General features: G+C 37.3%; 49 protein-coding genes and 1 other annotated feature (1 of these 50 cut by a window edge). Of the genes, 33 read left to right on the top strand and 16 right to left on the bottom strand.

Annotation, left to right across the window (positions count from 1 at the left end):
• Positions 1-437: 437 nt before the first annotated feature.
• A complete protein-coding gene (metK, locus tag ACIQXF_RS04075; RefSeq protein WP_402779440.1) occupies positions 438-1,634 on the top strand; it encodes a methionine adenosyltransferase in 1,197 nt (398 codons plus the stop codon).
• Positions 1,635-1,818: 184 nt separating this feature from the next.
• Here metK and ACIQXF_RS04070 read toward each other — a convergent pair whose 3' ends face one another.
• Complete coding sequence (locus tag ACIQXF_RS04070; RefSeq protein ID WP_402779438.1) at positions 1,819-2,340, bottom strand: gamma carbonic anhydrase; 522 nt, start codon at positions 2,338-2,340, stop codon at positions 1,819-1,821.
• A 135-nt stretch (positions 2,341-2,475) separates the two neighbouring features.
• On the opposite strand from ACIQXF_RS04070, the gene ACIQXF_RS04065 reads away from it, so the two are divergent.
• Both ACIQXF_RS04065 and ACIQXF_RS04060 read left to right on the top strand, forming a co-directional pair.
• Positions 2,476-3,282: an alpha/beta hydrolase gene (locus ACIQXF_RS04065; protein ID WP_402779436.1), complete on the top strand. Its 807-nt coding sequence runs from the start codon at positions 2,476-2,478 to the stop codon at positions 3,280-3,282.
• Positions 3,283-3,409: 127 nt separating this feature from the next.
• The gene (locus ACIQXF_RS04060; protein WP_402779434.1) at positions 3,410-4,918 is read left to right on the top strand and encodes an alanine/glycine:cation symporter family protein; all 1,509 of its coding nucleotides are present in this window, start codon (positions 3,410-3,412) and stop codon (positions 4,916-4,918) included.
• 94 nt (positions 4,919-5,012) lie between these two features.
• Here the strand turns inward: ACIQXF_RS04060 and mnmM are convergent, their stop codons facing one another.
• Positions 5,013-5,591: a tRNA 5-(aminomethyl)-2-thiouridylate-methyltransferase MnmM gene (gene mnmM / locus ACIQXF_RS04055; protein ID WP_402779432.1), complete on the bottom strand. Its 579-nt coding sequence runs from the start codon at positions 5,589-5,591 to the stop codon at positions 5,013-5,015.
• Positions 5,588-6,544, bottom strand: coding sequence for a tRNA modification radical SAM protein MnmL/YtqA (gene mnmL / locus ACIQXF_RS04050; RefSeq protein ID WP_402779430.1), 957 nt, complete (start codon positions 6,542-6,544; stop codon positions 5,588-5,590). Before mnmL ends, mnmM begins: the two co-directional genes overlap by 4 nt.
• A 580-nt stretch (positions 6,545-7,124) precedes the next feature.
• Here mnmL and ACIQXF_RS04045 point away from each other — a divergent pair.
• The 5 genes from ACIQXF_RS04045 (at position 7,125) to ACIQXF_RS04025 (ending at position 13,905) form a co-directional block, all read left to right on the top strand.
• Positions 7,125-8,294, top strand: coding sequence for an MDR family MFS transporter (locus ACIQXF_RS04045; protein ID WP_402779428.1), 1,170 nt, complete (start codon positions 7,125-7,127; stop codon positions 8,292-8,294).
• 179 nt (positions 8,295-8,473) lie between these two features.
• Positions 8,474-8,821: an ArsR/SmtB family transcription factor gene (locus ACIQXF_RS04040; protein ID WP_402779489.1), complete on the top strand. Its 348-nt coding sequence runs from the start codon at positions 8,474-8,476 to the stop codon at positions 8,819-8,821.
• A gap of 60 nt (positions 8,822-8,881) precedes the next feature.
• A complete protein-coding gene (locus ACIQXF_RS04035) occupies positions 8,882-10,624 on the top strand; it encodes a SulP family inorganic anion transporter (RefSeq protein ID WP_402779426.1) in 1,743 nt (580 codons plus the stop codon).
• A 64-nt stretch (positions 10,625-10,688) separates the two neighbouring features.
• Positions 10,689-10,900: a binding site (T-box leader), on the top strand.
• A 90-nt stretch (positions 10,901-10,990) separates the two neighbouring features.
• Positions 10,991-13,408 (top strand): leucine--tRNA ligase, encoded by a 2,418-nt coding sequence (leuS, locus tag ACIQXF_RS04030; RefSeq protein WP_402779425.1) that lies wholly within the window; start codon positions 10,991-10,993, stop codon positions 13,406-13,408.
• 101 nt (positions 13,409-13,509) lie between these two features.
• Entirely contained in the window at positions 13,510-13,905 is a 396-nt protein-coding gene (locus ACIQXF_RS04025; RefSeq protein ID WP_402779423.1) for a sigma factor, read from the top strand.
• Here ACIQXF_RS04025 and ACIQXF_RS04020 read toward each other — a convergent pair.
• The 7 genes from ACIQXF_RS04020 to ACIQXF_RS03990 all read right to left on the bottom strand — a co-directional run bounded on the left by ACIQXF_RS04020 (position 13,850) and on the right by ACIQXF_RS03990 (position 21,788).
• Positions 13,850-15,049, bottom strand: coding sequence for an MFS transporter (locus ACIQXF_RS04020; RefSeq protein ID WP_402779421.1), 1,200 nt, complete (start codon positions 15,047-15,049; stop codon positions 13,850-13,852). The two genes, ACIQXF_RS04025 and ACIQXF_RS04020, sit on opposite strands and share 56 nt — an antisense overlap.
• 10 nt (positions 15,050-15,059) lie before the next feature.
• Entirely contained in the window at positions 15,060-16,328 is a 1,269-nt protein-coding gene (locus ACIQXF_RS04015; protein WP_402779419.1) for a TRAP transporter large permease, read from the bottom strand.
• Complete coding sequence (locus ACIQXF_RS04010) at positions 16,309-16,806, bottom strand: TRAP transporter small permease (protein ID WP_402779417.1); 498 nt, start codon at positions 16,804-16,806, stop codon at positions 16,309-16,311. The genes ACIQXF_RS04015 and ACIQXF_RS04010 overlap by 20 nt, the downstream gene beginning before the upstream one ends.
• A gap of 318 nt (positions 16,807-17,124) precedes the next feature.
• Positions 17,125-18,171: a DctP family TRAP transporter solute-binding subunit gene (locus ACIQXF_RS04005; RefSeq protein ID WP_402779415.1), complete on the bottom strand. Its 1,047-nt coding sequence runs from the start codon at positions 18,169-18,171 to the stop codon at positions 17,125-17,127.
• A gap of 58 nt (positions 18,172-18,229) precedes the next feature.
• A complete protein-coding gene (locus ACIQXF_RS04000) occupies positions 18,230-19,273 on the bottom strand; it encodes a DctP family TRAP transporter solute-binding subunit (protein ID WP_402779414.1) in 1,044 nt (347 codons plus the stop codon).
• Positions 19,274-19,551: 278 nt separating this feature from the next.
• On the bottom strand, positions 19,552-20,220 hold the full coding sequence (locus tag ACIQXF_RS03995) for a response regulator (RefSeq protein ID WP_402779412.1): 669 nt from the start codon (positions 20,218-20,220) through the stop codon (positions 19,552-19,554).
• Positions 20,217-21,788, bottom strand: a complete 1,572-nt coding sequence (locus ACIQXF_RS03990; protein ID WP_402779410.1) for an ATP-binding protein — start codon at positions 21,786-21,788, stop codon at positions 20,217-20,219. The genes ACIQXF_RS03995 and ACIQXF_RS03990 overlap by 4 nt, the downstream gene beginning before the upstream one ends.
• An 860-nt stretch (positions 21,789-22,648) precedes the next feature.
• Here ACIQXF_RS03990 and ACIQXF_RS03985 point away from each other — a divergent pair.
• Both ACIQXF_RS03985 and ACIQXF_RS03980 read left to right on the top strand, forming a co-directional pair.
• Entirely contained in the window at positions 22,649-23,920 is a 1,272-nt protein-coding gene (locus ACIQXF_RS03985) for an L-lactate MFS transporter (RefSeq protein WP_402779408.1), read from the top strand.
• 488 nt (positions 23,921-24,408) lie between these two features.
• Positions 24,409-25,101, top strand: a complete 693-nt coding sequence (locus ACIQXF_RS03980) for an AIM24 family protein (protein WP_402779406.1) — start codon at positions 24,409-24,411, stop codon at positions 25,099-25,101.
• 43 nt (positions 25,102-25,144) lie between these two features.
• Here ACIQXF_RS03980 and ACIQXF_RS03975 read toward each other — a convergent pair whose 3' ends face one another.
• On the bottom strand, positions 25,145-26,395 hold the full coding sequence (locus tag ACIQXF_RS03975) for a BaiN/RdsA family NAD(P)/FAD-dependent oxidoreductase (RefSeq protein WP_402779404.1): 1,251 nt from the start codon (positions 26,393-26,395) through the stop codon (positions 25,145-25,147).
• 493 nt (positions 26,396-26,888) lie between these two features.
• Here ACIQXF_RS03975 and asnB point away from each other — a divergent pair, with 493 nt between their 5' ends.
• The 4 genes from asnB to ACIQXF_RS03955 all read left to right on the top strand — a co-directional run bounded on the left by asnB (position 26,889) and on the right by ACIQXF_RS03955 (position 33,407).
• Positions 26,889-28,736 (top strand): asparagine synthase (glutamine-hydrolyzing), encoded by a 1,848-nt coding sequence (gene asnB / locus ACIQXF_RS03970; protein ID WP_402779402.1) that lies wholly within the window; start codon positions 26,889-26,891, stop codon positions 28,734-28,736.
• Between the two features lie 477 nt (positions 28,737-29,213).
• Positions 29,214-30,827, top strand: a complete 1,614-nt coding sequence (locus ACIQXF_RS03965; RefSeq protein WP_402779401.1) for a putative polysaccharide biosynthesis protein — start codon at positions 29,214-29,216, stop codon at positions 30,825-30,827.
• Between the two features lie 8 nt (positions 30,828-30,835).
• The gene (locus ACIQXF_RS03960; RefSeq protein ID WP_402779399.1) at positions 30,836-31,549 is read left to right on the top strand and encodes a pseudouridine synthase; all 714 of its coding nucleotides are present in this window, start codon (positions 30,836-30,838) and stop codon (positions 31,547-31,549) included.
• A gap of 334 nt (positions 31,550-31,883) precedes the next feature.
• Positions 31,884-33,407, top strand: a complete 1,524-nt coding sequence (locus ACIQXF_RS03955) for a diguanylate cyclase (RefSeq protein ID WP_402779397.1) — start codon at positions 31,884-31,886, stop codon at positions 33,405-33,407.
• Positions 33,408-33,512: 105 nt separating this feature from the next.
• On the opposite strand, the gene ACIQXF_RS03950 is transcribed toward ACIQXF_RS03955, so the two are convergent.
• Positions 33,513-34,682 carry an MDR family MFS transporter gene (locus tag ACIQXF_RS03950; RefSeq protein ID WP_402779395.1) on the bottom strand — a complete coding sequence of 390 codons (1,170 nt, stop codon included), beginning with the start codon at positions 34,680-34,682 and terminating at the stop codon, positions 33,513-33,515.
• A gap of 161 nt (positions 34,683-34,843) precedes the next feature.
• On the opposite strand from ACIQXF_RS03950, the gene ACIQXF_RS03945 reads away from it, so the two are divergent.
• On the top strand, positions 34,844-34,999 hold the full coding sequence (locus ACIQXF_RS03945; RefSeq protein ID WP_402779393.1) for a hypothetical protein: 156 nt from the start codon (positions 34,844-34,846) through the stop codon (positions 34,997-34,999).
• An 83-nt stretch (positions 35,000-35,082) separates the two neighbouring features.
• On the opposite strand, the gene ACIQXF_RS03940 is transcribed toward ACIQXF_RS03945, so the two are convergent.
• Positions 35,083-35,304 carry a DeoR family transcriptional regulator gene (locus ACIQXF_RS03940; protein ID WP_010860244.1) on the bottom strand — a complete coding sequence of 74 codons (222 nt, stop codon included), beginning with the start codon at positions 35,302-35,304 and terminating at the stop codon, positions 35,083-35,085.
• Positions 35,305-35,662: 358 nt separating this feature from the next.
• On the opposite strand from ACIQXF_RS03940, the gene pepV reads away from it, so the two are divergent.
• Together pepV and dat are read left to right on the top strand one after the other, a co-directional pair.
• Positions 35,663-37,069: a dipeptidase PepV gene (gene pepV, locus ACIQXF_RS03935; protein WP_402779391.1), complete on the top strand. Its 1,407-nt coding sequence runs from the start codon at positions 35,663-35,665 to the stop codon at positions 37,067-37,069.
• Between the two features lie 27 nt (positions 37,070-37,096).
• Positions 37,097-37,951 (top strand): D-amino-acid transaminase, encoded by an 855-nt coding sequence (dat, locus tag ACIQXF_RS03930; protein WP_402779389.1) that lies wholly within the window; start codon positions 37,097-37,099, stop codon positions 37,949-37,951.
• Between the two features lie 73 nt (positions 37,952-38,024).
• On the opposite strand, the gene ACIQXF_RS03925 is transcribed toward dat, so the two are convergent.
• Positions 38,025-38,180 (bottom strand): hypothetical protein, encoded by a 156-nt coding sequence (locus ACIQXF_RS03925; RefSeq protein WP_402779387.1) that lies wholly within the window; start codon positions 38,178-38,180, stop codon positions 38,025-38,027.
• A 314-nt stretch (positions 38,181-38,494) separates the two neighbouring features.
• Here ACIQXF_RS03925 and ACIQXF_RS03920 point away from each other — a divergent pair, with 314 nt between their 5' ends.
• The 6 genes from ACIQXF_RS03920 to ACIQXF_RS03895 all read left to right on the top strand — a co-directional run bounded on the left by ACIQXF_RS03920 (position 38,495) and on the right by ACIQXF_RS03895 (position 43,838).
• Positions 38,495-39,499, top strand: coding sequence for an NERD domain-containing protein (locus ACIQXF_RS03920; RefSeq protein ID WP_402779385.1), 1,005 nt, complete (start codon positions 38,495-38,497; stop codon positions 39,497-39,499).
• A gap of 3 nt (positions 39,500-39,502) precedes the next feature.
• Positions 39,503-40,432, top strand: coding sequence for a diacylglycerol/lipid kinase family protein (locus ACIQXF_RS03915; protein WP_402779383.1), 930 nt, complete (start codon positions 39,503-39,505; stop codon positions 40,430-40,432).
• A 6-nt stretch (positions 40,433-40,438) separates the two neighbouring features.
• A complete protein-coding gene (locus tag ACIQXF_RS03910; protein WP_402779382.1) occupies positions 40,439-40,609 on the top strand; it encodes a hypothetical protein in 171 nt (56 codons plus the stop codon).
• 96 nt (positions 40,610-40,705) lie between these two features.
• A complete protein-coding gene (gene trmB, locus ACIQXF_RS03905) occupies positions 40,706-41,353 on the top strand; it encodes a tRNA (guanosine(46)-N7)-methyltransferase TrmB (RefSeq protein WP_402779380.1) in 648 nt (215 codons plus the stop codon).
• Positions 41,354-41,364: 11 nt separating this feature from the next.
• Entirely contained in the window at positions 41,365-42,228 is an 864-nt protein-coding gene (locus tag ACIQXF_RS03900) for a YtnP family quorum-quenching lactonase (RefSeq protein WP_402779378.1), read from the top strand.
• 383 nt (positions 42,229-42,611) lie between these two features.
• On the top strand, positions 42,612-43,838 hold the full coding sequence (locus tag ACIQXF_RS03895) for a carboxylate--amine ligase (protein WP_402779376.1): 1,227 nt from the start codon (positions 42,612-42,614) through the stop codon (positions 43,836-43,838).
• An 86-nt stretch (positions 43,839-43,924) separates the two neighbouring features.
• Here the strand turns inward: ACIQXF_RS03895 and ACIQXF_RS03890 are convergent, their stop codons facing one another.
• Positions 43,925-44,239: a hypothetical protein gene (locus ACIQXF_RS03890; protein WP_402779374.1), complete on the bottom strand. Its 315-nt coding sequence runs from the start codon at positions 44,237-44,239 to the stop codon at positions 43,925-43,927.
• A 167-nt stretch (positions 44,240-44,406) separates the two neighbouring features.
• Here ACIQXF_RS03890 and ACIQXF_RS03885 point away from each other — a divergent pair, with 167 nt between their 5' ends.
• The 9 genes from ACIQXF_RS03885 (at position 44,407) to ACIQXF_RS03845 (ending at position 54,364) form a co-directional block, all read left to right on the top strand.
• Positions 44,407-45,483, top strand: a complete 1,077-nt coding sequence (locus ACIQXF_RS03885) for a M42 family metallopeptidase (protein ID WP_402779372.1) — start codon at positions 44,407-44,409, stop codon at positions 45,481-45,483.
• A 76-nt stretch (positions 45,484-45,559) separates the two neighbouring features.
• Positions 45,560-46,081, top strand: a complete 522-nt coding sequence (locus ACIQXF_RS03880; RefSeq protein ID WP_402779370.1) for a DUF84 family protein — start codon at positions 45,560-45,562, stop codon at positions 46,079-46,081.
• A gap of 95 nt (positions 46,082-46,176) precedes the next feature.
• Positions 46,177-46,695 (top strand): hypothetical protein, encoded by a 519-nt coding sequence (locus tag ACIQXF_RS03875; RefSeq protein ID WP_402779368.1) that lies wholly within the window; start codon positions 46,177-46,179, stop codon positions 46,693-46,695.
• A 133-nt stretch (positions 46,696-46,828) separates the two neighbouring features.
• On the top strand, positions 46,829-47,653 hold the full coding sequence (locus ACIQXF_RS03870) for a DUF1444 domain-containing protein (protein ID WP_402779366.1): 825 nt from the start codon (positions 46,829-46,831) through the stop codon (positions 47,651-47,653).
• Positions 47,650-48,264: a YtpR family tRNA-binding protein gene (ytpR, locus tag ACIQXF_RS03865; protein WP_402779364.1), complete on the top strand. Its 615-nt coding sequence runs from the start codon at positions 47,650-47,652 to the stop codon at positions 48,262-48,264. Before ACIQXF_RS03870 ends, ytpR begins: the two co-directional genes overlap by 4 nt.
• 196 nt (positions 48,265-48,460) lie before the next feature.
• Positions 48,461-51,571, top strand: a complete 3,111-nt coding sequence (locus ACIQXF_RS03860) for a DNA translocase FtsK (protein ID WP_402779362.1) — start codon at positions 48,461-48,463, stop codon at positions 51,569-51,571.
• A gap of 228 nt (positions 51,572-51,799) precedes the next feature.
• Positions 51,800-53,113 carry a UDP-N-acetylmuramate--L-alanine ligase gene (murC, locus tag ACIQXF_RS03855; RefSeq protein ID WP_402779360.1) on the top strand — a complete coding sequence of 438 codons (1,314 nt, stop codon included), beginning with the start codon at positions 51,800-51,802 and terminating at the stop codon, positions 53,111-53,113.
• Between the two features lie 109 nt (positions 53,114-53,222).
• Positions 53,223-53,729: a DUF948 domain-containing protein gene (locus ACIQXF_RS03850; RefSeq protein WP_402779358.1), complete on the top strand. Its 507-nt coding sequence runs from the start codon at positions 53,223-53,225 to the stop codon at positions 53,727-53,729.
• A gap of 134 nt (positions 53,730-53,863) precedes the next feature.
• Positions 53,864-54,364 (top strand): YtxH domain-containing protein, encoded by a 501-nt coding sequence (locus ACIQXF_RS03845; protein ID WP_402779356.1) that lies wholly within the window; start codon positions 53,864-53,866, stop codon positions 54,362-54,364.
• 78 nt (positions 54,365-54,442) lie between these two features.
• Here ACIQXF_RS03845 and ACIQXF_RS03840 read toward each other — a convergent pair whose 3' ends face one another.
• Positions 54,443-56,596 carry a cell division FtsA domain-containing protein gene (locus ACIQXF_RS03840; RefSeq protein WP_402779354.1) on the bottom strand — a complete coding sequence of 718 codons (2,154 nt, stop codon included), beginning with the start codon at positions 56,594-56,596 and terminating at the stop codon, positions 54,443-54,445.
• A 173-nt stretch (positions 56,597-56,769) separates the two neighbouring features.
• On the opposite strand from ACIQXF_RS03840, the gene ACIQXF_RS03835 reads away from it, so the two are divergent.
• Positions 56,770-57,671, top strand: partial view of a bifunctional 3-deoxy-7-phosphoheptulonate synthase/chorismate mutase gene (locus ACIQXF_RS03835; RefSeq protein ID WP_402779352.1) — the 5' portion only. It continues 184 nt past the right edge of the window; the window shows 902 of its 1,086 coding nt (coding positions 1-902); its start codon is at positions 56,770-56,772; its stop codon lies off the right edge, out of view.

The following is a 57,671-nucleotide window of genomic DNA, read 5'->3' as shown; positions in this document are numbered from 1 at the left end:
TTAAGTAAGCGTGAGAAAAGGATTTTTTTATTGTTAAAAACGAATCTAAAGGTAAGTATATGTAGTTCTTTCCTTATTATAATGACGGATCTTTCGAAAATCTCGTGTTAAAAGAGCAGCTGATCATTTGGCGAAAGTGAAACGACAGCAACAAGTGTTTTCTGTGCGAAAGCGTAGTGCAAACGTAGCGACAGCAACAAGTGTTTTCTGTGCGAAAGCGTAGTGCAAACGTAGCGACAGCAACAAGTGTTTTCTGTGCGAAAGCGTAGTGTAAACGTAGCGACAGCAACAAGTGTTTTCTGTGCGAAAGCGTAGTGTAAACGTAGCGACAGCAACAACAACGGCTCGAGAGTTCAATCCTTAGGAGCGGACTAGACATGGGTAATGAGTACCGTATTCGCAAATACTATTTGTAAGAGTAATAGGAGGAAAACCAAATGACAAACCGTCGACTCTTTACATCAGAGAGTGTAACAGAAGGACATCCAGACAAAATTTGTGACCAAATCTCGGATGCAATTTTAGATGCTATTTTAGCAGAAGATCCAAATGCACGTGTAGCGTGTGAAACAACAGTAACTACAGGCTTAGTTTTAGTAGCAGGAGAAATTACTACTTCTACTTATGTAGATATTAAAGGTATCGTTCGTGATACTGTAGCTGAAATCGGTTATACACGAGGAAAATATGGCTTTGATGCTGAAAACTTAGCAGTACTTGTTGCTATTGGCGAACAATCGCCTGATATTGCACAAGGTGTTGACCAAGCTTTAGAGGCGCGTGAAGGCTCTATGACAGACGCTGATATTGAAGCGATTGGCGCAGGGGACCAGGGCTTAATGTTTGGCTATGCATGTAACGAAACGCCTGAACTTATGCCATTACCAATTAGTTTAGCGCATAAATTGTCTCGTCGTTTAACTGAAGTACGTAAATCCGGTGAACTTGCATATTTACGTCCAGATGGCAAAACACAAGTAACGATTGAATATGATGAAAATAATGTACCTGTGCGCGTAGATACGATTGTTATTTCAACACAGCATGATGAAGAAGCGACACTTGAACAAATTCAAGCAGATTTAAAAGAATTTGTTATTGCACCAGTTGTTCCAAGTGAATTACTAGATGCTGATACTAAATATTTCATCAACCCAACTGGCCGTTTCGTAATCGGAGGTCCAAAAGGGGATGCTGGTCTAACTGGACGTAAAATCATCGTTGATACATACGGTGGCTATGCACGTCACGGTGGCGGTGCTTTCTCTGGGAAGGATGCAACTAAGGTAGACCGTTCAGCGGCGTATGCAGCACGCTATGTAGCGAAAAATATTGTGGCAGCAGGCTTAGCAGAACGAGTAGAAGTACAATTAGCTTATGCAATTGGTGTTGCTCAACCAGTATCTATTGCTGTTGATACATTTGGTACAGGAAAAGTTAAGGAAAGTGAAATTGTAGAATGGGTGCGTGAGCTATTTGATTTACGTCCTGCAGGGATTATTAAAATGCTTGACCTTCGTCGCCCAATTTATAAGCAAACTGCAGCATATGGTCACTTCGGTCGTACCGATTTAAATGTACCTTGGGAACAAACAGACAAAGCTGTTGCATTAAGAGAAAAAGCAGGATTATAAATTAGCTGCGAAGATACTGTTGTAGCTGTTAAATTATATTAAAGTAAATAATTCAGAAAGGGGCTGGGTGTTTCTAATAGCCCCTTTCGCTGTTTTTACCGAAAAAATAGCTCCTAATCTGTAGTTAGTCCGTTCTTACGGATGTCTGAGAAGACATGGGGCTTGCTTCAATTAATTGAAATAGCTATTTATCTTTTGTTTGAAGAGATTTATAGTATTGTCCTTTTTCAGCGTATTCACGTACGATACGTTCCATATCTTCTATATCTTCAGCATTTAATTCACGTACAACTTTTGCTGGACGACCTAACGCTAAGCTATTCGGGGGAATGACTTTGCCTGGAGGCACGAGACTACCAGCTCCAATAAATGCACCCTCTCCAATCTCTGCTCCGTCTAATACTATCGAGCCCATACCTATTAAGGCATTTTTACGAATCGTACAACTATGTAAAGTTACTTGATGACCAACTGTTACTTCATCCTCAATAATAAGTGGATATTTAGGACTTTGGTGTAAACAACAAAGGTCTTGAATACTTACGCGTTTGCCGATAATAGTTGGTGATACATCGCCCCGAATAACTGTGTTAAACCAGATTGTTGTTTCAGCACCTATTGTAACGTCACCAGTAACGGTAGCATAATCGGCAATAAAAACAGATGGATCGATCTTGGGCATTTTACCTTTAAATGGATAGATCATAAGGATCGCCTCTTTTCTTTCTATGATGTAATATAATCGTATCAAATACGCAACTTTATGGAAATATAAAATATAAATTGAGCTAAATATTTCGATATAATCAATGTGTAATTATTTTTTAGGAGGACTATGTGAATGTGGAAATGGGAAGCTGATGGACAAGCGAAGGCTGTGGTGGCGATTCTTCATGGTGCGTATGAAAACCACCGCTGGTATGCATGGCTTATAGAAAAACTTAGAATGGAAGGCTTCCACATAGTCATGGGGGATTTACCTAATCATGGTGTAAATGCAAAGTTTTCACGTGTCCATGATGAAGATTTTAAAGAATACAATAAATATACAAGGCATTTAGTTGAGAATGCGTGTTCATATAATTTACCGGTTTTTTTAATTGGTCATGGGCTTGGTGCAACATTATTATTACACACCATGCATAAGAAAAAATATGAATGTGCAGGCATTATATTAACGTCACCTTGGCTACATTTGAAGCTATTGCCAGGCAAACTATCTAATGCTTTAACAAGTTTAAGTGCTTTAACAGCGAATGTTAAAATGACACATGAAATTACGTTTGAAAAATTAACACGTAGTGTAGAAGGTAGAAATGAGATGAAGGATGAATTTCCTTTTATGTCTGTTGTTTCAGTGAAGTGGTATCGAGAGCTACAGCAGATGATGCGTAATTTAGTGTTAATGTCTAAGGATGAATTTCCTAATGTACCTATGCTAGTGATGACAGCTGAAAAGGATAGTATTACCGAAACTAAACAGACCCGAAATTGGCTTCATCAGCAGGAATTTACGGAGTTTCAATTCAAAGAATGGTCAAACTGTTATCATAATCTATTTCACGAAGTAGAGCGTACAGAGATTTTTGTTTATATACGTGACTTTATTAATAATGCTCTCAGAAGAATTGGCTATATTATTGAATAGTCTGACGCCTCTCCAAAAAATTGGGAAATCACAAAATTATTATTAATTAAAAAATAATATTGTAATTTTCAGAAAAGTGTAATACTATAATGACCTATAGTAAGATTTTTCAAATTGGAGGGGTAAGATGGAAGCAATTGTTGGAAAATTGAATGATATTTTATGGGGACCGTGGTTTATTTATGGAATTTTATTAATTGGGCTTTTCTTTTCTATCATTACACGGTTCCTACAAGTTAGGCACATTAAAGATATGTTTGTCTTAATGTTTAAAGGAGAAAAATCAGAAAAGGGGATTTCATCCTTCCAGGCAATGTCTATCGCATTATCTGGTCGTGTAGGTACAGGTAATATTGCCGGTACAGCTACTGCCATCGGGATGGGGGGACCTGGTGCTGTTTTTTGGATGTGGGCTATCGCCTTTATCGGTGCGGCAACGGCTTATGTTGAGTCGACATTAGCACAAATCTATAAAGAAGAGAAAGATACTGAATATCGTGGAGGACCAGCCTTTTACATTGAAAAAGGAATGGGACAAAAATGGTTTGCAATTATTTTTGCTATCGCTGCATTAATTGCTATGTTGATTCTAATGCCTGGTGTTCAATCAAACGCAATTGCGACAGCTGTTGAAAACGCTTTCGGTATTGATACTTGGATTACAGGACTTATTATTGTTGTATTATTAGGTGCAATTATTATCGGTGGGGTAAAATCTATTGCAAATGCTGCACAAGTAATTGTACCATTTATGGCATTAGCGTACATAATTATGGCTATCGTTATTATTGCAATGAATATTTCTGAGGTTCCATCAGTCATTGCATTAATTTTTTCTAGTGCATTTGGTGCTCAAGAAATCTTTGGTGGTATTATTGGCTCGGCTATTGCTTGGGGGGTTAAGCGCGGTATTTATTCAAATGAAGCTGGTCAAGGTACAGGCGCACATCCAGCAGCGGCTGCAGAAGTGTCACACCCTGCTAAACAGGGCATCGTACAAGCGGCTTCTGTGTACATTGATACATTATTAATCTGTTCAGCTACAGCATTTATGATTTTATTTACGGGCATGTATAATGTACAGGATCAAAAGGCAGGGGAAGGCACTGATCCATATATTCATGTTGGTGAATTCAATAAAAACGGCCTAACTGGTGAGGAACAAATAACATTTGCAAAAAGTATTAAAGAAGGCGCAGCGTACACTCAATATGCTGTTGATTCTTCGCTACCAGGATTTGGTGGTCCATTTGTAGCGATTGCATTATTCTTCTTTGCTTTTACAACTATTATGGCATATTACTATATTGCAGAAACCAATGTGGCTTACTTATTCTCAGGATTTACAGAGAAAGTCTTCATTTGGATTGCTAAATTTGCTATTTTAATTGCTGCGTTCTACGGTACTATCCGTACATCTGACCTTGCGTGGGCGATGGGGGATGTCGGATTAGGCTTAATGGTTTGGATTAACGTCATAGCGATTTTGATTATAATGAAACCAGCTATCGTTGCATTAAAAGATTACGAGAAGCAGAAAAAAGAAGGGAAAGATCCTGTATTTGATCCTCGTAAACTAGGAATTAAAGGTGCCGATTTCTGGGTTGAGTACAGTGAAAAACGTAAAAATAAATAGAAAATAATGAGAAGGCTATCTAATAGATATTACTATTAGATAGCCTTTTGATAATTAGATATGAGTCTGATTATCGAAATCATGTCTTAGAAAATCATTGTAACGGGAAATCTTTCATTTTTTCTAATGCAATAACAAAGGGTGGATCATTTTGTTGATTTAGAAACTCGTATTTTAAAACATGTACATGCTTTTGGGAAAGTTGACTGACATACTCAATGACAGCATCTCGTTCTTCTTTACCACCCGGATGACCGTGATAAATAACAAGGACGATGAGACCACCAATTTTGAGTAGCTTAAGTAAATCTTGAATGGATTGTATTGTTGTATTTGGCTTTGTAATGATATCATGATCGCTGCCAGGTAAATAGCCAAGATTAAAAATCGCAGCAGCGACTTGCTTGTATACATATTTGGCAACTTCCTCATGCCCTCTGTGCAAGACAAGTGCGCGATGCTCTAAGCCATTATCTAGGAGGCGATGGAGCGTCGCATCAACTGCGCTTTTTTGAACATCAAAGGCGTATACTTGTCCTTCGTCACCGACAAGTTGGGCTAAAAATAATGTGTCGTGGCCGTTTCCAGCGGTGGCATCCACTACTGTATCGCCTTCTTTAACCGTATCTTTTATGAGCTGTTGTGCATATTGTAAAACGCGTTGTAATTTCATTTTACTGCCTCAGTTTTATAAAATTTCCCTTGCCAGCTTCCACGACGTTCAAGCTCAGCATCAATCCCATTTAATACTTCCCACTTATTAACACTCCACATCGGGCCAATCATTAAATCAATTGGTCCATCGCCTGTAATACGGTGAATAACCATATCTGGCGGTAAAATTTCAAGTTGATCGGCTACTAACTTTGTATAAACGTCCTGATCTAAAAATTCTAGCATACCTTTTTCATATTGCTTAACCATCGGTGTCCCTTTTAAAAGATGCAACAAATGGATTTTAATGCCTTGTACATCAAGTTTTGCTACTTCTCGTGCAGTTTCCATCATCATGTCATAGTCTTCAAGAGGTAGGCCATTAATGATGTGTGAGCATACGCGAATACCGTGCTTACGTAGCTTTTCAACACCTTCCACATATGTTGCATAATCATGGGCGCGGTTAATGAGACTTGCAGTTTTTTCATGTACTGTTTGAAGACCAAGCTCAATCCATAAATACGTACGCTCATTTAATTCAGCTAAGTACTCAACTACATCATCTGGTAAACAATCTGGGCGGGTTGCAATGGACAATCCAACAACACCATCTTGAGCCAAGGCAGCTTCAAATTTTTCTTTTAATACTGGTAGTGGTGCATGTGTATTTGTATATGCCTGAAAATAGGCCATATATTTGCCGTCTTTCCATTTTTGATGCATCTTGTCACGAATTTCAGCAAATTGCACATCGATAGGATCGACTTTGTTGCCTGCAAAATCACCAGAACCCGCAGCACTACAGAATGTACAGCCACCGAAGGCAACTGTGCCATCACGATTTGGGCAGTCAAAGCCAGCATCAAGTGCTACTTTAAAAACTTTATGACCGAATTGATCACGCAAATAGCGATTCCATGTATAGTATCTTTTCCCTTCTGAAGGAAAAGGAAAGTTAGTTTCTGTCATTATATTTCACTCCTCTAACGGTATATTCTATCATGTGCTTATAGTTCCGTCATGAGGTAAGAATCGAATATTATGTGGGTGACCCAATTATTGAGAGTGAGATAAGGTAGTATTTTGCGGAGGTTAAAGTCCGTGGGGATGTAGAGAATCGTTATAAGGTGGGAAGCTGAGCGAAAAGGAAGTTGACCGGAGCGAAAGGAATGAGAAGTTGAGCGAAAAGGAAGTCAACCGGAGCGAATGGAATGAGAAGCTGAGCGAAAAGGAAGTCAACCGGAGCGAAAGGAATGAGAAGCTGAGCGAAAAGGAAGTCAACCGGAGCGAATGAAATGAGAAGCTGAGCGAAAAGGAAGTCAACCGGAGCGAATGGAATGAGAAGCCGAGCGAAAAGGAAGTCAATCAGAGCAAATGAAGGGGAAAGCTGAGCAAAAATAAGCCTGTAGCATATACACTTTTAGCAAATAATACTCTGTTAGCGCATTCTTTTAGTCTATGTAAAAAAGGTAAAATTATTTGCCTTGTGCTTTTGTATTTTTCAGCATACACTAACTATTTAGAGTAGCGAAATAATGGAGGTCATGCTATGCCAAAAAGTGTTTGGTTTTTAATTATCGGAATGCTTGTGAACACAACGGGCAACTCTTTTTTGTGGCCTTTAAACGCCATCTATTTGCACGATTATTTAGGAAAGTCACTGGCGATGGCTGGCTTTATTTTGATGTTGAATTCTGCAGCTGGTGTATTAGGAAATCTATTAGGTGGGTATCTATTCGATAGAATAGGTGGCTATAAATCAATAATGTTTGGTATTCTTTTAACTATTGCCTCATTAATTGGTTTAACGATTTGGCACGGCTGGCCACATTATGTGTGGTTCTTAACGATACTTGGATTTAGTGGGGGGATAGTTTTCCCCGGAATGTTTGCATTAGCTGGAACTGCTTGGCCAGAAGGTGGGCGAAAGGCCTTTAATGCCATTTATCTAGCTCAAAATGTAGGGGTGGCTATAGGACCAGCACTAGCTGGCATTGTGGCAGATTACCAATTTGACTACGTATTTAAGGTAAACCTAGCCATGTATATATTGTTCTTTTTAATAGCGTTATTCACTTTTAAACGATTAGAAGTGGGGAGCATTGCACCGAAAAATGTGGTGAGTGAAAGTAAGAAAATTATTAATAAAGCGCCATTTTATGCATTATTAATTATCAGTGCATCCTCTGTGCTATGCTGGCTAGCATATTCACAATGGAGCGCGACTATTTCTTCCTATACACAAGATTTGGGGTTAGGATTGAAACAATACAGCTTGCTTTGGACGATTAATGGTTTACTCATCGTTATAGGGCAGCCACTCATTGCGCCACTAGTGAAGCGTTGGGAACATAAATTAAAACGCCAATTAGTATTTGGTGTTACACTTATTGCATTATCTTTTGGAATTATTGCTTTTGCGAGTGATTTTAAAATGTTTGCGGCTGCTATGGTTGTGTTAACTTTTGGCGAAATGTTTTATACGCCCGCTTTACCCACTATCGCTAATCAGTTGGCACCAAAAGGACGTAAGGGCTTCTATCAAGGGATTATCAATAGTGCAGCAACAGCTGGTCGTATGATTGGCCCTCTGTTTGGAGGTATTATGGTTGATCGGTATGGAATGATTGTCCTCGTATTGATTTTGGTAGTCATTGTATTATTTGCGATTATTCCATGTCTTATCTATGATTATCCTTTACGAAAGGAAAAATGGTAATGGATTAGTAGTTGTATCTAACAGAAAAAGTTTTGAAACGAGCAAAAAACGTGCGGTAGGTACGTTTTTTTTGCTCTTTTTTTATTTTTAATATTGATAACTGACACTTATAAGCGTACAATCATACATATTCAAATATCTGAATATATAAAATGAAATTTCTTGGAGGGATGTAAGTGGTGGAAGAGGGATTGCAGCAATTTAAGGCAGATTTTTTTAAAGCTTTAGCACATCCATTACGAATAAGGATTCTTGAATTACTAGTAGATGGTAAAAAAAGTGTCAATGAGATTCAAAGCTGCTTAGAAAAAGAGGGCTCAGCTGTTTCGCAGCAACTAAGTGTCTTACGAGCCAAAAATATTGTGTATGGGACGAAAGAGGGGAAAAAAGTTTACTATTCTTTAAGTGATCCGATGATTGGTGAATTACTTGGTGTAGCTAAGGATATTTTCAACAATCACTTAATTAATACAATTACAAGATTAGAAGAGATGACCATCAATGGCAGTGACGAAGAGGATATGTAATAGTTATCACCTAGTTATGAAGAATTTGCCTCGCTTATTATTTTGAAGGGAAGATTGATAATGAAGTCACAATTTACAGGGCGATTTGAAGGGTATTCTGTTCAGCATTTGAAGAAAGATTTAGTATCAGGGATTATTGTTGGGATTGTTGCAATACCACTGGCAATGTCCTTTGCCATTGCGTCAGGTGTCAAACCCGAGTATGGGATATATACAGCCTGTATTGCTGGGATACTTATTTCTATCTTTGGTGGTTCAAAATATCAAATTGGTGGACCTACAGGTGCATTTGTTCCAATTCTTCTTGGAATAGTCCTTGCCTATGGCTATGAAAACTTATTAATTGCAGGATTGATGGCGGGGGTTATTTTGTGCTTAATGGGTATTTTTAAGCTAGGCTCATTAATTAAATTTATCCCGCGTCCTGTAACAGTAGGATTTACAGCAGGTATTGCAGTCATTATCTTTACAGGTCAGATTGCCAACTTTTTAGGGCTTACCAATATAAAAAGGCATGAGTATTTCATTGCCAATATAAAAGAAATCGTTATGCATATGGATACTGTAAATTTTTATAGTATTTTAACGGCAATTATTTGTCTTGTCATTATTTTAATAACGCCAAAAGTTTTACCCAAAGTACCAGGGGCGTTAGCTGGTATTGTTGTTTCTACACTAGTTGCAACGTTCTTTTTTTCAGGACAAGTGGCCACAATAGCTACAGCCTATGGTCAAATTCCAAGTACATTACCGAATTTTGCAATACCAGCTATCACATTAGAACGGATTCAGTTACTCATAGGGCCTGCCTTTGTGATTGCGATGCTAGGTGGAATTGAATCACTTTTATCTGCTGTTGTCGCAGATGGTATGACAAATAGTAAACACAATAGTAATCGAGAGCTTGTTGGTCAAGGTATTGCTAATATCGTAACGCCACTGTTTGGAGGAATTCCAGCAACGGGTGCAATTGCCCGTACTGCGACAAATATTAAAACAGGTGCAGTGTCACCAATGTCGGGAATTATTCATGGTGTATTTGTATTAGTTACACTATTACTGTTAGCGCCGTATGCTTCACATATTCCATTGGCAAGTATGGCTCCGGTGTTAATGGTGGTAGCTTGGAATATGAGTGAACAAAAGCATTTTGCACATATCGTTAAATTGAAATCAGGAGATTCCCTTATTTTATTCATTACGTTTATATTGACTGTTTTTACAAGTCTTACATTAGCTGTAGAGGTTGGACTTGTGTTAGCAGTTGTATTATTTGCAAAACGTATGAGTGAAAAACTTGTAGTAACGAAAGTATTACCAGATCATTCAAAAGAGAGTGGGAAGGTACAAGCACATGTTGTTCACCAGAAGCATGATTGTCCACAAATTAGTATTTACACTATTGAAGGTCCACTTTTCTTTGGAGCAGCTCAAACCTTTGAGCAGGCGATAGTAAGCTCTATCCATCAGCAATCGAAAGTATTGATATTACGTATGAGTAAAGTGCCCTTTATGGATTCAACTGGTGAAGCATATTTTAGTAGCATCATTCAAAATTTCACAACAAAGGGTGGTACCATTTTAGTTACAGGATTGCAGGATGAATTGAAAACGGCACTACAACATAATGGCTTATATGCTGAAATTGGTGAAGTTAATTTCTATCAGCATACAGGCGAGGCAATAAATAAAGCATTGGGCTATTTAGATACAAATAAATGTATGGGATGTCAGCATTTCGCTTTTCGTGAATGTCAGATATTATCGCAATCCAAGGAAAAAAGGGATTTAATTGTTCACTAATGGGTAGTATGTTAACAAAGACTTGTGCTTTTCAGAACTTTCCATTAGAATAAATGCAATACAAGTAAAGACAGTGATGAGGAATAGTAAATTTGTGGTTCTTTTTAGAGAGCTAGCGGTTGGTGGAAGCTAGTAGGAATGCAAATTGAACTCGCCTTCTGAGTCTGCCCGTGTGAAACTACGCGTGCCGTTTCTTCCGCGTTAAGGAAGCTTGAGCCGAGTGTGATCACTAATTTGGGTGGTACCGCGGGAGATACGAATTCTCTCGTCCCTTTCTAACGAAGAAAGGGACGAGTTTTTTTATTTTTTAAATATTTTGTCAATTATTATGATGAAAAGCATGACACATTTAAAGGAGGAAAAATAATGAGTTTTAATCATTTACAAATCGAAAAAAAATGGCAGCAATATTGGGCTGAAAATAAAACTTTCAAAACTGAAAACGAAACGGATAAACCAAAATTTTATGCATTGGATATGTTCCCGTACCCATCTGGCGCAGGTCTACATGTAGGGCATCCGGAAGGCTACACAGCGACAGACATCCTGTCACGCTTCAAACGTATGCAAGGCTATAACGTTCTACATCCAATGGGTTGGGATGCATTTGGCTTACCTGCAGAACAATATGCACTTGATACAGGGAATGACCCAGCAGAATTTACGGCAAAAAATATTGCGACATTTAAGCGTCAAATTCAAGAGCTAGGCTTTAGCTATGACTGGGATCGTGAAATTAACACAACAGATCCAGATTATTATAAATGGACACAATGGATTTTTATTCAGCTTTATAATAAAGGCTTAGCCTATGTAGATGAAGTGGCGGTTAACTGGTGTCCTGCACTTGGCACGGTCCTTGCTAACGAAGAAGTCATTGATGGGAAATCAGAGCGTGGTGGTCACCCAGTAGAACGTCGTCCAATGAAGCAATGGATGCTAAAAATTACTGCCTACGCAGATCGTTTAATCGATGACTTAGAGGAAGTGGATTGGCCAGAGTCTATTAAGGATATGCAGCGTAACTGGATTGGTCGTTCGGAAGGTGCAGAAGTAACATTCGATATTGATGGTACAGATGAAAACTTCACAGTATTTACAACGCGTCCTGATACATTATTTGGTGCTACTTACTGTGTACTTGCACCTGAGCATAAATTAGTGGAGGAAATTACAACTGCTGAACAACTACAAGCTGTCGATACGTATCTAGAAAAAGTAAAAATGAAATCTGATTTAGAGCGTACAGATTTAGCGAAAGAAAAAACAGGCGTGTTCACAGGTGCTTATGCGGTTAATCCGATCAATGGTAAAAAAATGCCGATTTGGATTGCTGACTACGTTTTAGTATCATATGGTACTGGTGCCATCATGGCGGTTCCAGCACATGATGAAAGGGACTATGAATTCGCCACAGAATTTGGCTTAGAAATTATTCCTGTGCTAGAAGGTGGCGACATCAGTAAAGAGGCATTCACAGGCGATGGGCAGCACATTAACTCTGATTTCCTAAATGGCTTGAATAAAGTGGATGGAATTGCGAAGGCTATTGAGTGGCTTGAGGAAAAAGGTGTAGGTGAGAAGAAAATTTCTTACCGTCTTCGTGACTGGTTATTCTCTCGTCAGCGTTATTGGGGTGAGCCAATTCCAATGATTCATTGGGAAGATGGTACAATTACTCCAGTTCCAGAATCAGAATTACCATTAGTACTACCAAAAACAGATAATATCCGTCCTTCAGGTACAGGAGAATCACCATTAGCCAATATTGCAGAATGGGTGAATGTTGTCGATCCTGAAACAGGTAAAAAAGGGCGTCGTGAAACGAATACAATGCCACAATGGGCAGGTTCAAGCTGGTACTTCTTACGCTATATTGACCCAACAAATACAGAAGCAATTGCAGATCCGGAATTACTTAAACGTTGGCTACCAGTCGATATTTATATTGGTGGGGCAGAGCATGCCGTATTACACTTACTATACGCTCGTTTCTGGCATAAAGTACTGTACGATTTAGGTGTCGTACACACGAAAGAGCCATTCCACAAATTATTTAACCAAGGAATGATTCTTGGTGAAGGTAATGAAAAAATGTCTAAATCGAAAGGCAATGTCGTTAACCCTGATGAAATCATTTCTTCACATGGTGCTGATACTTTACGTTTATATGAAATGTTCATGGGTCCACTTGAGGCATCTGTTGCATGGTCAACAAATGGTCTGGACGGAGCACGTCGTTTCTTAGATCGTATTTGGCGTCTATTTGTTAATGAAGAAGATGGTTCAATCGCTGCAAAAATCCAAGATTCTGATGACAAAGCACTTGAAAAATCATATCATCAAACTGTGAAAAAAGTGACAGAGGATTATGAAGGTATCCGCTTCAATACTGCCATTTCACAAATGATGGTCTTCATCAATGATTGCTACAAAGCTGATGTTATTCCAACAGCATACGCTAAAGGCTTTGTGAAAATGTTAGCTCCAATGGTTCCGCACGTTGCTGAGGAGTTATGGCAGATTTTAGGTCATGGTGACACACTTTCATATGAGCAATGGCCAACATATGATGAGTCTAAACTTGTTGATGATGAAGTAGAAGTCGCTGTTCAAGTGGCTGGTAAAGTACGAGCAAAAATCATCGTAGCCAAAGATGCTTCAAAAGAAGAAATCGAAAAAGTAGCTCTTGCAGATGACAAAGTACAAGAGTATATGGAAGGCAAAAACTTAGTGAAAGTCATTGTTATTCCAGGTAAGCTTGTGAATATCGTCGTAAAATAATAATTATAAAAGTGTCCATTTTTGGGCACTTTTTTCTTGTCTAATGAAACCAACTGAGATTTCAATCCGACTATAGTGTGAATGGGATAGGGGGTGTTTGTTTGGATGAGCAATTAGCAGCAATTATGGGTGAGCATGGTGAATATTGTCTTCGAGTAGCTTATTTATATGTCAAAGACTGGGCTATTGCAGAGGAAATCGTCCAAGATGTATTTTTTGCCTATTATCGGCAGCAGGAGCGCTTTAAACAACGATCCTCATTAAAAACATATTTAGTAAAAATAACAGTACATAAAAGTCATGATTATTTACGAAGCTGGAAGAATAAGCGGTTGATGTTATTTGAAAAGCTGCATATTGGGGCAAGCATTTATCTTTTATTTTTTATAAAAGGGAAAGAGATGCTCGAATTGTTCAGAGGCATCTCTTTTTTACATATTACTAATTTTGAACTCTCTTGCGTAATGTGTAATTTAAAAACAGTATATAAATTATAGGAAGAAAAACGGTAATAACGACGATGCCCTGCCATTTAAAATGCAACCATATTGGACTGAGCAATGTACTTCCCGAAGCAACGCCAATATAATAAGAAACAAGATATAAACTTGATGCACTTCCCTTTTGATGGATCGCTGTTCGACTAACCGTTGCGGAAGTTAAGGCATGGGCGGTAAAGAAGCCTAAACATGCAATACAAAGCCCGACAACAATAGTAAAAAGGGACGTACTCAACGTTAATAATATCCCACTAACTAATAATAGTACCCCGAATGTTCGGATGGTGTTGATTCCTACTTTACCTGCAAGTGAATTTGCAATCGGTGAACCAACAATCCCTAAACTATAGGCTAAAAAAATAAACGAAATTGTTTTTAACGAAAGCAAGAAGGGTGGCTCTGATAAATAATACGGAATAAATGACCACATACCAGTAAAAGATAGCTGCAAAATAATGCCAAGTCCAAAAAGAATGAGTAAATTTGGGTTTTTTAAATGTAGCCAGAACCCGTGTAAATCTTTTTGGATGGTACGATTATTCATCGTAAAATTTTGTGACTTTGGTAGCGTGAGCCAAACAATTATGAAAACGATGCAGCCGAATAGCGCTAACGAGAAAAATGCAATTTCCCAAGAAAAGCGTTCTGTTATATAGCCCATCATAAGTCGCCCAATCGTCCCCCCAAGAGCGTTACAGGAAATATAGAGAGCAGTAGCCAGTCCCATTGATTGCTGATTGATCTCTTCACTAATATAGGCAAGTGCAGCTGCTGGAACGCCGGCAATCGCAAAGCCCTGGATAAAGCGTAAAACAATAATGACATAAAATGAATCGGTAAAAGGCATAAATAGAAAAGGGATAATCGTTAGGATAATAGATAGCCAAATAAATAGTACTCTTCCATGCCGATCTGATAAAAATCCTAAAACGATTAATCCAATGATTACTGACAAAGTCGTCATAGACATGGATAGACTTGCATAAGAAACAGAAATTTGAAATTGTTCGGTAAAGAAGGGGAGAAGGGGTTGTACAGAGTACATTGCCGCGAATACAAACACCGAAGCTCCTCCCAAGCCAATGACAATTGTCCAAAATTGACGGTCTTTAATCGAATACCCCTTTGTAAATGTCTCCATAAATAATCCCTTATTTCATGTGTGCTGGTAGCCAAAGTGATAATTGAGGAATTAAGACAACAAGTGCTAAAAATATGATCATTAGAACAATAAACGGAGTTACTCCTTTGACAACCTCTCCAAGCTTTTCTTTTGCAATACCACTTACAACAAAGAGGTTCAGCCCAACTGGTGGTGTAATCATACCAAGTTCCATGTTAATTGTCATAATAATGGCAAAATGAATAAGGTTGATATCAAAATGTACAAGAATAGGTAATAGGATCGGTAAGGTAATTAAAATAATAGATACTGCCTCTAAGAACATCCCCATGATAAAGAATAAAATGTTCACGATAATCATGAATATCCACTTGTTCATATCGCTTTCGGCAATCCAGGCACCAACTTGCTGAGGAACCTGTGCATTTGTTAAGTATAGTCCAAACAAGGAAGCGGCACCGATGATTAAGAAAATCATCGCTGTAATATTAACAGACTCTACTAATACGTCACGGAAATCTTTTAACTTCATTTCACGATAGATGAAAAGTGACACGATTAAACCGTAGAAGACTGCAATAACTGCTGATTCAGTTGGTGTTACGATCCCTGTATAGATAGTTCCTAAAATTAAGAATGGTAAAAACGCACCCCAAATAGCTTTTAAAGATTTACGACCACGCTCACTCCATGTGGCTGGCTCATCTCCTTTAAAGCCATTGCGTTTCGCATAAACGATTGCTGCTACAATTAAAACTCCTGTTAATGCCAGTCCTGGAAAAACACCAGCCATAAATAATTCACCGATCGATTGCTCCGAGGTAATACCATAGATAATTAACGGAACACTTGGTGGAATTAATATTCCTAGTGTACCCCCAGCAGCTACAAGGCCCATTGAATAGCGTTTTTTATAGCCTGCAGAAATCATAGCAGGAATCATGATAGAACCGATAGCAGCAGCAGTTGCTGGAGAAGATCCTGAAATCGCTGCGAAAATGGCGCAGGCAATGATTGTAACTACCGCAAGACCTCCTGGAAGATGACCAATCCAAGCACGTAAAGCTTCGATTAAATATTTAGAAATACCACCACGTGCCATTAATACCCCTGCAAGGACAAAACCAGGAATCGCCATCATCGGGAAAGAATCAAGTGCGGTAAAAATGCGCTGTGGAATCATATTCATATTGAAATCGATTTGGAAGAACACTAGGATTGTTGATAGCGCTAAACTAATGGCGACAGGTACTCGTAAGAATAGTAATATAAAGAAACTAAGTAAGAGGATTAGCATATTCTTCGTCCTTTCCTCGTAGAATATTGACTAATCTTTCTACGAACCTTAATAAAAACAAAATCCCTGAAATAGGTAGAACTAAGTAAACTATCCATATTGGTATTCCAATATCAAGTGATACCATACCTGATGTATAACGATTCTCCACTAAAACAAAGCCATAATACGTATAAATTAAACAAAATGCGATGCTTATTCCCGTTGCTACTAAATCTAATAAACGCTTCTTAGAAGGTTTTAATTTATCGTATAGAATATCTACTTGAATATGCTGATTATGACGAAGAGCTAAGCCAAATCCTAAAAATGTACCCCATATAATGGAGTAACGTGCTAATTCCTCTACCCAAGCCTGTGGTTCATTGAATATATAACGCATGATTACGCCATAAAAAATAAGAACAATACCTGCTACGAAAAAAATTCCAGCTAGAATTTCTTCTAAATAGCCCCAGATTTTATGTAAGGCTTTCATTCTGTTGCCTCCTTAAGTTAAATTAGAAATTGAATGATGGTACAAACTGGTGCTTAATCTCCCACTATTTGTTACCTTGATTGTTTGGAGTGGGCGTCTTAGCACCCGTTTGTAAAATCAAATGTAAGCGATCCACTGAAATATCTAAGAATTTAGTTATTTTATTAGAAAAGAATCTGCGAGAATTCTGCGGGCTACACCTAGCAAGTTTCCCCAGATGTGTTTGTATCATCTGAGGAAGCTTGTGGCTTACCCGTGGAAAAGCAGATTCTTATTGCATAAGCTATTAAATACTAGGACTTACAAAATGAAGTATTACTATTTTAAATCACGGATACCGTTAATTAATTCTTTAGTAATGACATCACCGAATTCTTCATAAACAGGTTCAAGCTGTGCTTTAATAGCATCTTTTTGAGCATCAGTTAACTCAACTACCTCAATGCCAGAGTTTTTAATGTTCTCAAATGATTTTGCATTTTCCTCAGTAGCTAAATCCCAAGCAAGTTTCGTTGCTTCATCTAAAGATGCTTCCACTGCTGTTAATAAATCAGCGGGGATTTTATCCCAGAAGGACTTGTTGACAAAGATAGCATAGTCAAGGCGACCATGTTCAGATACTGAAAAATACTTTTGAACTTCTTGATATTTTTGTGTATCGAAGTTATTAAATGGATTTTCTGCTCCATCTACTGTTCCTTGCTGTAATGCCGCATATGTTTCACCAAATGCAATTGTTGCGGAGCCAGCATTTAACGCTTTAAATTGTGCTTCTAGTACTTTTCCTGCCTGTGCACGGAATTTTAAACCTTTAAAATCTTCAACAGTTACAAGTGGATGCTTGTTATTGGAGAAATGTTTAAAGCCATTTTCCCAGAAACCTAAACCTTTAATGTCGTTTGCTGCTAATTGATCTGATTCTAAAATGGATTTGGCTAGATCAGAATTAAAGAACTTACGAACATGCTCTTGGTTTTCAAAAAGATAAGGCATGTCAACATATTGCCAACGTGGATCAATTTTCACCATTTTTGTAACAGAAGGAGCAATCATATGAACATTCCCAGATACTAGAGCATCTAGTTCATCATTATCACCATATAATTGAGAAGAAGGATAAACTTCAACTTTAACTTTACCATCTGTTTTTTCATCTACTAATTTAGCAAAAGCATCAGCTGCTTTTCCTTTCACACTATCGATAGACGTTACGTGTGAGAATTTAATAATAAGCGGTTTTTCTTTTGTGTACCCACCATCGCCCTCAGCTGCTGGAGCAGAGGCTGTATCCTTTTTGTCGCCACCACAAGCTGTAAGTGCAAGAACAAGAACAGCCATAAGTGACATGAAAAGCCATTTTTTCATTACATATCCCCCTAAAAAGTTATAATTATAGTTAAAAGGACAACCTTTTAAACCTGAGCTAATGATGTGATTGATTTTTAGGAAGTGCCTGTATATATTTTTTTCCATAGTTATTAGAGTAATAACTATAAACAGGCTCAAAAGCAGACTCCCATGTTTTTATATCCTCATCAGATAAGTAGTGAATTTTAATGCAATCACATGCTTCCATTTCTTCTAGCCGCTCGGCAGTTAAATTTTCTGCCAGCTGCCATTCCCATTTTTGTACTTCCTCAAGTGTCTCAATGAGCAAAGTTTGTACATCTTTTGGTAGGGAATTCCAAAACTCGTGGTTCATTAGTAGTAAATAACCAAGATAGCCATGATTACTAATCGTTAAGTAGTCTTGAAGAGAATATAAGTTTTTGCTTGTGATATTTGTGAGTGTGTTTTCCTGACCATCTACATTCCCTTTTTGTAGCTGGTGGAAAACAGTATTAAAATCAATGCGCTTTGGATAGGCTCCAACGCTGGAGAATTGTTCTGCTAAAATATCACTTGGCATAATCCTCATGCGTAAGCCTTTCAAGTCTTGAACATCTTTGAGAGGGCGGATACTGTTGCTGAGCTGCTTAAATCCACTATCCCAAACGCCCATAGAAAATAAATTATGTGCATTTAACTTTGTCATTAAGGATTGACCGACTTCACTCTCCGCATATGTATGAACCTCATCTGCATTTTTAAATGCATAAGGTAGATCCATGACTGACCACTCTGGTACAAGCGTTGTAACTTTTGAAATAGCAGGTGCAATCATTTGAATATCACCACGTAACAGTGCATTCATTTCTTCACCATCTTTATAAAGAACACCATTTGGAAATACCTGAATTTCCACATGACCATTACTCCGTTCTTTTATTAGCTCTGCAAATTTGACTGCTGCCATTCCTTTAGGTGTATTTTCACCAACTACATGTGAAAAACGAATAACGATTTGTTCCTCATGACTTAATTGCTCATTGTCGGTAGGGTAAACGTGTTCTTGGCATGAAACTAACAGAATTGTTAGTGAAATGAGAACGCTAAAAAAACAGAATTTTATACGATTACTCCACATACAAATTCACCCCTAACCTTTATAAGATGTGAATGAATATCATTGTAGTCCAATTAAATAAATATTCAATATTATGGTTTTAATGAACATTTTGGTATTTATGGTATATAACAATTTAATATTTTAATAAACTGTTACAAAACAGATATCCAGACGTTTTTAGTAACAATCTACATAGAAAAAGAACCTACCGTATTCCTTTCAAAAAGTAGATGAATAAGTTTTCATCCTCATGGAGGATTGCAACGTATTCGAGGAAAGGGGCAGATTCTTGCTATTTATTTAATAGAATAGTATTTAGTTGGACGACCGACCGTTCCATATTTTAATTCGATTGTGACGGTTCCTCTAGTAGCTAAAAAATCTAAATATTTTCGTACAGTTACTCTTGCCATTCCTACATTTTGTGCTAGTTGCTCTGATGTAATTGGTGCTTGATGTACTATTAAATAATCAAGAATTTGTTGCATAGTGATGGTATTTAGGCCCTTAGGTAGCTCTGTTGTTTCGTGTTTAATGCCCAGCCAACTATCGATATCTTCTTGATTAAAAGCATTTGAACTTGCTAGCTTTTTTGTTGAGTTTTTATATTGCTGCAAGGCCTTTTCAAAACGTTCAAAACGGAAAGGTTTTATGAGGTAATCGATTGCTCCGAGTCGAAGTGCCTCCTGAACAGTTGGTGCATCTCTTGCCGCTGTAATCATTATAATATCTGATGGAATACGCTCTGCCCGCAATTTTAAGAATAATTCCATTCCTGTCATATCTGGTAGAAACATATCTAGCAAAATTAAATTTGGTTTTTTCTTTGTAATTTTTTCATAGGCATCACGTCCATTGACTGATTCACCTACGAGCTGAAAACCATTCAGCTTATTTAAAAAACCTTTATTTACTTCAAGTACCATTGGATCATCTTCAACGATAAAAACTGAAAGATTACTCATTGTTCTTCAGTCACCCCTACTTCAATTGTAATTATTGTTCCAATTTGAACTGTTGATTCTACTTTTATAACTCCGTTGTTTGACTCTACAATTTGTTTAACGAGGGCAAGACCAATGCCATGTCCCTCTTTTTGCTTCGTACTAAAGCCATAATCGAAAATTCGCTGCGGTATACCATTAATTCCCCTACCACTATCCTGGACTTCAATGAATAAGTGATGTTTATTACCAATTAAAGTTAAATGAACATCTTTATTAGCACATTCGAAGCATGCTTCCATAGCATTGTCTAATAAATTACCGATAATAGTTACCATATCGCCACTTGAAATGCCACTCATAAATTCGATTAAGTTAGAGTCCTCATCAATTGTTAACTCTACACCCAGTTCTTTCGCTCTTGAAAACTTACCGAGTAGTAATCCTTGGATAGAATAATCATGAATTTTGTCATGCAAGCTTTGAATAATTTCTTCTTCGTCTGTTATTTCATCAATTATTAGGCTTAAGGCCTCATCATTACGCTCTAACTGAATCAGTCCTGCAATACTATGTAGACGGTTCATATATTCATGTTGTTGGGCACGTAAGGAATCTACGAGTATTTTAATCCCTGTTAATTCTTCTGCTAACATATTAGCTTCTTTTCTATCAGTTAACATAATAAGATAGCCAGCATTCTGCTCCATAATTCGAATAGGAAAGGTGCGTACTAAGTACATTTGCTCGAACATCAGCAGAGGTCGATACACTTCATGCTGTTGCAGGGTATCCTCAGCAAGCCAAGTTCCTTTAAACAAAGCTTTTCGAGAAACTTTGTGTCCAAAGAAATGTGTATACTGCCTTGCTAGCCGGTTAATGAATGTAACGTTACCGCTTTCATCTGTAGCCAATATTCCGATGTCCATAGCTTGAATAATACCAGAGCGTTCTTCCACCAAACGTGCAATCTCATATGGCTCCAAGTTAAATGTTTGCCGTTTCAAGTGGTTCGCAACCCACACTGATCCACCTAAACCTATGGCAAGCCCCCAAAAAAGAGACATTAATATATCGAATTGATATTCATCTAAAAGGTTGTACCACTTTGGTGCAAGTAGTCCGACAGTAATGACGCCAACTTGCTTTGTACCCTCTTCATTCATAATAGGTACAAACGCTCTTATGGAATAGCCAAGAACACCTCGTGCCTTTGATATGTATTCGTGCTGGGAAAAAGCTTCAATTTCGTCTCCACCTTCAAAAACTGTACCAAGCTTACTTTCAGATGGATGGGAGTATCGAATTCGATTCATATCAATAATGACAATGTAATCGACATCAGTTGTTAAGCGAATGCGCTCAGCAATCGGTTGAATTATTTCAAATCCTTCTGGTTTACCCACGTTGTTTTGAACATCGCTAAGCTGTGAGACAGTTCTCGCAATTGCAATGGCACGTGCACCAAATTCTTTTTCAAAAGCTCCTGCAAGATTATGAATCATAATTGCCCCACTTGTTGCAATCGAAAAAATAACAATAATGAATGAAAAAATAAACATTTTTAGACGTAAAGAAATATTTTTCATAGGAATGTAAAAGGATTAGCATTTAGCTTCCTCCTATCAATTCAACACCTCTTTATTCAAGATAATTTTGACGCAACGAATATTAGAATTGGTAACCAAATGAGTAAGGCATAAAAGTTCGAGTCATACTCAGAATTTCATTCTATTATAAATTATCATAAATAATTGGTTTGTTGTAATACAATATTAGTTTAAAAGTACGGTTTTCACTTGTGTGCTATAACAATATTACTAGCGAAATGGTATAGCATCATTTGATTTAGTTAAAACGAAAAGAGAAAAATGTATATTTGAATAATAAAAAATTATAGGAAATAATTATTCGATATGGGATATACAAAATACTAGTTGGATTTATTTCGTTAATAATCCAATAAAAGTTAATAGTGTCATTTGATATTTTTTTTACGTTTATTTTTGTGTGTTGATATTTTCGTTTATTTTGGTTTCTAAATTCTCTTTTGTTACCTAAATTTCTATATAGTGATTATTTGATCGTGATTTTTCAAGAAATGCAGAAGGGATTATTTGTAACTAAAAAGTGAACTAAAGTTAGAGTGAATGTGAAAATATGCACAAATTTAATTATATTGAAATAATTTTAAGGTGTTTTGATAATAGAGTAGAAAAATAATAATAGCTAAAATATGTTGCTGTTTTTGTTTGATAAACGTAATTTTCCTTAGAGACTGTAAGGTTTTCGCTTAAGAAAAGTAGGTAGTGAAAATAAAAAACTTTTTGGAGAAATAATATTTTTTAGAAAAACATCTTGCATTTGAATAATTCTAAGTGGTAAATTGTTTTACAAGGACGTTCATAGAATCTTCACAGGTAGCAAAAGAGGGGAGAAATGAGAATTTATGAATAAAAATAGATGGTTAATTGCATTATCTGCAATCGCTATTCACCTTTCAATCGGGGGAGCTTATGCATACAGTGTATACAAGATACCGATTGTCACAGAGATGGGATGGAGTGAAACGAAGGTAACGGTTGCCTTTACGATTATGATGGGGCTTGCTGGTTTCTCAGCAGCATTATTTGGTAGCTTAGTAGAGAAAATGGGGCCACGTAAATCTGCGATGGTAGCAGCTGTTCTATTTGGAGCAGGACAAGCTGGTGCTGGTGTAGCAATTTCAATGGATTCAGTGACATTGTACTGGCTAACATACGGTTTGTTAAGTGGATTGGGTATGGGTATTGGTTATATTGCACCTGTATCGACATTAGTAAAATGGTTCCCGGACCGCCGTGGTTTAGCAACAGGTATGGCAGTACTTGGTTTTGGATCAGGGGCACTAATTACAGCGCCAGTCGCAGCTAATTTAATGGAAGCTGTGGGCATCTCTACAACGTACTTTATTTTAGGGGCAAGTTATTTCACGTTAATGATTTTAGGGGCTTCATATATAGCACCGCCTAAACCTGGTTATATGCCAGCGAATATGAAGGCTGCTGCAAATAATGGTAAAGAAGTAGTGAAAAAAGATTTAGCTGTCATGTCAGCACGTGAAGCTGTAAAAACGAAGCATTTCTGGATGCTATGGTCGATGCATTTAGTAAATGTAACCGCAGGTATTATGATGATTTCTGTTGCATCTCCAATGGCTCAAGAAATTGTTGGATTATCGGTTGCTGGAGCCGCAGCAATGGTAGGGATAATGGGATTATTTAATGGTGGTGGCCGTTTAGTATGGGCTGCTGTGTCTGACTATATTGGTCGCTCGAACGTCTTTGTAATTTTCTTTGTAGTACAGTTAGTTACATTTATTGTATTACCGCATACTACAAACGTTATTATTTTCCAGGCACTTATTTTCTTAGTAGTTAGTTGCTATGGTGGTGGCTTCTCAAATTTACCTGCATTTGCGAGTGATTTATTTGGTACGAAGCAACTTGGGGTTATTCATGGATATTTATTAACAACATGGTCATTAGGTGGTGTTTTTGGTCCGCTACTAGTGAGTTCGATTAAAAATGCTTATGGAAGCTATATTCCAGTATTCTATGTATTTGCGGGATTAATTGCAATTTCATTAATTATTTCGCTAACTTTACGTGCAGATGTACGTAAACGAACAGCTTTAAAAGAAGCTTCTCAAAAGGTTGGAGACGTCTCCGCTACACAATGATTTTTTACCTTTCAATTCGCACTTGAAGGTATAGGCCATATGAGTGTCATTTCGCACGTGACGCTTATATGGTCTTTTTTTTGTAGCCGTTGTTATATAACACTCGATTAATCTCTGTTTAATGTATAACAGCTGTTGTCTGATGTCAATAACATTACGGGAAATAAAGTGATTTCGCTACCAAAAGAGAAATTTTGTAACGAAAAGCAAATAGCAATGTATTAAACTTCGAATTCGATTCTATCAATTTCGCCTTGCTTAATTGTAACTACCGCTTCGCTTTCGCACAGAAAACATTTGTAGCTGCCGCTTCGCTTTCGCACAGAAAACATTTGTAGCTGCCGCTTCGCTTTCGCACAGAAAACATTTGTAGCTGCCGCTTTGCTTTCGCTACAGTAAACACTTGCTGAATATAAATCAGGTGAACATTGAAAAAGCTTGAATCTTTTTATAGGCTAAAGCGTATATAAGACAAGGAGGGATTTGATATGGGAAAATTCTCTTTAAACGAATTTGTCAATAAAACACAGCAGGACGACAATGAAAACGATTATTTCGAGTTAGAAACTGAGCGTGTGTTAGAGGTTAACCTTAATGGTGAGGTTTGGTCGAAAATGGGCGCGATGATTTCTTACATAGGAGATATTAAGTTTGAGCGTGAGCGTGTGTTGGAGCATGGACTAGGAAAAATGTTTAAAAAGGCATTAACAGGCGAAGGCACACAACTTATGAAAGCTAAGGGAAAAGGGAGACTTTATTTAGCTGATCAAGGTAAAAAAATAACGATCTTCGATTTAAAGAATGAGAGTATTTGTGTAAACGGCAATGACTTACTAGCATTTGAGCCAAGTATAGATTGGGATATCCATTTAATGCGTAAGATGGCAGGGATTATGTCAGGTGGGTTGTTTAACGTAACATTACAAGGAACAGGGAAGGTAGCCATTACAACTCATTTCGAACCGTTAACATTGCTAGTGAAGCCTGGTGAAACGGTTTATACGGATCCTCATGCCACAGTGGCATGGTCAGGTAATTTGGCACCAGAGTTTAAAACAGATATTAGCTTCCGTACGTTTATCGGTCGTGGTAGTGGTGAATCCATTCAAATGGCATTTTCAGGTGAAGGATTCGTCATCATTCAGCCATTTGAAGAAGTATATATGTCGAGTGATAGCTAAAAAGAGCGTGTCCCGATTTTTCAGGACACGCTTTTTTCTTTATTTATAATGCAGCATTCATGCCTGCGATACGTCCCGTAACAAGTGCGGACGTAATATTATAGCCACCTGTATAGCCGTGAATATCAAGAATTTCGCCGCAGAAATATAAACCTGCCTTTTTCTTCGAGGCCATTGTTTTTGGTTCTATCTCTTTTACAGATACGCCACCACCTGTTACAAAAGCTTTCTCAAGGGATTGCGTACCGCTAACTGTCATCGTGAAGCTAACGAGTAGGCGTGCTAAATGGCGAATTTTTTCTTGTGACAATTCAGTGCCAATCGCTTGCACATCGATGTTTGAATGCTCACATAAAAATAGTAGCCAACGTTCGGGTGCTATTCCCTTCCAAACATTTTTCACTGCTTTTTTTGGATCTTCTTTAATGAGTTTGTTTAAATATTGTAGACAGGTTTCTTCGTTATAATCAACAAGCGTTTGTATTCGCATTGTAACAGGCTCGTATCCTGTTTTCATTAATTCTTTCACGACAAATTGGCTACAACGTAAAATAGCAGGACCACTTAATCCGAAATGGGTAAATAGCATGTCCATTTGATGGGTTACGAGTACCTTGCCTTTCTTATTTAAAACAGATACAGCAACATCTCTTAATGCTAGTCCTTGTAGCTCACGAGCTTGAATAAATTCTTCTTTTGACACAACAGGAACCTCGGTTGGGAAAAGCGTTGTGATTGTATGACCTGCACGCTCTGCCCATGGATAACCATCCCCTGTTGAACCAGTTTGTGGCACAGCTTTACCACCTACTGCTATGATTACTGCTTCACTACGTATTTCAGTACCGTCTGTCAGGCGTACACCAAGAATTTTTTCCTCATCCATAAGGAGCTTACTAACGGGTGTATTTAAACGGACTTCTACATGCAAACGTTGAAGCTGACGTATAAGTGCATCGACTACGTCTTGAGCACGATTAGACACTGGAAACATACGACCATGATCTTCCTCCTTTAATGCAACGCCAAGCCCTTCGAAAAATGCGATAATATCTTCGTTATTGTAAACTGTGAATGGGCTGTATAGAAAACGACCATTCCCAGGAATGTGCTTAACTATTTCCTCTACAGGCAAACGATTCGTGACATTACAGCGGCCGCCGCCTGAAATGGCCAATTTTTTGCCAAGTTTTGTCCCTTTTTCTAGTAATAATACCTTCTTTTTTCGTTCACCTGCAGCGATTGCAGCCATTAAACCGGATGGGCCACCACCGATAACGATAACATCATACATATATATAAACTCACTTTCTTTTCAAATTAGGAATCTTTCCTATTATACATGAAGTCTATATAGAGGGCTTCTTTTACATTGAAAATAACACAAAAGTAATTTATAATTCTTTATCTTATACTTTCACGTGGCTATTCACTCTAATGTGGGGTTGATTTCCGTTCCGACTGGGCGTTAGCCTTCGTTCCTTTTTAATGTAATTCCCAAGGAGTCGCCCAGTCTCTACTACAATCAACTTATACACGTGACATGTGTGTTAATAAAATGTCATCCAAAATTTTTGGTGATGGCCTTTCATGTGTAAATTTTAAATGAAGAATGGGAAATTGAAGTTTTTTTTAGAAATAAAGTGCTTGTTGGTTGAACGAATAATCAGTGTAGAATTATCTCGCTGATGAAAGTTTTGCTTTATCTGTATTGTCAGCATGAAATGAATGTCTTTTCGTGCTATTATGGTAAAGGTTATGCACTAAATTATGAGGTGAAAAATAGAATGTGCGGATTTATAGGCTATATTAATGGAACAAATGTGATTGATCATCATCAAACAATTGAAAATATGATGAATACAATTATCCACCGTGGACCAGACAGCGGTGGTATTCATAGTGACGATAAAGTAACGCTAGGATTCCGTCGATTAAGTATTATCGACTTATCAGACGTAGCAAATCAACCATTATACAGTGCAGATGGCAACATCGTTCTAGTATTTAATGGAGAAATTTTTAATTTCCAAGAGCTACGTGAGGATTTGATTGCAAAAGGACACAAATTTAAAACACAGTCTGATAGTGAAGTCATTATTTATGGTTATGTTGAATATGGGGTAGAGTTTGTCAAACAGCTTCGCGGAATGTTCGCATTCTGTATTTGGGATAAAAAGAATGATTTGCAATTCATCGCGCGTGATGGATTTGGCATTAAGCCGCTATATTACTCAGAAAACACAACAGATGGCACGTTTATTTTTGGTTCAGAAATTAAATCATTTTTACCACACCCAGCATTTATTAAAGAATTAAATAAGAACGCACTTCGTCCTTATTTAACTTTCCAGTATTCTTCAATGGACGAAACTTTCTTTAAAGGTGTGTACAAATTACCACCAGCTCACTACATGCTGATTAAAAATGGACAAAAGCAAATTGTGCAGTATTGGGATAAAAAATTCCATGCAAAGGAAGCTCCTATTGAAAAATATGTAGAGGATATTCGTACAACAGTAAGAGAATCTGTAGATGCGCACAAAATAAGTGATGTAAAGGTTGGTTCATTCCTTTCGGGTGGTATCGATTCAAGTTATATTACAGCATTACTACGCCCTGATAAATCCTTCTCTGTCGGCTTCTCTGACTATGAAGATATGTTTAATGAAACAAATTTAGCAAAAGATCTTTCTGATACATTAAATATTCAAAACGAACGTAAATATATTTCAGCAGATGAGTGCTTTGAGGCTTTACCAAAAATTCAGTGGCATATGGACGAGCCACAATCGAATCCATCATCTGTACCGCTTTACTTCCTTTCAGAATTAGCATCGAAAGACGTAACGGTAGTACTTTCTGGTGAGGGTGCGGATGAAATTTTCGGTGGCTACTCATGGTACCAAAACTCAGGGAAAATGAAAAAATATGAAAAAATCCCATTTGGTATCCGTAAAACTTTACGTGGACTTGCAGAAGCGTTACCGAAGAATCAATACACACACTTCCTCATTAAAGGTGGTCAAACAGTAGAAGAACGCTTTATCGGGGAAGCGGTTGTATGGGATGAAGAAGATGCATTGAATGTATTAAAGGCAGACTATAAAAATGGCCCATCTGTAAAATCCATTACAAAACGTATTTATGATGAAGTACCTGGTGATGATGATATTACAAAAATGCAGTATCTTGATTTAAATCTTTGGATGCCAGGTGATATTTTATTAAAAGCTGATAAAATGAGTATGGCGCATTCGATTGAATTACGAGTGCCATTTTTAGACAAAGAAGTGATGGAATTAGCGAAAAACATTCCATCAAAATATCGCGTAAATGACATTGATACGAAATATGTACTTCGTCAAGCAGCGCATCAGGAATTACCTGAAGAATGGGCGAAACGTCCAAAGCTTGGCTTCCCAGTACCGATTCGTCACTGGCTACGTGAAGAAAAGTACTACAACATGGTAAAAGAAATGTTTACAACTGACTTTGCCAATGAATTCTTTGATACGAAGCAATTAGTAGGCTATCTAGATGAACACTATGAAGGGAAAGCGAATCGTGGTCGTTATATTTGGACAACCTATGTGTTCTTAGTATGGTATAAACAATTTTTCGTAGACATGTAATAGAGAAGTAGCTTTAATCGGTGGGGGTTTTCTTAATCTCCACCGATTATTTTGAGCCTTCTACTTACATAGTGAGAATACACCGTAGTGATTTTGGTTTAGCTGTATTTTTCTAGAACTTTTTGATGTGTTTATGCGTCTGTTATCCTATAAATATGTTAAGATTACATTTGGTTTACTTAGCTATCTAGAGAGAGTCAGTTGAAATTGCTCATGCATCGAGAAAAACTGCTCAGGTAGCAGGAAAAATCGCTCGGGTGTCGGGAAAAACTGCTCAGGTACCGAGTAAACTCGCTCTGATAGCAGCTAAATCGCTCGGGTACTTAGAAAAACTGCTCAGAGAAAAAGCTTCTATCCTATCTTTATTCAAAGAACTAGAATGGCGCTGAAAATGAGCGTCTCCAACAGTGAATTTTTTTAGTCTTATTCTAAGTGTTACGATGATAATATTGATTTTATAATGAATGGATGGGTACAATGTCCAATTTGATGAAAGGTACTGCGATATTAACAATGGGGATGTTTTTATCGAAGGTGCTCGGATTAATTTATATTTTTCCGTTTTATGCGATTGTAGGAGAAAAGAATGTTGCGCTCTATCAATATGCATACATTCCCTATTCGATTATGCTGGCCGTAGCCATCTCTGGTGCACCGATTGCTGTATCCAAGTTTGTTTCTAAATACAATGCATTAGGTGATTACCAATCAGGCCGTAAGCTGATGAAATCAGGCATACTTATTATGATGATGACTGGTTTCGCTGCATTTATTGCTCTCTTTCTACTTGCAACACCCATAGCAGGACTTGTGATTAAGAGCGAAGAACAAGTTTTTACAGTTGAACAGATTGCTTCAGTGATTCGGTGGGTTAGTTTTGCCTTAATTGTTGTTCCGTTTATGAGTCTGTGGCGTGGATTCTTCCAGGGATATGACAAAATGGAGCCTACAGCAGTTTCGCAGTTGGTCGAGCAAATTGTTCGTATTGTAGTATTGTTAGGTGGATCATTTTTAGTCGTAGTCGTTTTCAATGGGAAGCCAGAAACGGCAGTTTCCTTTGCCGTATTTGCTGCCTTTATAGGAGCTATTGGTGGGTTGCTAGTGCTCTATTATTATTGGAAAAAATACCAACCTGAATTTAATATGCTACGCAGTCAAAGCGTTACGTCTACGCAGCTACCAATGTCCAATATTTATAAAGAAGTTATTACTTATTCCATTCCGATGGTATTTGTTGGTATTGCGAATCCGCTATTCCAGTTAGTAGATATGCTAACATTTAACGGGGCTATGACATCAATAGGCTTAGCGGAAGTAACAGATACGTATTTATCAATGATTAACTTTATGACACACAAGGTTGTCATTATTCCAGTCATGCTAGCTACAGGTTTTTCTATGGCATTAGTACCGACGATTACAAAATATTACACGCAGGGTGAATATTTATCGCTACGACATGCAATGGATAAAACATATCAAATTTTAATTTTTATTACATTGCCAGCAGTTGTCGGAATTTCATTATTGGCCAATGAAATATACTTTATGCTCTATTCTGAAAGCGAGATGGGAGCTATGATTTTAGCCCATTACGCACCTGTTGCTATTTTATTTGCGTTGTTCCAAGTGACAGCAGCCCTGTTACAAGGTATTGACTTCCAAAAGTGGATTGTCTTCAGCTTATTATCTGGTATTTTTGTCAAGCTAGCGATCAACATTCCATTAATTCTTTGGATAGAGGCGGATGGTGCTATTCTTGCCACAGCGATTGGCTATAGTGTATCGATTATTATTAATATGCTTGTGCTGCGGAAAACACTAAATTACAAATCAGAAATGGTGATACGTCGTGTCATGCTGATTTCTATATTGACTGCAGCGATGGCAGTAAGTGTATTGATCGTTCATAAACTTTTAGAGTTATTAATAGGTCCAGTAGATGGTAAATTCTCCGCATTAGTGTATTCTGTTATTTGTGCTGGAGTAGGTGTTGCCGTATATGGCTATTTATCTTTACGCCTAGGCTTAGCTCAAAAACTTCTCGGTGAACGTTTGACAAGAATCACAAACAAACTGGGCATTAAATAGGAGGTACTATGCGATTAGATAAACTACTAGCTAATATGGGTTACGGTTCCCGCAAGGAAGTGAAACAACTTCTAAAGCAAAAAGCGGTGACAGTGGATGGCGTATATGTGAAGGATGCAGCATTACATGTTGACACTGAAAAGCAGGATGTTTCCATTTTTGGTGAACGTGTTGTTTATACTGAATTTGTATACTTTATGATGAATAAGCCTCCTGGAGTAATTTCTGCCACAGAAGATTTGCGGGATGAAACTGTCATTGATTTGTTAGAACCGTTACATCAACATTTTCAACCTTTTCCGGTTGGGCGTTTAGATAAAGATACAGAGGGATTATTGTTGTTAACAAATGACGGAGTGTTAGCCCATAATTTATTGTCTCCTAAAAAGCATGTACCAAAGGTCTATTATGCAAAAATAGAAGGAATTGTGACTGAGGAAGATTGCGAGAAATTTGCACAAGGTGTTGAGCTAGACGATGGATATGTAACAAAACCAGGAGAGCTCATCATAGTAAAATCTGCTCAGCAATCTGAAATTGAATTGACTATTCAAGAAGGAAAATTTCATCAGGTGAAGCGTATGTTTGAGGCAGTTGGTAAACGTGTAATATATTTAAAACGTCTGTCGATGGGGGCCTTAAAGCTAGATGAAAACCTAGGATTGGGTGAATATCGAGAGTTAACGGCTGAAGAGCTAGACTGCTTACAAAATAAGGATTAAAGAAAAACTCGATGCTAACAATAATTAGCATCGGTTTTTTTATATACATACTTAAACCAATAACTGTATAATATGATATATCATATAAAGAATTACTTTCGAGTCTATTGTACTAATAAAGTAATACTCAATAATAGTAAAGAGTCCTACCTCAAAATTTAGTGAAAGCAATGAAAGGTAGGAGATTAACTCCCCTTATATACTCGATTGGTGTAGACTAATAATTAGTGATTGATGAGGAGAACTCCCCAATGATTAAGTTCCACTTTAAACGAGATAAAATTTCTAAATAATCTAGGAAAATTGATGGTGAAAATAAGTAGAGGACAAGTTAATGAAAAACCTGAGAATAAAATTATTAATATCCTTAATTGCCTTTGCGTTAATACTAGTTGCTGTAGTTTCTAATGTGAACAGGCAAATTTTAGTAGCAGATATAAAAAAACAAGAAGCTTTGAATAGAACGTTAATTGAAAATCATATTCTTACAGATATGCAAGCTGTAGATAATGCACATTTTTATTTTGATAAAAGTATCTCTGAGCAAATGGAACAGGAACTCCGAAAGCTAGTTACCTATTATGGTAAGAATCCAGATATAGCAACATGGGACTTGCAGAAGATAAAAGATGGGCATGGGATGGATGTATACATACTCGATCAATCAAATACCGTTATATACTCAACTTTTGAAAAAGATAAAGGGTTGAATTTTTCATCATGCTGCAAACGTTTTTCTGCTTTACTAGATGAACGACGAACAAGCGGTGAATTCTACACGGATGGTATCGATATCTCGACTACAACTGGGAAGTATCGAAAATTTAGCTATTTAGCAACACCTGACAAGAAATATATATTTGAGCTAGGTATAGACTTACTTGAGGATCCTGTTTTTCAAACCTTTAATTTTGGGAAGACTGCTAAATATTTAATTGATAAATATACGGATTTAATAGACGTACAGACGATAAGTGCAGGTGGGGTTTTCTTTGATGATTCAAAGGGCTCTAGAAATACGATAAAGGATCAATCAGAAGTATTTCAAAAAAATTTCGAGCTAGCTAGAAAAACGATGAAACCAACTGATTTTAATAAGAAATTTAAAAATGATTCTATTGAAACATATCGTTTTTTACCATATGAAGCAGAAACCGTTCGAGGAGAAGCCACTAAACGAATTGTATATGTGAAATATAGGAATATTACGGAGATAGAGGCACTCACTAAAAATACACAGCAGTTTTGGAAATTGCTTGGTATTGCCTTAGTAACTTCATTCGTTATGCTAATAGTCATTAACAAAATACTTTCTAATACCATTCATCTTGCAACATATGATCCGTTAACGAATGTCTATAATCGTGCTACTTATATTAGAAAAATGGAGAATCTGTTAAAGAAAAGGAAGGCAAATCAGCCTGGTTTATTGCTGATCGATTTAGATAATTTTAAGCAAGTAAATGATCAGTTTGGTCACGTAGAGGGAGACAAAATCCTAATCGAAACAGCGAGAATTTTAAAGCAAGAAGTGAAAAAAAGTGGCTTTGTTGTTAGATTTGGTGGAGATGAATTTGCAATTGTTTTGTATGACACGAATGAAGAGTATATGCAGCAATTAGCGAATTCGATATTGGAAAAGATTCGCTACTTAAAGTATGGGGACAATGCCATTAATGATAAATGGTCTGTATTATCAGTCAGTATGGGCGGTGCCATATGCACAAAAACTGATGAATTAGAAAAGAGCTTATTTGAGCGTGCAGATACGGCATTATATCAATCAAAAAATGCTGGTAAAGACCAATACTCCAGTTATGATGAGGTTGCTACTGAAGTAGAAAGCTATACAGAATAAAAATAATCATTCGCTCCATCTTATGGCAGCGAGTCTAAGCAAGTATTTCAAATACTTCTGATTCGCTAAATAGGGATGGAGCGATTTTTATCTATATTTGTATTATTACTGAGGCTTAAGTTTTGGTCTGTAAAATAAACAACTGCATAAAACAAGAACTGCAATTATCACAAACATTGCATCGACATAATGTGTTAACAGCCAGCCACCAAGGATTGGTCCAATAAAGCCCCCTAGGTTTTTGAATTGTGCTGCACCTAAATAGGTTGCCTTTTGTGTATCAGGTGCAATCTCATCAATCATGACGTTCATTGTTGGAAAGGTGAAAATTTCACCAATCGTAAAAATAATCATTGCGACGATATAGAGTGGATAGTTATTCGAAAAGCCGAATAATAAAAGTCCAATGGCCAATAGCACGATACCTACTAATAATGTAACTGTCGAAGAAAAACGTTCTGACAGTATACTAATTGGCAATTGTAGTAATAATACAACTGCTGCATTGAGTGAGATTAGGAGGGAATAGAGCTTGGTACCTTCTTCAATGTTAAGCTCGATGACTTGTGGTAATGTTGAATCAAATTGCGAATAGCCAATATTTATTAAAATGGCACCAAAAATAAAGCTTAGTAGAACGCGATTCGTTAATAGTATAGTAAAGGTTTGAAATATTTTTGTTTGTGTAGAAGCTTTTTGTTGCTGCATTTCATAGCGATTCAAAACAAAAAATAAAAATACAGCATAAATAATATACATAGTTCCCGTCAGCATGAAAGGGATACTTGGGCTCGACAATTGAGAAATATAAACGCCTATAATAGGTCCAATCACAGCCGCTATGTTAATGGCTGTGTAGCGGAAGGAAAATAATCTTTTGCGTTTTTCAGCTGGAGTAAAATCGATCATTAATGCTTGAGTCGAAGGTTCAAAGAAGGAACGACATAAGCCATTTAAGGCGTTTAATGCTACAAAGAACCAAACAGTCTGTGCTGTTGCAAAGCCAAAGAATACGATGCTCCATACAATAATCGTTAGTAAAATGACGCTTTTCCTGCCGAATCGGTCTGTTAAATATCCACCAAAGAATCCTCCGACAGTGGAGATTAGAGGAGCAATACCGATTGTCAATCCTATTTGTAAAGGAGAGGCTTCAATTTCGTTATGTAAATAAATTGCTAAAAAGGGCATCGCCATAAAACTTGCAATGCGTGTGAAAATAGTTCCACCCAAAATAATCCAAACTAGAGGATGAAACAGTTTTGACAGTTTCATAGAAAATCCTCCTCTCAACATGTAGAATGTTTCGAGTGTAACGGATTGTTAAGCAACTGTAAATAGTCAAATCAATTTCGCCTTGGCGTAATTGCGTCTGGATTTTGAATTGTGCCCGCACAATTCATTCCTTTGAAAATCCGTGACATCCGCCGGAGGCTTTGGGCCAACGTGATGTTGGTCACTCAGTCGTTGCCACAGGACGTGGCGTTCTTAGACTGAGTTCCTCTATTTCAGTAGGTGTTTGGACACCCACTGAAAAAGTAATCAAAATCGCATTCATCTCACCACCTATAGAGGTGGGAGTCTTCTACTGAATGAAGATAAGACAAAAAAGAATGACCCCGACGAAAGGTCATTCTTTTCTCATACTAAATGCTTTACGTGTTAAACGTAAAAACTAAGACGTCATTTTAACTTTTTTACTCGTCGTTGTCCATTTGCCTCGACTTGGACTCATCACCAAATCGTTAAAGGCTAACACGTTCAAATCTCTTTGAACGGTGCGAGGAGTGATACTAAACTCTTCGACTAAATCCTGTGTAGACACGGTTCCTTTGTCTAAAATAAACATGTACACGTCTTTAATACGATTAAGCATTCGATCAGTAGTTGGTTTCATAAATAAAAACCACTCCTTCATCTTAATTCTCTTGGCAAAGACTAGCGGACGACAATATGTGCGGAGTGCACTTAGGCTAATAAGTAGCTGCCTTAGACATCCCCTTTTCTAATTTTATAGTCAGAAAAATTATTCTGATAACTTCATTATATCGAAAAGCTAGTTGATTTTCTAGTGAATGCAAGGGAAATTTACAATTATCCCACAAAATTCGTACTGTATTTTATGGGAATAGGTGAAAAAGATGCTATATGTGGTAGTGTTAGAGGTAGATTTTGAAAACAGTTGTCAGAAAGATGATTGTCATTTATGTTGTAAAGAGTAGAATAATGTTAATACATTGGAGGAGGTACATCGTATGGATTGGTTACAAGCTGCAAAAGAAAGGCAAGATGAATTAATACAAGAGTTACAGGAGCTTGTGCAAATTAATAGTGTACTCGATGAGGATACTATTACTACTAAAGTACCTTTCGGTGATGGTCCGTTAAAGGCTCTTGAATGGTTATTAGCAAAGGGCCAAGCAGAAGGACTGCAGACGAAAAATGTTGATAATTATGCAGGGCACATACAGATAGGTGAAGGTGAAGATTTATTAGGCATTTTATGTCATGTTGACGTTGTACCGGTTGGTGATGAGGCAAACTGGACATACCCACCATTTAGCGGTACTGTTGCAGATGGTAAGCTATACGCTCGTGGTGCCATAGACGATAAAGGCCCAACTATTGCAGCATGGATGGCTATGAAGCTTGTCAAAGATGCGGGTATTCAGCTCACTAAAAGAGTACGAATGATTATCGGTACGGATGAAGAAACAGGCTTCCGCTGTGTCGACCACTATTTTAAACATGAGGAAATGCCGACAATTGGTTTTGCACCAGATGCAGATTTCCCGCTCATCAATGCAGAAAAAGGCATTGCAGAGTTAGTGTTCTCTCAAAATAAAATAGGTGATGCAACGAAAGAACAGCTACTACTATTTAATGCTGGAAAGCGACCAAATATGGTACCTGATTTTGCAGAAGCGACAGTGCAATTTGTTTCTTCACAATTCGAACAGAATTTTCAAACATTTTTAAGTAAAAATCAGCTAGAAGGCTCTTTATTAATCGAGGCTTCTCGCTATATAATAACTATCAAAGGTAAAGCAGCTCATGCAATGGAATCAGAAAAAGGTGTCAATGCAGCTGTTTATCTTGCAGCATTTTTACAACAAGAGTTGACGACAGAGGCAAGTAAACAATTTGTCGACTTTATCGCAGATGTTTTTTATCAAGATCATTATGGCAACAAGCTTGATTTACAGTTTGAGGACGAAATGTCTGGCAAAACAACGTTAAATCCAGGTATTGTTAAATATGATGTGGCTAAAGGTGGCAGTATGGTAATTAGTATGCGCTATTCTGTCACATATCCGTTTGATGAAAAAATCACGGAAGCACAACGCTTAGCTGTGGCAAAAGGATTTTCATTGGATATTCAAGATGACTCAAAACCTCATTATGTAAGCGAGGATGATACATTCATCCAGACTTTAGCAGATATCTATAGACGTCAAACAGGAGATTACGAAACACCGTTACTTTCTACGGGTGGTGGCACGTATGCACGTGTGATGAAAAAAGGTGTAGCATTTGGCATGCTATTCCCTGGTGAGCCTGATGTAGCGCATCGTGCGGATGAATTTGTCGTCATTGAAAATCTCGTAAAGGCAGCAGCTATTTATGCTGAAGCAATTGTTGAACTTGCAGGAAAAAAATAACTCAAGAATGAAAAGGATGAGCGAAACATGGCATATTCATTATGGAATGACCAAATTGTTGAAGAAGGATCTATTGCAGTATCACCAGAAGATAGAGGTTACCAATTTGGTGACGGTATTTATGAAGTAATCAAAGTTTATAATGGCAACATGTTCACAGCGCAGGAACATATTGATCGTTTCTATGCAAGTGCCGAAAAAATTCGTCTTGTCATTCCTTATACAAAAGACGTATTACACAAATTATTACATGATCTTATTGAAAAAAATAATTTAGACACTGGCCATGTTTACTTCCAAATTACACGTGGGACTACTTCTCGTAATCATATTTTCCCGGATGCAAGTGTTCCAGCTGTATTAACAGGGAATGTTAAAACTGGTGAGCGTTCATATGGAAATTTTGAAAAAGGTGTAAAGGCAACTTTTGTAGAGGATATCCGTTGGTTACGCTGTGACATCAAATCTTTAAATTTACTTGGTGCTGTACTGGCAAAGCAAGAAGCATCTGAAAAGGGTTGCTATGAAGCTATTTTACACCGAGGAGACGTCGTAACAGAATGCTCATCAGCGAATGTATATGGTATTAAAGATGGTAAGCTTTATACACACCCAGCAAATAACTTCATTCTAAACGGTATTACACGCCAAGTAATTTTAAAATGTGCTGAGGAAATTAATCTACCTGTTATTGAAGAGCCAATGACAAAGGCAGATGTATTAACGATGGATGAAGTAATTGTATCATCTGTATCCTCTGAAGTAACACCTATTATCGATGTTGATGGTAACAAAATTGGTGCTGGAGTTCCTGGTGAATGGACTCGTAAATTACAGCAAGCATTCGAAGCAAAATTACCGCTTTCTATTAATGCTAAATAAGTGAATTTTTCTAGAGAGCTACCTTAAACTTGGTTTTTCCAAGCTACTAAGGTAGTTCTCTTTTTATCTTCATTCAGCAGAAGACTTCCACCTCTATAGGTGATGAGATGAATGTGATTTTGATTACTTTTTCAGTGGGTGTCCAAACACCTACTGAAATAGAGGAACTCAGTCTAAGAACGCCACGTCCTGTGGCAACGACTGAGTGACCAACATCACGTTGGCCCAAAGCCTCCGGCGGATGTCACGGATTTTGAAAGGAATGAATTGTGCGGGCACAATTCAAAATCCGGACGCAATTACGCCAAGGCGAAATTGATATAGAACAAATTTTGGATGTTTTCTCCTGAAACGTCATGTAAAATAATAAGATGATGTTTATTGCACATGATTCAACTTCAGAAATTTAAAGTCTGAGAGCAAATGTCGATGTAATGAATGCAAATGACTATTTTTGATGAGATTGATGTAATATCTCTCCGAAGCAAAAGTGGAATATAGTCAAATTACATATAGAGTGAGTAAGATTGGAGTGACCTTAAAATGGCACAATTGGTGAAATTACAAGATTATATTTCACGCTATCAAATTGATTTAGCAAGATATCCAACACAATTTGTACGCTTAAAGAAAAGTCAATGGGAGCGAGTTAAGCGACAGTGGGAGCTAGGTGAAGATATTAGTGAGTGGCAACATGCCGATAACGATACAGAAAATGATTCTTTTGGAGAGAAAGAGCGTTTTACTTTATTCAAAAAAATATTTGCAGGGCGTCAAAAGGTTGAGCATGAGGACGTTGAACAAGTAGAAATATCGAATGAACTGGTTAGCGATGAAGATAGCATACCAGAGGAAGAAACGACATTAACATTTGAACCAAAAATTGTCTATGCACCACAGTCCATTCATGAATTGAAACGAATGTTTATCGATCAATTTTTCCATTTTCAAATGAAATGGGCAAGTTCGACATTGCGTGAAAAGTCTTATGTAGATCCTCGTTTTATACGTGATTCTTTGCTACGTAATTTATTGCAACAATTACCAGATAATTATTTGCTTTTTTATTATCCAATATTACAAATCAGAAAGGCACCCATTGAGCTTGATGTTGTGCTAATGTCACCGACAGAATGTATTTGTATCACCGTTTTAGAAGCAGAAAAACAAGCAGTGTATGTAGGAAGCAGTGATCGATTTTGGATAAAAAAAGTAGGAACGAAGGATTCGAAAGTCCTTAATCCAACGATTAATTTAAGTCGGATGGAATCAGTATTAACTCAATTATTTAAGCAAGACAATATTGACATGCCAATTCGTAAGGTTGTATTAACACATAGTGGATATTTCGACTATCCTGGATCACCTTATGGAATTCAATTTGTTGATCATCGAAATTATGGGGAATGGATGGAGCAATTAAAGAAAGTTTCTTCTCCTATGAAACATATGCAAATTCGTGCTTCCCAAACGATTTTAAATAATGTACAAACAACATCATTTAATAGAGATATTTGGCAGCAATCTTCTCGACCAACTGAGGATTAATGAATGCAAGTATTATTTATTGTGAATGAAGCAGCGGGCAATGGAAAAGGTAAGAAAGTTTGGGGACATCTTCAACGCCATTTAACAATCAACTATCAAGTTGCCTTCACAGAATATGAAGGTCATGGACAGGAACTTGCAAAACAATGGGCACAAGATGCACAAACTAAAAAACTAATTGTTATTGTTGGCGGAGATGGCACAATACATGAGGTTGTAAGTGGTGTTGTACATAATGCATATATAGTTATTGGTGTGGTTCGTGCTGGCTCTGGGAATGATTTTGCACGATACTTCACAACATTTCAAAATGCGTTACAAATTGAAGCTTATTTACAGGCAGACTTGGCTAGTCTTCCGATGGATACTGGGAATATTCAGTTTGATGCTCTCCAACAAGAGATATTTGTCAATAATGCGGGTGTGGGCTTTGATGCATTTGTCACAAAGCACATTAATAAATCTCGATTGAAGTTTTACCTCAATAAAATTGGACTCGGCAAGTTATCCTATGCTGCGGCTGTTGTGAGAGGGCTATTTAGTTTTGAGCGCTTTGATGTAACCATACGTTCAAACAATCAAGAATGGCAGTTTCAGCAGGTGTGGTTTGTTGCTATGAGTAATCATCCTTATTTTGGAGGGGGCATGAAGATTTCTCCTTCCTCTAAACCTAATGATGGAGAAATAGAAATAACAATCCTTCATGGCATTTCACGTCTTAAGTTATTACTTGTATTTGTCACTGTGTTTTTTGAAAAACATACAAAATTTAAAGAGATAACTTTTTTGCAGGGCAACGACTTTGATATTTTCGTACAGGCTAATGATGTAGATTGTCATACAGATGGTAACTATATCGGTGAAATGAGTCAGGGGACGAAGATTCATTGTTCTGTCCACCGAGATGCATGGCAGGTTATTTCGAAGGATTAATCAATTATGTCTCGGCATAATTGTTGCTGCCGCTTCGCTATCGCACAGAAAACATTTGTAGCTGCCGCACAGAAAACATTTGTTGTAGCTGTCGCTACGTGTGCACTACGCTATCGCACAGATAAACAATGCGTCTGGATTCGAATTTGTGTTTGGACACCCGCTGAAAGAAGTTAAAAACTATCATTTTGCAATAATTTCATGCGAATTTTATGGGAATACGTTATACTATAAAAAATCAATAATTTCACGAGAAAGAAATGAGGAAAAAAATTGAGATTAAGAAATAAGCCTTGGGCGGAGGAAATGATTACAAGTCATCCAGAGGTGATAATTCCAAAACCTGAAGACTTTAAGGGAAATTGGCAGGCTGTTTTCGGAAACGACAACCCATTACATATTGAAGTAGGTACTGGGAAAGGACAATTCGTTACTGGTATGGCTCTACAAAATCCAGATATAAATTATATTGGCATTGAGCTTTATGATAGTGTCATTGTTTGTGCATTGGAAAAAATTTTAGAAGCTAAATCTCCAGCGAATTTACGATTATTAAAAGTAAATGGCGCAGATTTATATAAATATTTCACAAAAAATGATGTAGACCGTGTGTATCTGAATTTCTCAGATCCTTGGCCGAAAACGCGCCATGCCAAGCGACGTTTAACGCATGGGGATTTTTTGAAATTATATGAGTCGATTTTAGTGGATAATGGGGAAATCCATTTTAAAACGGACAACCGTGGTCTGTTCGAGTATTCGTTAATGAGCCTGTCTGAATATGGTATGTTACTAAAGTATGTATCACTCGACCTACATGCGAATATGCCTGAGGATAATGTTATGACAGAATACGAGCAGAAATTTTCTGCGAAAGGACAGACAATTTATCGTCTAGAATCACAATTCATTACTAAATAGGGGGAGTATGGATGGATCAGTTACAGTTTCACAATATGTCATTATCATGGCTAAACGGGGGTGTCACTTGCCTTGATGGCGGTGCTATGTTTGGAGTTGTGCCAAAACCACTTTGGTCACGCAAATATCCGGTAAACGAAAACAACCAAATCGAGTTACCGACTGAACCGATTTTAATTCAATATGAAGGTAAAAACTATATTGTTGATACGGGTGTTGGCTTTAACAAATTAAATGAAAAACAACTACGTAATTTTGGTGTTACTGAAGAATCAACATTAGCGGAAAGCTTACAGGAGCTAGGGTTAACAACAGCGGATATTGATGCAGTATTAATGACGCATTTACATTTCGATCATGCTGGAGGTTTAACTCAATGGGAAGATGATGTACTTGTCCCAACATTCCCGAATGCTAAAATCTTTGTAACAAAAATTGAATGGGATGAAATGCGTGAACCAAATATTCGCTCGAAAAATACGTATTGGAAAGAAAACTGGGAGCCAGTTCAGCATTTAGTTGAAACGTATGAAGGTACGTTAGAGGTAGCTCCTGGCATCGAAATGATTCATACAGGTGGTCATAGTGATGGACATGCCATTATTAAATTGACTCAAAATAGCGAAGTGCTATTGCATATGGCGGATATTATGCCAACACATGCCCATCAAAATCCTTTATGGGTTTTAGCTTATGACGATTATCCAATGGCGAGTGTATTTGCAAAGGAACGTATTATGAAAGAAGCTCTGACAAACGGCTACGGCTTTATTTTCTATCATGATGCTTATTACCGTATGATTAAATGGGATGAAACAGGTAAGGAAATTGTAGATAAGCTAGAGCGTAGCAGACAAGCTATGATTACATTCTAATTAAAAAACGTGTGAACGATTTGAGTTCGCACGTTTTTTTATCGGCAAGAAATAGCTATTATAGAGCGCCCAGATAAGACATTGGATAGAAGGTCAAGTCCTATGATAACACCTTCATGACCAATATCGTGCCGCTGCCGCTTCGCTTTCGCACAGTCGAAACATTTTGCTGCCACCACGTTAGCGTTTCGCTTTCGCACAGAAAACATTTGTTGCCCGGACGCCCCCAGGAAAGCGCTCTATCGGAATGGAAATCAGCCTCACGTTATAATGTTGAGTCTAATTATCTATACCTCTCTTTTTTGACGCTTTTTTGCGTGAACATCTTGGAAAATATGATACACTAAAAACTATACTAAAACACAAAAGAGAGTTGAAATAACATGGCAACTGAGCAACCATTTTTACCGGTATTATTAGGATCAGATATGAATGCATATGGGATGGCACGTGCGTTTTACGAGGAATATGGCATTAAGCCACTTGTACTAGGGCGATCACATTTAACAGCAACACAAGACAGCCATATCTTAAATTTTCAAGAAATTGATCGCTTAAATGAACAGGATGTATTTGCACCCGCACTTGCACAGGTAGCAAAAAAATATTCTGATAAAAAACTACTGTTATTAGCTTGTGGTGATGATTATGCAAAGCTTATTATCAAAAATAAACCAGCGCTACAAGAGCATTTTACAGTACCATACATTGATGAATCACTGATGGATGAAATTTTGTTAAAAGAAAACTTCTATAAAATGTGTGACAAGTACAATTTCAAGTACCCAGGTACAACGACTGTGACAGCAGATAATTACGAAAACTTTACACCACCATTCGATTATCCAATTATTTTAAAAGCCTCTAACTCGGTGGAATACTGGGCATGTAAATTTCCAGGTAAGAAAAAAGTATTCGTAGCTCATGATGAAGCTGAAAAAACTGCCATTTTAAAAGCAATCTATAGCTCAACCTATCAGGATACAATGATTATTCAAGAATTCATACCAGGCGATGATTCATATATGCGTGTATTAAATGCGTATGTTGGGAAAGACGGCAAAGTAAAGTTAATGTGCCTAGGAAATCCAATCTTAGAAGAGCATTCACCTGAAGGGATTGGTAGCTATGCAGCAATCGTTACAACATACGATGAAGAAATAATGGATCAAGTACGCCACTTCTTAGAGGATATCGGGTATGTAGGCTTTGCTAACTTCGATATGAAATATGATATGCGTGACAAACAGTATAAACTTTTTGAGATTAACTTACGAAATGGCCGTTCAAGCTATTATGTAACAGCAAGTGGCCATAATTTAATGAAGTATGTAGCAGACGACCATATGCTGGATATTAAGCAGGATGTAACCTATGTACAGGATAAGCATTTATGGATGATTATTCCTAAAGGTGTATTATTCAAATATGCATCAAATGAAAAGCTTAAATTAGAAGCGAAAAAATTAATTCGTGAAGGGAAATATACAAACTCTCTTTACTTTAATCAAGATATGAATACAAAACGTTGGGTCAAGCTAACGTTAAATAATTTAAATTATTATCGAAAATATAAAAAGTACTTTAACAACAAAGGATTATCAGAGTAAAACAAAGGAGCCATCTCAAATAACTGAGATGGCTTCTTCTTTAGTAGGATTCTATAATTTTTTTAAACGCGTATCGCTGAGTAAGGTTATACTTCTATTAGCTCCACTACAACACCTGAGCGGGCGTCCGCTGCAAATTCAAATGTTTGCATTTCACCCTCGCGCATACGTGAGATACCTCCACGATATACTGGAATCGTCATAATGCCGTTTGTAAAATTGTCTGTTTTCATAAAAATCCAGGAACCGTCGATCGGCGCATCCTTTTTAAATTCCTTTTTTATGTTTTCGAGTACTTGTCCTGCAGGTACATACGGAGAAACTTTTTCACTTGCTTCTTTAATAATGACTGCGGCAGCTAGGCCAGTTGCAACACCAATTAAAAAATCACGTAATTTCATACTTCTTTCCTCCTTTTTCTATAGCTTCATTTTAGCATAGTACAAGGAGTGAATGCACGTTCACACTTTAGCACTTTTTAGGAAATGTATCAATATTTCGAATTGAGAAATAAGGTGTGTTACAATAAGCAAGGAATAATATTCTACTTCGTGGGGAGAGAGTCATCATGAATGAGGAAACATTACAGTTATTTGAAACATTAACAGAATTACCAGGCGCACCGGGTAATGAACATGCAGTACGCGCGTTCATGCGTTCTGAGTTAGAAAAGTACTCGGATGAAATCATTCAAGATAATTTGGGAGGTATTTTTGGTGTAAAGCATAGTGATGTTGCTGATGCTCCAAAAATATTGGTTGCTGGTCATATGGATGAAGTAGCATTTATGGTTACTTCCATTACCGACAACGGAATGATTCGCTTTCAACCTCTAGGGGGCTGGTGGAATCAGGTTATGCTAGCACAACGAGTTGAAGTATTTACTAAAAATGGTGCAATACCTGGTGTAATTTCATCCATACCACCACATTTACTAACAGATGCAGAGCGTTCCAAACCAATGGATATAAAAAATATGCTAATAGATGTTGGCGCAGATAATAAAGAAGATGCTATTGCGCTTGGTGTTCAACCAGGTCAATCAATCATTCCAGTTTGCCCATTCACACCAATGGCAAATCCGAAAAAAATCATGGCGAAATCTTGGGATAACCGCTATGGTTGCGGACTGGCTATTGAATTAATGAAAGAAGCGCAGAACGAAAAACTAGCTTCGCATTTATATTCCGGTGCGAATGTAATGGAAGAGGTTGGTTTACGAGGTGCTCAAGTATCGGCAAATATGATAAAACCGGATTTATTCTTTGCTTTAGATGCTTCACCTGCAAATGATATGTCGGGAGAAAAAAATCAATTCGGTCAACTTGGAAAAGGTGCTTTATTACGTATTTTAGACCGCACAATGGTCACACACCGTGGCATGCGTGAATTCATCTTAGATACTGCCGAAACAAATCATATACCATACCAATATTTTGTTTCACAGGGTGGTACTGATGCTGGACGTGTACACACCGCGAATGACGGTGTTCCAAGTGCAGTAATCGGTATTTGCTCACGCTATATTCATACTGCTGCATCAATTATTCATATTGATGACTATGCAGCAGCAAAAGCTTTAATTGTAGAGTTAGTGAAAAAAGCAGATCGTTCGACACTAGAGACGATTCGCGCTAATGTATAAAGTAACATCCACTGATACATGTTAAAAGGTGCCTTTAGGGGGCATCTTTTTCTATGCAAAGAAAGAAGGACTGGAAATGAACATAGCTATCGGAACTACAAACAAAGCAAAAACGGAAGCAGTTGAAGTTATAGCTAAAAAATATTTTGATAAACCGATTTTTACCTATATCAAGGCTTCTTCACAAGTATCTGATCAACCGAGGACTCATGAAGAAACGCGAATGGGAGCAATAAATCGTTCAAAGAACGCATTGAATGAGACAGGTGCGCAATTATCGTTTGGTTTAGAAGGTGGAGTGACTGAAATTGATGGTGTCATGTATGTTTGTAACTGGGGTGCTCTTACAGTATCAAACAATACAACCTATACAGCTGCTGGTGCACAAATTATATTACCAGAAGAAATTGCCCAGGAAATAAGAGCTGGGAAGGAACTTGGGCCTGTTATGGAGCAATATACGCAACGTCTAGATATTCGCCAAGGTGCTGGGGCTGTAGGTATTTTCACACAAGGTTTAGTAAGTAGGCAAGCAATGTTTGAGCATATTGTCTCGCTTCTAATTGGTCAATATTTATTCGCATTAGCACACGAGTAGAAGGTAAGAATTAGTTAAAATGGAACGGTGAAGTTGCAACTTTGCAAAAATTTTTTTAAAATAGAGAAAAAGTTAGCGATGAAAGGAAGGGAAACATGTCTCATAAATGGCTACAAGCTACAGGCTTAATGCTTCTACTGTTGGGACTTTCTGGCTGTAATCAATCTGTCGACGAACAAATTGAAAATGGGCTTCAAATAACAGAAACTGTTTTTGCAGAAGAGCCAGCGGGGCATACTGATAAAATTGGAGATATAGAATTATACTTACCTTCAAGCTTTAAAGTTGAAGACAGTTCAGACGCATATAATATATTAATTGCAAAAGGAAAAGAGAGTTTTATTCTTTTCATTAACGATCGCGAAGATACAGATAGCAAACTCTATTATAATCTATTAAAAGAAGATACATCAAAAAACATAATCAAAGAACATACGTATGAAAAGGAAGGTATTTTCGGCTTTTCAGCTGTTTCCAAAACCGACAATGAGGATGAATTTGAGCTAATTGTGAGTAGTGGTGGTGTAAAAATGACGACCATATCTCAGGCAAATCATATAGAGGATAATTTACATGAGATGACGAAAATCGTACATTCGGTTAAGATTAGATAATTGGATAGTTTTGAACAGAGCGGTTCACAAACATGTGAGCCGTTTTCTCTTCATTCAGCGGTAATATTTATCTAGGCGACAGCGGTTAATTACGCCAAAGCGAAATAGATTATAAAGAAAGGATGTGAGCTAGGTGAAACAAATTAAATCAGAGCAACTTGTGTCCCTATTAAAACAGCAACTAAGTGAGGGGAAATTCGATTTTGAATTTGATAAAAAGCATGATAAATTGCGTTTGAATCATAAAAAAATTGGCAAAGGGATGGAGCTTTCTCTGCCAGGCATATTGGCAAAATATAATGACAAGCAAGGGGCTGCAATCGATGAAGTTGTGTATACAATCGAAAAAACCTTTGATGCTATGGAGCAAGAGATGGAACAAGGATTCCAAGCAGCTACACTAATTTATCCAGTTATTCGCGCAACATCCTACCCTCAAGCCTCAAAAGAAGGACATGTGTTTATCACTACGGAGCACACAGCTGAAACGCGTATTTTTTATGCGCTTGACTTAGGAAAAACCTACCGTTTTATTGATGAATCCATGTTAGCAATACTACAATTATCTTTAGAGCAAATTCGTGAAATGGCGCGTTTTTCTGTTAAGCAGCTTCCAACTATTTATAAAAAAGACGAAGTGGCAGGTAATATTTTTTATTTTGTTAATGCCAATGATGGTTATGATGCAAGTCGTATTTTAAATGAGAGTTTTTTAAAAGATATGCGCACTAAAATTGAAGGGGATATGACATTATCCGTGCCGCATCAGGATGTACTAATAATAGGTGATATTCGTAATGAAACAGGGTATGATGTATTAGCACAGATGACGATGCATTTCTTCTCAGTCGGTACTGTACCGATTACGTCATTATCTTTTATTTATGAAGATGGAGAACTTGAACCAATCTTTATACTAGCAAAAAACAGAGTCAAAAAGGAGCAAGAGAAACAATGAATGTATTTTACAACAAAGAGCATGTAGGAGATGTACTACTGGTACAATTAGCAAATGAGTCAATCGTGAAAACAGAGGTAGAACGAGCTGGCGATATTGCTATTTTAAAAGAAGCTCAGACTGGAGAAATTAAAGCATTTAATTTATTTAATGCCAGCAGCTATATACAAACGGAGGAAAAAGGTTCAGTCGAAGTAACGCCAGAATTAGTTGCACAGCTTGAAGCAGCGATCGCAAAAAATGGTGCAGTCATTAGCCTTGATGTTGATTTTTCTCCAAAATTTGTTGTAGGCTATGTAGAAACAAAAGACAAGCATCCAAATGCTGATAAACTTAGCATTTGTTCTGTAAACGTGGGTGAAGAGACATTACAAATTGTATGTGGTGCACCTAATGTGGAAGCCGGTCAAAAGGTTGTCGTGGCCAAAATTGGTGCTGTGATGCCTTCAGGAATGCTTATTAAAGAAGGAAATTTGCGTGGTGTTGATTCATTCGGTATGTTATGTTCAGCTCGTGAATTAGCAATCCCTAATGCTCCTTCCGAAAAAGGAATTTTAGTGTTACCGGAAGATGCAGTAACTGGTAGTGCATTTGAAGCACCAACAAGATAAAATATATACAATATTCTTAAAATCGTTATGTTACTAAGATGGTAGTAGCATAACGATTTTTTTGTCTAGAATGAGCCTCTAAATACAAGTTTCTATATCATTTTTATGGTATGCTTTTTGTTATAGACATTGAGCTAGTTTTTAAGTAAATATGACAATGCTATAAATGAAGTGTAAGAGAAATGAGTGAAACAATGTGAATTGGTTTAAAAAACAAATTAATAAATTTATAAATAAAGAAGAATATGAATATGAATATGATGAAATGTATGAAGAGTATGGTGAAGAGCAACCTGAGCAGCAATATTCATTTAAAGAAGCACCTGTATCAAAGCAAAAGACTTTTCGTTTTCCATTGATAGTGGATGAAGAAATTTCACCATCACCACTAACATCTCAATCAAATGAATTTAGTCAAATGGAAGATGAATATTACGAACAAATTGAAGAATTATCGCTACCTAAGCATTTAAATAATCATATTGTTGATTCGAGTGTTTATGATGTTGAGGTTTCAGGCATTAGGGATCTATTAGCCAATCGTTCAAAGCGAACTGGTAGAACGACTGTTATACGAAGTCAGGCTGAACATCACCCTGAACAAGGGAATCGCTCAAAAGCAAGTCTTGTTTTTCGGGATGCACAACATGAACCCTCTACACTTAAACCTAAAGAAAATAATGATCAACAGAAAAAAATAGTGGAGAGTAGCATACCTGCAAATCGTAAGCGTTTTGTACCAAGTGATGTCCCTTCACCAGTCTATGGTTTTGCTAAGCCGAGCCCGATTGAGCATTTATTGGATAAACGGAAGGAAGAGCAAGACCAAAAAGAATCAGAAATACCTGTAGCCCCTATGTCTTTAAAAGATGCGACAACAAATGAGGCCATTGAAAATATACTAGAAGTAAAAGAGCCTATTAGCATGGTTCAAAAAGATGATCATGAACAACTTGAGATGCCTGAAATCTTGGAAGCACCTGCAAAGCAACCGATTACTTTTGATGAAAATTTATCGCAAGAAATGAGTCATCCAAACGATGTAGAGCATACGGAATTACCTTTACCGCAAACGACCTCATTTGCTGTTGAATTTGAAGATCAAGTTAAAGAAGCTGTTCTGCAAGAATTAAGTGTTGAACAACTTTCAGCTGATCAGTCAGAAATTCATGTGAAAGAAGTAGTCGTGGAACAGGTTCAAATCGAAAATTCTACAATCCATATTGGTGAAGTAACGGTAGTTCAGCCGTCAATAATGGAAGATGATGAGCAAGCGGTGTTAAAAGAACAATCTGTAGAAGCTGAAACAAAGGAAGAAAAAAGTCGTATTCCTTTTAATGTTTTAATGTTAAAAACAGATAAAGAAAAGTGGAAAACCCAACAGCAATTAAAGAATCTTAAGCAAACAATTGTTGAAGAGACACAGGAGAAGCAGGAACCTTCTTCTGAATTGATTAATTTGGATGAAGAACAAAAATTAATTCCATCCTATAAAGAAGAAGCTCAACAATCTATACCCTCTGAGAATATTTCGTTAGAAGTGGAAAATAAAATGGCATCTCAACAGGAGAATGAAAAAGAGGTTTCGATTCAACATTCAACGCTAAGCGATGCTGTTTCAGAAAGTGTAGCGGTCATTTCAATGTCACCAGTAGCAACAATGTCTAGCGTATCAACATTAGAAAAGACAGTAATAGATATAGAAAGCTTAGATGAAATTTCAGCAACTACTGAAATGGAAGTAGGGTCAACTACTAACCATGAGCACATTAAAGAAACTATAATGATTCCTGAGGAAGATTCTATTGATTCAGATGATTATGAAGAACAGACTGCCATATCAGATGAAACACTAGTAGCGAATCAAGTGAATGAAAATCTACCAAGGCCTGTTCATGTATATCAAAAGCCGACTGAAGAGTTTCTAGAACCACCTGAGGAAAAAACGCAGGATACTGAGTGGATGGATCAGCAGGGAGATACGCTTGTTGAAGCGCTGTCTTATTTCCAGGTCTCAGCTCAAATTGAATCCATTATGCAAGGACCTGCCGTGACACAATTTGAAATAACGGTAAGCCATGGTACGAAGGTTAGTAAAATTCGTAATCTAGCAGATGATTTGAAGCTTGCATTGGCAGCGAAAGACATCCGTATCCAAGCACCGATTCCAGGAAAGAGTTCAATTGGCATTGAGATTCCGAACCGTGTATCTCGCGCTGTTCGATTATCGGAAGTGACAAATAGTGCATCTTTCCTTGAGTCAGATTCACCGCTAGAAGCAGCATTGGGTTTGGATTTAACAGGTAAGCCTGTAACAATTGATTTACGAAAAATGCCTCATGGTTTAATTGCAGGGGCAACAGGTTCTGGTAAATCAGTTTGTATTAATTCAATTTTGGTTAGTTTATTATATAAAGCTGCTCCTCATGAATTAAAGCTAATGCTTATTGATCCTAAAATGGTTGAGCTTGCACCGTTTAATCATATTCCGCATTTAGTTAGCCCGGTTATCACAGATGTGAAGGCAGCTACAGCTGCACTAAAATGGGCTGTTGAAGAAATGGAACGACGTTATCAGTTATTTGCTCATGCAGGTGCACGTGACATTACACGTTATAATGCAATAGCAGATAAAAATAATGAACATAGCTTGAAATTACCATATATTCTAATAGTTATTGATGAGTTAGCAGACTTAATGATGATGTCTCCTGCAGATGTTGAGGAGGCGATTTGTCGTATTGCGCAAAAGGCACGTGCTTGTGGTATCCATTTAATTGTTGCAACTCAAAGACCGTCTGTTGATGTTATTACAGGGCTTATTAAATCAAATATTCCTACACGTGTTGCCTTTGCAGTATCTTCACAAATCGATTCACGTACTATTTTAGATGGGCAAGGAGCAGAAAGGTTACTAGGACGAGGCGATATGCTATATTTAGGTAATGGTATGTCTGCTCCTGTGCGTTTGCAGGGGACATTTGTGACAGATGATGAGATTGAAGCAATTATTGAACATGTTCGTGAGCAGGGGGAACCTGATTATATTTTTGATCAAGAGGAGCTATTAAAGAAAACGGAGATTTCTGCAGAGCAGGATGATCTGTTTGAAGACGTCTGCCGCTTTGTATATGAGCAGGGAGGAGCTTCTACTTCATTGATCCAACGAAAATATCATATTGGCTATAATCGTGCTGCTCGTTTAATCGATATGTTAGAGTCTCATGGCTTTGTGTCAGAGGCAAGGGGCAGTAAACCACGAGAAAGTTACATTACGGAAGAAGATTTAATTGCTATGTTTGAATAAGAATTGCATTGTTTTCGTATAGATTATCTGATTTACGTCGAAATTAGTATTTTTAGAAAAGTTACACATTTATCCTTATGCATAAATAGTGCTATAATAGACAAGATGTGTTGATTAGTACGTATTTTTTAGATTTTGTAAAGGTATTAATACCTAATAATTAGTGAGAAATACGATACACCTAATAGATGATAGATGGGATATTGATATTCCCGGGGGGTTTAATTAATGACAGTTTTTCATTTCACAGGCATTAAAGGTTCTGGCATGAGTCCACTTGCACAAATCTTATTTGATGCTGGTGAACAAGTACAGGGCTCAGATGTTGATAAATATTTCTTCACGGAACAGCCGTTACGTGATCGTAATATTCCAATTTTTACATTTAATCCAGATAATATTAAAGAAGGTATGACAGTTATTGCAGGGAACGCATTTCCTGATGATCATCCGGAATTAGAACGTGCGCGAGAAATCGGTGTAGAAATTATCCGTTACCATAAATTTTTAGGTGAGTATATCGGAAATTATACGTCAATTGCTATTACTGGTGCACATGGTAAAACATCCACGACAGGCTTAATGTCTCATGTTGTAGGTGGGTATAAACCAACTTCTTATTTAATCGGTGATGGTACAGGGGCTGGGCATGAAGATGCTCAATTCTTTGTGATGGAAGCATGTGAATACCGTCGTCACTTCTTAGCTTACAATCCTGATTATGCTGTGATGACCAATATTGATTTTGACCATCCAGATTACTTTGCAAATATTGAGGATGTTTATTCAGCATTTCAATCATTAGCGCTACAGGTTAAAAAAGCCATTATTGCTTGTGGTGATGATGAACATCTACAACGTATTCAAGCGAAGGTACCTGTTGTTTATTATGGTTTTGGGGCTGAAAATGATTTTGAGGCTCGTAATGTTGAAAAAACAACAAAGGGAACAAAATTTGATGTATTTGTTCGCAATGAATTTTATAGTACATTCTTTATCCCGTTATTTGGAGATCATGCGGTATTAAATACTTTAGCTGTCATTTCACTTTGTCAGTATGAAGGTATATCACCAGACATTATCCAAGAACGTTTAAACACTTATAAAGGTGTAAAAAGACGTTTTACAGAAACGAATATTGGCAATAATGTTTTAATAGACGACTATGCGCATCATCCAACTGAAATTCGTGCAACGATTCAATCAGCACGACAAAAATTTCCTGAGCGTGAGCTAGTAGCTATTTTCCAACCACATACATTTACACGTACGCAAGCTTTTTTACAGGATTTTGCAGATAGTCTCGGTCTTGCAGATACAGCATACTTATGTGATATTTTTGGTTCTGCAAGGGAAACACAAGGCGCACTTTCTATTCATGATTTAGCGTCTTTAATTGAAGGCAGTGCAGTGATTACCACTGAAGGAATTGAAGTGCTTACAAAGCATGAGGGCGCAGTATTTTTATTTATGGGCGCTGGCGATGTTCACAAATTCCAAGATGCTTTTGAAGACGTGCTAAAAAACAACGAAACAGCTTAGTCCGTAAGGAATAAGCTGTTTTTTTTCAAAATGAGAAGGAATTCAGTTTTTTTTGTCGAAGATAGGGAAAGTAATAGTAAAGAGAATTTTACTAGCAGGAGGTCTATTTATGGAAGTGATTTTGTATATTGCAGCAATAATTGCGGCAATCGGTTTTTTAATTTTATGTGTGAGTGTCGGAATGACATTATTTTCGCTCAAATCAATTCTTAACAGCTTATCCGGAACATTATCAGGCATCGAGGGACAAATGGAAGGTATTACACGCGAAACGACTTCCTTATTATCCAAAACAAATAACTTGGCAGAGGATATTCAGCAAAAATCTGAACAGTTAAATTCTGTTGTTCATGCAGTCAAAGGGATTGGTGACTCTGTGAACGGTTTAAATACATCTGTACAGCAAATTACTTCTTCGATTTCAAAAACTGTGGAACAAAATGAGGAAAAAATTGCACAGGTAGTTCAATGGAGCAATGTTGCTATGGGCATTGCAGATAAGTGGAAGAAACGAAAAATCATCGAGCAGGCGCATGAGGTGGTTCAAGAAGATATTTATTCTTTTGAATCAGAAGAATCGGAAAAACCGAAAAGAAAATGGGGCCGTAAAAAGTGATTATTATTCGGTAGGCATTAAATGTCAACTGAATAAAAATAAAGTCTTTGACATAAGTTGAAGATGCATCCGCGAAAAGCAGATGGACAACCAGTCTAGGCAAATTAGATTATTAGATGGGGAGGAATTGTTGCATGACAACTCAAAAGCCAAATTTTAACGAAGTGAAGGAACAACAGCTTGAAAGTTCATTGCCACAGCTTTATCATCCGCAAGAATCGATTTATGAAGAGGAGCGTGTGAACATGAAAGATTTTGTTATTGGCGCCTTAGTTGGGGGAATAGTTGGTGCAGCTGCCGGCTTATTATTAGCTCCAAAATCAGGAAAAGATTTACGAAGCGATGTAGCGGTACAAGCTGTGAACTTAAAAGATAAGAGTACAGATTTCTCGACAACTGCAAAAGATAAAACAGTTCAATTATCGAAACAAATTCAAGAGCAATCTACACAATTAGTAGAAAAAGTAAAGACGTTAAAGTCTGCAAAAGCACCAACCGTTTTTGACGATGGTACTGTTTCTTTCGAAGGTGAAGAACCACTAGAAGATTTCATTCCTACTGAAGAACCTAAAGCAGAAGATGCTAATGAAAAAAATGAACAAGCTGAAGAGAAAAATGAAGAAGTTCGCGCTTAATGCATAAATAAAAGGGATACAATACGTTTTTCCAATGACGTATTGTATCCCTTTTGAATTCATCGAGTATTTTTCTCGTTAAGATATAGGTGCCTGTTCTAATAAAATTTCCAATTTGTCTCCGCCGAAAATCTCCATATCGAAGCTCGCCTGTTGACCATTTCGTAAAATCGTAAAGTTGCCTTTAAATGTCGTAGGTAGTTGCCAATTCGAAAAGCGGAAAACGTCTTGGTAAATCCAACGACTGCGATCTTTTTCTTTAAATGAGATTGTTGCTCCGTTTGGTACGGTAGAAAGAGGTGATACCACTACATGATTAACGAAAACTTCATTTGCCATCTTCTTTAGCTCTAACACCTCGTTTTGGAAATGTATCATGATTTTGTCCTCAAGTAAAACATTCATTTGATCGGCAATACGTTGAACAGTAGGGGATGCTTGTTGTTGAAATGTAATAACATCACAATCTTGTACAGCATATGCCATCTTAGAAGGCTTACCATTAATCATCAACTGTGCTGAGAACTCTGGTAAATAAAGTGGCTTTCCATCGACCTGAATATAAAAGGACTCGAATTGCTTTAATAAGTCCCAATTATTTGTGAGCTTAAAAACATCTTCGACTGTTTCAGCTATATCAAAGACAACAACATCTCGATCATTTAATGCACTATCGAGCGATGCGGGTGAGCCATTAACAGTAATTTGTGGCTCAATTATATATTTTGTATTTTGGATCGTAACTGTTTTAATAGCAGCATTATCCACAATATCTCTTACTGTTGCGGTTGCAGGATGACCGTTTTGACCTTCAATTAGCTGAATGGCATCTCCTGTTTTAATAATTGTTTTTGTGGATGCCTGTTGCCCATTCACTAAAATTTCCGCTGGTTGACCGTGCCCACCTGGGATGAAAATATCTTGTCCATTCACACTTACTGATAATCCATGTCCTGGCTTTCCATATAATTGCTTTGCTCGAATATTGGCTGCTAAAAATGCATCTGCAACAGTCATTTCCTTTAGTTCGAAAAGACGAACAACTTGATCATTAACAGTTAAACTCATATATTGAATAGGCATTTTTTTTGCTGCAATGGCAATACCGATTGGCGTCACCAATTCAGGCGATGCTTTAATATGATCTTCCCTCGTAAGATTTTGAATAGCATCAATTCCTCGAACAGCTATACGATTAGCTGGTAAATCTAGTACTAGTCCTAATTCAGTTGTAAGGTTTGGTGTTAAGCTACCACCACCGACAAGCATAACCGCCTTAGGAGCTGTACGATTATTAAGACGTAAAATTTCTTCCCCAATGGCTTTTGCAAGTTGTTTGATAGCAGAATCGATAGCCTTAAGAACTTCTTCTTTTGGATAATATTGATCGAAGCCTAAAATATCCTGAATTAAAATTTCTTCTTCTGTTTGTAGTTGACGTTTTGCTTGTTCGGCAATCGGAAAGTCGAGTAAGTAGTGGTCACTTAATGCCTCTGTTATTTCATCACCAGCTGTTGGCACCATGCCATAGGCAACAACAGTACTTTTATCTGTAATAGCAATATCAGATGTACCTGCACCAATATCAACAAGTGCCACATTTAAACGTCGCATTGTTGGGGGAATCAGCACATTAATTGCAGCAATTGGTTCTAACGTTAGCGCATCCATTTCTAAATCAGCACGTTTCAGGGCAGCAATAAGTGATTCTACAACAACTCTTGGCAAGAATGTAGCAATGACCTCAATTTGTGCCTCATCACCTTGCTGATCTAGTAAGCTACCAATTTCTTCTCCATCTAAACGATAATAAAGAACTGAATAACCAACACAGTAATAGTGGCTTATTTTAACATCCTCTTTATGCTGTAGGAGTTGTTGTTGAGCCTGTTGAACAGCTTGTAGCTCTAGACGACTTATGTCCTCTTCTGTAAAAATTGGTCGATTACGTATATTAATGGTCACACTTGCCTGTTCTGTTTTCAATGAGCGACCAGCCGCAGCGACACTTACTTTTGTCAAAGGACCATGCTTGTCTTCAAGTTCATGTTTAATTTCATTGATTAATTCTGCCACATACATGACATTATGTATTTGACCATCGACCATGGCACGTTCTTTATGCTCTTTTACTATTATATCTTCCACGTGAAAGTGGTCATTATTTTCAGTTAAAATAATGCCGACAACGGAACGTGTACCGATATCAAGTGCAAATAATTTTGAACCCAATGTAATCGCTTCCTTTCTCGTAATAGTTCAATATAATTTAGCGAGTTGAAGCGCTAAATTAAAATTACGTGACATTCTGTATAACTTTGATTATAATATTGCTAATATCTAAAAATGTAACATACATTTCAGAGTTCTGAAAGTGTCTGTCATGATGAGAGGAGCAAGAAAGCATGAGCCAAAAAGATTTAGAAAGCTTACGTAGTCAAATAGACGGCTTAAACTTAGAAATTCTTCGTCTAATTAACGAACGCGCAGCTGTAGTTGATGAAATCGGTAAAATTAAAGAAAAGCAAGGTGTAAATCGCTATGATCCACTTCGTGAAAGACACATGCTTGATCTTATTAAGGAACACAATCAAGGTCCGTTAAATCAAATGACGGTTGATTATATATTTAAACAAATCTTTAAAACAGCTTTAAAACAACTTGAAGCGGATAAGAAGAAGGAATTGCTTGTATCCCGCAAGAAGAAATCAGAAGATACTGTTATTAATGTAAATGGTGAGCTAATTGGCCAAGGAAAACCATCTTTCGTATTTGGTCCTTGTGCTGTAGAATCATATGAGCAAGTAGCAGCAGTAGCAGCATCTATTAAAGCAAAAGGTGAAAAATTAATCCGTGGTGGTGCATATAAACCACGTACTTCTCCATACGACTTCCAAGGTCTTGGATTAGAAGGTCTTAAGATTTTAAAACGTGTATCAGAAGAATTTGGTTTAGGTGTTATTACGGAAATTGTTACACCTGGTCATTTAGAGGAAGCGTTGGATTATATCGATGTCATCCAAATTGGTGCACGTAATATGCAAAACTTCGAATTATTAAAAGCAGCAGGTGCTACTAACAAACCTGTACTGTTAAAACGAGGTTTAGCAGCAACAATTGATGAATTCATTCACGCAGCAGAATACATTATGTCTAAAGGAAATGAGAACATCATTCTTTGTGAGCGTGGTATTCGTACTTATGAAAAAGCAACCCGTAACACATTAGATATCTCAGCTGTACCAATTTTAAAACAAGAAACTCATTTACCAGTATTTGTTGATGTTACGCATTCAACAGGTCGTCG

Origin of the sequence: Lysinibacillus sp. NPDC097231 (assembly GCF_044761885.1) — a bacterium.
Classification (GTDB): Bacteria; Bacillota; Bacilli; order Bacillales_A; family Planococcaceae; genus Lysinibacillus.
This window is presented reverse-complemented; position numbering and strand designations above follow the sequence as displayed.

Coding starts and splice junctions, on each gene's coding strand:
- pepV (WP_402779391.1), top strand. CDS start 35,663: ATGGATTGGTTACAAGCTGCAAAAGAAAGGCAAGATGAATTAATACAA.
- ACIQXF_RS03915 (WP_402779383.1), top strand. CDS start 39,503: ATGCAAGTATTATTTATTGTGAATGAAGCAGCGGGCAATGGAAAAGGT.
- dat (WP_402779389.1), top strand. CDS start 37,097: ATGGCATATTCATTATGGAATGACCAAATTGTTGAAGAAGGATCTATT.
- ACIQXF_RS04060 (WP_402779434.1), top strand. CDS start 3,410: ATGGAAGCAATTGTTGGAAAATTGAATGATATTTTATGGGGACCGTGG.
- ACIQXF_RS04005 (WP_402779415.1), bottom strand. CDS start 18,171: ATGAAAAAATGGCTTTTCATGTCACTTATGGCTGTTCTTGTTCTTGCA.
- ACIQXF_RS03980 (WP_402779406.1), top strand. CDS start 24,409: ATGGGAAAATTCTCTTTAAACGAATTTGTCAATAAAACACAGCAGGAC.
- ACIQXF_RS03920 (WP_402779385.1), top strand. CDS start 38,495: ATGGCACAATTGGTGAAATTACAAGATTATATTTCACGCTATCAAATT.
- ACIQXF_RS03965 (WP_402779401.1), top strand. CDS start 29,214: ATGTCCAATTTGATGAAAGGTACTGCGATATTAACAATGGGGATGTTT.
- metK (WP_402779440.1), top strand. CDS start 438: ATGACAAACCGTCGACTCTTTACATCAGAGAGTGTAACAGAAGGACAT.
- ACIQXF_RS03985 (WP_402779408.1), top strand. CDS start 22,649: ATGAATAAAAATAGATGGTTAATTGCATTATCTGCAATCGCTATTCAC.
- ACIQXF_RS03850 (WP_402779358.1), top strand. CDS start 53,223: ATGGAAGTGATTTTGTATATTGCAGCAATAATTGCGGCAATCGGTTTT.
- ACIQXF_RS03940 (WP_010860244.1), bottom strand. CDS start 35,304: ATGAAACCAACTACTGATCGAATGCTTAATCGTATTAAAGACGTGTAC.
- ACIQXF_RS03895 (WP_402779376.1), top strand. CDS start 42,612: ATGGCAACTGAGCAACCATTTTTACCGGTATTATTAGGATCAGATATG.
- ACIQXF_RS04020 (WP_402779421.1), bottom strand. CDS start 15,049: ATGGAGACATTTACAAAGGGGTATTCGATTAAAGACCGTCAATTTTGG.
- ACIQXF_RS04070 (WP_402779438.1), bottom strand. CDS start 2,340: ATGATCTATCCATTTAAAGGTAAAATGCCCAAGATCGATCCATCTGTT.
- ACIQXF_RS04065 (WP_402779436.1), top strand. CDS start 2,476: ATGTGGAAATGGGAAGCTGATGGACAAGCGAAGGCTGTGGTGGCGATT.
- ACIQXF_RS03960 (WP_402779399.1), top strand. CDS start 30,836: ATGCGATTAGATAAACTACTAGCTAATATGGGTTACGGTTCCCGCAAG.
- ACIQXF_RS03955 (WP_402779397.1), top strand. CDS start 31,884: ATGAAAAACCTGAGAATAAAATTATTAATATCCTTAATTGCCTTTGCG.
- ACIQXF_RS03890 (WP_402779374.1), bottom strand. CDS start 44,239: ATGAAATTACGTGATTTTTTAATTGGTGTTGCAACTGGCCTAGCTGCC.
- ACIQXF_RS04035 (WP_402779426.1), top strand. CDS start 8,882: ATGAAGTCACAATTTACAGGGCGATTTGAAGGGTATTCTGTTCAGCAT.
- mnmL (WP_402779430.1), bottom strand. CDS start 6,544: ATGACAGAAACTAACTTTCCTTTTCCTTCAGAAGGGAAAAGATACTAT.
- ACIQXF_RS03885 (WP_402779372.1), top strand. CDS start 44,407: ATGAATGAGGAAACATTACAGTTATTTGAAACATTAACAGAATTACCA.
- ACIQXF_RS04015 (WP_402779419.1), bottom strand. CDS start 16,328: ATGCTAATCCTCTTACTTAGTTTCTTTATATTACTATTCTTACGAGTA.
- ACIQXF_RS03875 (WP_402779368.1), top strand. CDS start 46,177: ATGTCTCATAAATGGCTACAAGCTACAGGCTTAATGCTTCTACTGTTG.
- ACIQXF_RS03900 (WP_402779378.1), top strand. CDS start 41,365: ATGGATCAGTTACAGTTTCACAATATGTCATTATCATGGCTAAACGGG.
- ACIQXF_RS04000 (WP_402779414.1), bottom strand. CDS start 19,273: ATGTGGAGTAATCGTATAAAATTCTGTTTTTTTAGCGTTCTCATTTCA.
- ACIQXF_RS03950 (WP_402779395.1), bottom strand. CDS start 34,682: ATGAAACTGTCAAAACTGTTTCATCCTCTAGTTTGGATTATTTTGGGT.
- ACIQXF_RS03880 (WP_402779370.1), top strand. CDS start 45,560: ATGAACATAGCTATCGGAACTACAAACAAAGCAAAAACGGAAGCAGTT.
- ACIQXF_RS04010 (WP_402779417.1), bottom strand. CDS start 16,806: ATGAAAGCCTTACATAAAATCTGGGGCTATTTAGAAGAAATTCTAGCT.
- asnB (WP_402779402.1), top strand. CDS start 26,889: ATGTGCGGATTTATAGGCTATATTAATGGAACAAATGTGATTGATCAT.
- murC (WP_402779360.1), top strand. CDS start 51,800: ATGACAGTTTTTCATTTCACAGGCATTAAAGGTTCTGGCATGAGTCCA.
- ACIQXF_RS03975 (WP_402779404.1), bottom strand. CDS start 26,395: ATGTATGATGTTATCGTTATCGGTGGTGGCCCATCCGGTTTAATGGCT.
- ytpR (WP_402779364.1), top strand. CDS start 47,650: ATGAATGTATTTTACAACAAAGAGCATGTAGGAGATGTACTACTGGTA.
- ACIQXF_RS03910 (WP_402779382.1), top strand. CDS start 40,439: ATGTCTCGGCATAATTGTTGCTGCCGCTTCGCTATCGCACAGAAAACA.
- ACIQXF_RS03995 (WP_402779412.1), bottom strand. CDS start 20,220: ATGAGTAATCTTTCAGTTTTTATCGTTGAAGATGATCCAATGGTACTT.
- mnmM (WP_402779432.1), bottom strand. CDS start 5,591: ATGAAATTACAACGCGTTTTACAATATGCACAACAGCTCATAAAAGAT.
- ACIQXF_RS03990 (WP_402779410.1), bottom strand. CDS start 21,788: ATGAAAAATATTTCTTTACGTCTAAAAATGTTTATTTTTTCATTCATT.
- ACIQXF_RS03845 (WP_402779356.1), top strand. CDS start 53,864: ATGACAACTCAAAAGCCAAATTTTAACGAAGTGAAGGAACAACAGCTT.
- ACIQXF_RS04045 (WP_402779428.1), top strand. CDS start 7,125: ATGCCAAAAAGTGTTTGGTTTTTAATTATCGGAATGCTTGTGAACACA.
- leuS (WP_402779425.1), top strand. CDS start 10,991: ATGAGTTTTAATCATTTACAAATCGAAAAAAAATGGCAGCAATATTGG.